This is a genomic window from Bacteroides sp. RTP31139st1_H2_RTP31139_211217, from assembly GCF_040227615.1.
Lineage (GTDB): Bacteria > Bacteroidota > Bacteroidia > Bacteroidales > Bacteroidaceae > Bacteroides > Bacteroides uniformis.
Map to the genome: position 1 here is coordinate 1 of NZ_JBCNZM010000010.1, position 57,289 is coordinate 57,289.

Annotated in this window: 55 protein-coding genes, 1 pseudogene and 1 riboswitch; of the genes and pseudogenes, 40 read left to right on the forward strand and 16 right to left on the reverse strand. The window is 52.8% G+C overall.

Annotated features, from left to right (window positions below; genetic code table 11):
• The 3 genes and pseudogenes from ABUA47_RS02545 to ABUA47_RS02555 all read left to right on the forward strand — a co-directional run.
• A pseudogene (locus ABUA47_RS02545) lies at positions 1 to 1,097 on the forward strand (phage tail tape measure protein); the annotation flags it as partial.
• Positions 1,098 to 1,109: 12 nt separating this feature from the next.
• The gene (locus ABUA47_RS02550) at positions 1,110 to 2,087 is read left to right on the forward strand and encodes a DUF6046 domain-containing protein (protein WP_004293595.1); all 978 of its coding nucleotides are present in this window, start codon (positions 1,110 to 1,112) and stop codon (positions 2,085 to 2,087) included.
• Entirely contained in the window at positions 2,078 to 3,403 is a 1,326-nt protein-coding gene (locus tag ABUA47_RS02555; protein WP_004293594.1) for a hypothetical protein, read from the forward strand. The genes ABUA47_RS02550 and ABUA47_RS02555 overlap by 10 nt, the downstream gene beginning before the upstream one ends.
• 9 nt (positions 3,404 to 3,412) lie before the next feature.
• Here ABUA47_RS02555 and ABUA47_RS02560 read toward each other — a convergent pair whose 3' ends face one another.
• The gene (locus ABUA47_RS02560; RefSeq protein ID WP_224200102.1) at positions 3,413 to 4,603 is read right to left on the reverse strand and encodes a toll/interleukin-1 receptor domain-containing protein; all 1,191 of its coding nucleotides are present in this window, start codon (positions 4,601 to 4,603) and stop codon (positions 3,413 to 3,415) included.
• Between the two features lie 81 nt (positions 4,604 to 4,684).
• On the opposite strand from ABUA47_RS02560, the gene ABUA47_RS02565 reads away from it, so the two are divergent.
• From ABUA47_RS02565 to ABUA47_RS02580, 4 genes are read left to right on the forward strand one after another with little or no spacing between them, the layout of a single operon-like run.
• A complete protein-coding gene (locus ABUA47_RS02565; protein ID WP_004293592.1) occupies positions 4,685 to 5,575 on the forward strand; it encodes a hypothetical protein in 891 nt (296 codons plus the stop codon).
• Positions 5,572 to 7,260 (forward strand): hypothetical protein, encoded by a 1,689-nt coding sequence (locus ABUA47_RS02570; RefSeq protein ID WP_004293591.1) that lies wholly within the window; start codon positions 5,572 to 5,574, stop codon positions 7,258 to 7,260. Before ABUA47_RS02565 ends, ABUA47_RS02570 begins: the two co-directional genes overlap by 4 nt.
• A gap of 3 nt (positions 7,261 to 7,263) precedes the next feature.
• Positions 7,264 to 9,531 carry a hypothetical protein gene (locus ABUA47_RS02575; RefSeq protein WP_004293590.1) on the forward strand — a complete coding sequence of 756 codons (2,268 nt, stop codon included), beginning with the start codon at positions 7,264 to 7,266 and terminating at the stop codon, positions 9,529 to 9,531.
• Positions 9,532 to 9,537: 6 nt separating this feature from the next.
• Positions 9,538 to 10,848 carry a hypothetical protein gene (locus ABUA47_RS02580; RefSeq protein ID WP_004293589.1) on the forward strand — a complete coding sequence of 437 codons (1,311 nt, stop codon included), beginning with the start codon at positions 9,538 to 9,540 and terminating at the stop codon, positions 10,846 to 10,848.
• Positions 10,849 to 10,933: 85 nt separating this feature from the next.
• Here the strand turns inward: ABUA47_RS02580 and ABUA47_RS02585 are convergent, their stop codons facing one another.
• The 4 genes from ABUA47_RS02585 to ABUA47_RS02600 are packed head-to-tail and all read right to left on the reverse strand — an operon-like array spanning position 10,934 to position 15,792.
• Positions 10,934 to 11,698 (reverse strand): ABC transporter ATP-binding protein, encoded by a 765-nt coding sequence (locus ABUA47_RS02585; RefSeq protein WP_004293588.1) that lies wholly within the window; start codon positions 11,696 to 11,698, stop codon positions 10,934 to 10,936.
• Entirely contained in the window at positions 11,695 to 12,675 is a 981-nt protein-coding gene (locus tag ABUA47_RS02590) for a FecCD family ABC transporter permease (protein WP_004293587.1), read from the reverse strand. Before ABUA47_RS02590 ends, ABUA47_RS02585 begins: the two co-directional genes overlap by 4 nt.
• Positions 12,676 to 13,815 carry an ABC transporter substrate-binding protein gene (locus ABUA47_RS02595; protein ID WP_004293586.1) on the reverse strand — a complete coding sequence of 380 codons (1,140 nt, stop codon included), beginning with the start codon at positions 13,813 to 13,815 and terminating at the stop codon, positions 12,676 to 12,678.
• Between the two features lie 24 nt (positions 13,816 to 13,839).
• Positions 13,840 to 15,792, reverse strand: a complete 1,953-nt coding sequence (locus ABUA47_RS02600) for a TonB-dependent receptor (protein WP_224200278.1) — start codon at positions 15,790 to 15,792, stop codon at positions 13,840 to 13,842.
• On the opposite strand from ABUA47_RS02600, the gene ABUA47_RS02605 reads away from it, so the two are divergent.
• Positions 15,695 to 15,892, forward strand: coding sequence for a hypothetical protein (locus ABUA47_RS02605; protein ID WP_224200281.1), 198 nt, complete (start codon positions 15,695 to 15,697; stop codon positions 15,890 to 15,892). The two genes, ABUA47_RS02600 and ABUA47_RS02605, sit on opposite strands and share 98 nt — an antisense overlap.
• Position 15,893: 1 nt before the next feature.
• Here the strand turns inward: ABUA47_RS02605 and ABUA47_RS02610 are convergent, their stop codons facing one another.
• The 6 genes from ABUA47_RS02610 to ABUA47_RS02635 all read right to left on the reverse strand — a co-directional run bounded on the left by ABUA47_RS02610 (position 15,894) and on the right by ABUA47_RS02635 (position 24,367).
• A complete protein-coding gene (locus tag ABUA47_RS02610) occupies positions 15,894 to 16,391 on the reverse strand; it encodes a transposase (protein WP_004303978.1) in 498 nt (165 codons plus the stop codon).
• Positions 16,391 to 17,461, reverse strand: coding sequence for a glutaminyl-peptide cyclotransferase (locus ABUA47_RS02615; protein ID WP_004293583.1), 1,071 nt, complete (start codon positions 17,459 to 17,461; stop codon positions 16,391 to 16,393). Before ABUA47_RS02615 ends, ABUA47_RS02610 begins: the two co-directional genes overlap by 1 nt.
• A gap of 71 nt (positions 17,462 to 17,532) precedes the next feature.
• Positions 17,533 to 19,659: a hypothetical protein gene (locus ABUA47_RS02620; protein WP_004303979.1), complete on the reverse strand. Its 2,127-nt coding sequence runs from the start codon at positions 19,657 to 19,659 to the stop codon at positions 17,533 to 17,535.
• Between the two features lies 1 nt (position 19,660).
• Positions 19,661 to 21,469 carry a PKD-like domain-containing protein gene (locus ABUA47_RS02625; RefSeq protein ID WP_004293581.1) on the reverse strand — a complete coding sequence of 603 codons (1,809 nt, stop codon included), beginning with the start codon at positions 21,467 to 21,469 and terminating at the stop codon, positions 19,661 to 19,663.
• Positions 21,470 to 21,522: 53 nt separating this feature from the next.
• On the reverse strand, positions 21,523 to 22,482 hold the full coding sequence (locus ABUA47_RS02630) for a DUF4465 domain-containing protein (protein WP_004293580.1): 960 nt from the start codon (positions 22,480 to 22,482) through the stop codon (positions 21,523 to 21,525).
• 156 nt (positions 22,483 to 22,638) lie between these two features.
• A riboswitch (cobalamin riboswitch) is annotated at positions 22,639 to 22,827 on the reverse strand.
• Positions 22,828 to 23,167: 340 nt separating this feature from the next.
• Positions 23,168 to 24,367 carry a hypothetical protein gene (locus ABUA47_RS02635; protein WP_252195202.1) on the reverse strand — a complete coding sequence of 400 codons (1,200 nt, stop codon included), beginning with the start codon at positions 24,365 to 24,367 and terminating at the stop codon, positions 23,168 to 23,170.
• On the opposite strand from ABUA47_RS02635, the gene ABUA47_RS02640 reads away from it, so the two are divergent.
• From ABUA47_RS02640 to ABUA47_RS02680, 9 genes are all read left to right on the forward strand, one after another.
• A complete protein-coding gene (locus tag ABUA47_RS02640) occupies positions 24,335 to 27,688 on the forward strand; it encodes a hypothetical protein (RefSeq protein ID WP_309607666.1) in 3,354 nt (1,117 codons plus the stop codon). The two genes, ABUA47_RS02635 and ABUA47_RS02640, sit on opposite strands and share 33 nt — an antisense overlap.
• Before the next feature lie 51 nt (positions 27,689 to 27,739).
• Positions 27,740 to 28,027 (forward strand): hypothetical protein, encoded by a 288-nt coding sequence (locus ABUA47_RS02645; RefSeq protein ID WP_004293578.1) that lies wholly within the window; start codon positions 27,740 to 27,742, stop codon positions 28,025 to 28,027.
• 5 nt (positions 28,028 to 28,032) lie between these two features.
• Positions 28,033 to 28,356: a hypothetical protein gene (locus ABUA47_RS02650; protein ID WP_004293577.1), complete on the forward strand. Its 324-nt coding sequence runs from the start codon at positions 28,033 to 28,035 to the stop codon at positions 28,354 to 28,356.
• A 110-nt stretch (positions 28,357 to 28,466) separates the two neighbouring features.
• Positions 28,467 to 29,144, forward strand: coding sequence for a hypothetical protein (locus ABUA47_RS02655; RefSeq protein WP_004293576.1), 678 nt, complete (start codon positions 28,467 to 28,469; stop codon positions 29,142 to 29,144).
• Positions 29,137 to 30,069, forward strand: a complete 933-nt coding sequence (locus tag ABUA47_RS02660) for a hypothetical protein (protein WP_004293575.1) — start codon at positions 29,137 to 29,139, stop codon at positions 30,067 to 30,069. Before ABUA47_RS02655 ends, ABUA47_RS02660 begins: the two co-directional genes overlap by 8 nt.
• Positions 30,066 to 30,959, forward strand: coding sequence for a hypothetical protein (locus ABUA47_RS02665; protein ID WP_004293574.1), 894 nt, complete (start codon positions 30,066 to 30,068; stop codon positions 30,957 to 30,959). The genes ABUA47_RS02660 and ABUA47_RS02665 overlap by 4 nt, the downstream gene beginning before the upstream one ends.
• Positions 30,949 to 31,515, forward strand: coding sequence for a hypothetical protein (locus ABUA47_RS02670; protein WP_004293571.1), 567 nt, complete (start codon positions 30,949 to 30,951; stop codon positions 31,513 to 31,515). Before ABUA47_RS02665 ends, ABUA47_RS02670 begins: the two co-directional genes overlap by 11 nt.
• A complete protein-coding gene (locus tag ABUA47_RS02675; RefSeq protein ID WP_004293569.1) occupies positions 31,512 to 34,094 on the forward strand; it encodes a hypothetical protein in 2,583 nt (860 codons plus the stop codon). The genes ABUA47_RS02670 and ABUA47_RS02675 overlap by 4 nt, the downstream gene beginning before the upstream one ends.
• A gap of 114 nt (positions 34,095 to 34,208) precedes the next feature.
• On the forward strand, positions 34,209 to 34,703 hold the full coding sequence (locus ABUA47_RS02680; RefSeq protein ID WP_017140885.1) for a hypothetical protein: 495 nt from the start codon (positions 34,209 to 34,211) through the stop codon (positions 34,701 to 34,703).
• A 108-nt stretch (positions 34,704 to 34,811) separates the two neighbouring features.
• On the opposite strand, the gene ABUA47_RS02685 is transcribed toward ABUA47_RS02680, so the two are convergent.
• On the reverse strand, positions 34,812 to 34,970 hold the full coding sequence (locus ABUA47_RS02685) for a hypothetical protein (protein ID WP_008672739.1): 159 nt from the start codon (positions 34,968 to 34,970) through the stop codon (positions 34,812 to 34,814).
• A gap of 14 nt (positions 34,971 to 34,984) precedes the next feature.
• On the opposite strand from ABUA47_RS02685, the gene ABUA47_RS02690 reads away from it, so the two are divergent.
• The 19 genes from ABUA47_RS02690 (at position 34,985) to ABUA47_RS02780 (ending at position 52,600) form a co-directional block, all read left to right on the forward strand.
• Entirely contained in the window at positions 34,985 to 36,244 is a 1,260-nt protein-coding gene (locus tag ABUA47_RS02690) for a hypothetical protein (protein WP_004293566.1), read from the forward strand.
• Positions 36,245 to 36,318: 74 nt separating this feature from the next.
• Positions 36,319 to 37,386 carry an exonuclease SbcCD subunit D gene (locus ABUA47_RS02695; protein ID WP_004293565.1) on the forward strand — a complete coding sequence of 356 codons (1,068 nt, stop codon included), beginning with the start codon at positions 36,319 to 36,321 and terminating at the stop codon, positions 37,384 to 37,386.
• The gene (locus tag ABUA47_RS02700) at positions 37,374 to 39,698 is read left to right on the forward strand and encodes a hypothetical protein (RefSeq protein ID WP_004293564.1); all 2,325 of its coding nucleotides are present in this window, start codon (positions 37,374 to 37,376) and stop codon (positions 39,696 to 39,698) included. Before ABUA47_RS02695 ends, ABUA47_RS02700 begins: the two co-directional genes overlap by 13 nt.
• The gene (locus ABUA47_RS02705; protein ID WP_004293563.1) at positions 39,673 to 40,158 is read left to right on the forward strand and encodes a crossover junction endodeoxyribonuclease RuvC; all 486 of its coding nucleotides are present in this window, start codon (positions 39,673 to 39,675) and stop codon (positions 40,156 to 40,158) included. Before ABUA47_RS02700 ends, ABUA47_RS02705 begins: the two co-directional genes overlap by 26 nt.
• A gap of 129 nt (positions 40,159 to 40,287) precedes the next feature.
• Entirely contained in the window at positions 40,288 to 40,905 is a 618-nt protein-coding gene (locus ABUA47_RS02710) for an RNA polymerase sigma factor (RefSeq protein ID WP_008672743.1), read from the forward strand.
• Positions 40,883 to 41,500: a hypothetical protein gene (locus ABUA47_RS02715; RefSeq protein ID WP_008672745.1), complete on the forward strand. Its 618-nt coding sequence runs from the start codon at positions 40,883 to 40,885 to the stop codon at positions 41,498 to 41,500. The genes ABUA47_RS02710 and ABUA47_RS02715 overlap by 23 nt, the downstream gene beginning before the upstream one ends.
• The gene (locus ABUA47_RS02720) at positions 41,497 to 42,852 is read left to right on the forward strand and encodes a DnaB-like helicase C-terminal domain-containing protein (RefSeq protein WP_004293560.1); all 1,356 of its coding nucleotides are present in this window, start codon (positions 41,497 to 41,499) and stop codon (positions 42,850 to 42,852) included. The genes ABUA47_RS02715 and ABUA47_RS02720 overlap by 4 nt, the downstream gene beginning before the upstream one ends.
• Before the next feature lie 634 nt (positions 42,853 to 43,486).
• Positions 43,487 to 44,527: a toprim domain-containing protein gene (locus ABUA47_RS02725; RefSeq protein WP_004293559.1), complete on the forward strand. Its 1,041-nt coding sequence runs from the start codon at positions 43,487 to 43,489 to the stop codon at positions 44,525 to 44,527.
• Positions 44,524 to 46,281, forward strand: coding sequence for a PHP domain-containing protein (locus ABUA47_RS02730; RefSeq protein WP_004293558.1), 1,758 nt, complete (start codon positions 44,524 to 44,526; stop codon positions 46,279 to 46,281). The genes ABUA47_RS02725 and ABUA47_RS02730 overlap by 4 nt, the downstream gene beginning before the upstream one ends.
• Complete coding sequence (locus ABUA47_RS02735; protein ID WP_009316563.1) at positions 46,247 to 47,014, forward strand: DNA-methyltransferase; 768 nt, start codon at positions 46,247 to 46,249, stop codon at positions 47,012 to 47,014. The genes ABUA47_RS02730 and ABUA47_RS02735 overlap by 35 nt, the downstream gene beginning before the upstream one ends.
• A complete protein-coding gene (locus tag ABUA47_RS02740; protein WP_004322855.1) occupies positions 47,007 to 47,549 on the forward strand; it encodes an HNH endonuclease in 543 nt (180 codons plus the stop codon). The genes ABUA47_RS02735 and ABUA47_RS02740 overlap by 8 nt, the downstream gene beginning before the upstream one ends.
• Positions 47,546 to 49,723, forward strand: a complete 2,178-nt coding sequence (locus tag ABUA47_RS02745) for a DNA polymerase III subunit alpha (RefSeq protein WP_009316564.1) — start codon at positions 47,546 to 47,548, stop codon at positions 49,721 to 49,723. Before ABUA47_RS02740 ends, ABUA47_RS02745 begins: the two co-directional genes overlap by 4 nt.
• Before the next feature lie 6 nt (positions 49,724 to 49,729).
• Positions 49,730 to 50,497: a PolC-type DNA polymerase III gene (locus tag ABUA47_RS02750; RefSeq protein WP_008860772.1), complete on the forward strand. Its 768-nt coding sequence runs from the start codon at positions 49,730 to 49,732 to the stop codon at positions 50,495 to 50,497.
• A complete protein-coding gene (locus tag ABUA47_RS02755; protein ID WP_009316565.1) occupies positions 50,494 to 50,853 on the forward strand; it encodes a hypothetical protein in 360 nt (119 codons plus the stop codon). Before ABUA47_RS02750 ends, ABUA47_RS02755 begins: the two co-directional genes overlap by 4 nt.
• Entirely contained in the window at positions 50,822 to 51,343 is a 522-nt protein-coding gene (locus ABUA47_RS02760) for a hypothetical protein (protein ID WP_009316566.1), read from the forward strand. The genes ABUA47_RS02755 and ABUA47_RS02760 overlap by 32 nt, the downstream gene beginning before the upstream one ends.
• Positions 51,324 to 51,482: a hypothetical protein gene (locus ABUA47_RS02765; protein WP_008860769.1), complete on the forward strand. Its 159-nt coding sequence runs from the start codon at positions 51,324 to 51,326 to the stop codon at positions 51,480 to 51,482. Before ABUA47_RS02760 ends, ABUA47_RS02765 begins: the two co-directional genes overlap by 20 nt.
• 3 nt (positions 51,483 to 51,485) lie before the next feature.
• Complete coding sequence (locus ABUA47_RS02770) at positions 51,486 to 51,785, forward strand: hypothetical protein (protein WP_004322861.1); 300 nt, start codon at positions 51,486 to 51,488, stop codon at positions 51,783 to 51,785.
• Positions 51,786 to 51,807: 22 nt separating this feature from the next.
• A complete protein-coding gene (locus tag ABUA47_RS02775; RefSeq protein WP_008860768.1) occupies positions 51,808 to 52,014 on the forward strand; it encodes a hypothetical protein in 207 nt (68 codons plus the stop codon).
• A complete protein-coding gene (locus tag ABUA47_RS02780) occupies positions 52,007 to 52,600 on the forward strand; it encodes a DUF6549 family protein (RefSeq protein ID WP_008860767.1) in 594 nt (197 codons plus the stop codon). The genes ABUA47_RS02775 and ABUA47_RS02780 overlap by 8 nt, the downstream gene beginning before the upstream one ends.
• Before the next feature lie 553 nt (positions 52,601 to 53,153).
• On the opposite strand, the gene ABUA47_RS02785 is transcribed toward ABUA47_RS02780, so the two are convergent.
• Complete coding sequence (locus ABUA47_RS02785; protein ID WP_217731581.1) at positions 53,154 to 53,474, reverse strand: WG repeat-containing protein; 321 nt, start codon at positions 53,472 to 53,474, stop codon at positions 53,154 to 53,156.
• Positions 53,475 to 53,554: 80 nt separating this feature from the next.
• Positions 53,555 to 53,950 carry a hypothetical protein gene (locus ABUA47_RS02790; RefSeq protein WP_009316570.1) on the reverse strand — a complete coding sequence of 132 codons (396 nt, stop codon included), beginning with the start codon at positions 53,948 to 53,950 and terminating at the stop codon, positions 53,555 to 53,557.
• 135 nt (positions 53,951 to 54,085) lie between these two features.
• Here ABUA47_RS02790 and ABUA47_RS02795 point away from each other — a divergent pair, with 135 nt between their 5' ends.
• From ABUA47_RS02795 to ABUA47_RS02805, 3 genes are read left to right on the forward strand one after another with little or no spacing between them, the layout of a single operon-like run.
• Positions 54,086 to 54,694 (forward strand): DUF4948 family protein, encoded by a 609-nt coding sequence (locus ABUA47_RS02795; protein WP_009316571.1) that lies wholly within the window; start codon positions 54,086 to 54,088, stop codon positions 54,692 to 54,694.
• 10 nt (positions 54,695 to 54,704) lie between these two features.
• Positions 54,705 to 54,986, forward strand: coding sequence for an Imm17 family immunity protein (locus ABUA47_RS02800; protein WP_009316572.1), 282 nt, complete (start codon positions 54,705 to 54,707; stop codon positions 54,984 to 54,986).
• Between the two features lie 4 nt (positions 54,987 to 54,990).
• On the forward strand, positions 54,991 to 55,386 hold the full coding sequence (locus tag ABUA47_RS02805; protein WP_018665652.1) for a hypothetical protein: 396 nt from the start codon (positions 54,991 to 54,993) through the stop codon (positions 55,384 to 55,386).
• Here ABUA47_RS02805 and ABUA47_RS02810 read toward each other — a convergent pair.
• Positions 55,370 to 55,738 (reverse strand): hypothetical protein, encoded by a 369-nt coding sequence (locus ABUA47_RS02810; protein WP_018665651.1) that lies wholly within the window; start codon positions 55,736 to 55,738, stop codon positions 55,370 to 55,372. The two genes, ABUA47_RS02805 and ABUA47_RS02810, sit on opposite strands and share 17 nt — an antisense overlap.
• A 61-nt stretch (positions 55,739 to 55,799) precedes the next feature.
• Positions 55,800 to 56,630, reverse strand: coding sequence for a hypothetical protein (locus tag ABUA47_RS02815; protein WP_009316574.1), 831 nt, complete (start codon positions 56,628 to 56,630; stop codon positions 55,800 to 55,802).
• Positions 56,631 to 56,903: 273 nt separating this feature from the next.
• Between ABUA47_RS02815 and ABUA47_RS02820 the strand changes: the two genes are divergently transcribed.
• A partial coding sequence (locus ABUA47_RS02820) for a ParA family protein (RefSeq protein ID WP_349831417.1) occupies positions 56,904 to 57,289 on the forward strand: 386 nt, incomplete at its 3' end.

The following is a 57,289-nucleotide window of genomic DNA, read 5'->3' on the forward strand; positions in this document are numbered from 1 at the left end:
TGAGCGAGACCTATAACATGGCTGTCAAGACAAAGCGTGCCGTGGACGAGGTCGTTGCCGGCAAAAGTATCGAAGAGGCTTCGGGACATAAAATCGGAGCCTTCACATCCAACTGGTGGGCCGGGTTCTTGGGGGAATTTGCCATCGCTTCATCTGAGGGGATGGTATCGCGAGACCATGTGTATAACATGGACAAAGCCCGTCAGGATGACATAAGGGATGCGCTTGTCACCCTTGCCAAACGCGACAGCCAGACACGTATCGATGCCGCGTACGCCGAGTTCGGGAAGATGGGTACGGTATTGGAAGTGGACGCTTTCCTCAAGACGGTAAAGGAGCGTTTCGGGCAACAGGAGAAGGATCTCGACAAGTCTTTGTGGCGTATGCAGGATGGCAAGGCCGTCTATGTGAATGATATCGGGGACAGGTCGGAAGCGGTTGCCGCCCGCACATACGACTATGCCCGGTACATGAACACGCAGACCGTTCCGGAGATTGTGCGTGCCGCCACCGCTTATCGGAATGCCATATCGAGTGCCGCCAATGCGCATGAGCTGATGCGTAAGGGAGGGTTCGACTTTGACCAGTTCAGGGCCTGGGGATTCGAGCAGGACGAAAACGGGCTATGGAAACAGCGGGCACTGGGGCAGAACGCCACCGATGCGCAGCGTATAGACAACATCGCGCATCGCAAGCTGGCACATACGACACTCGTGAAGTTCTTTTCATCGCTCCGGCAGACTTTCGGAGGTTCGGCGGAGGCAGCCGAGAACATCCTCCGCGTGGCGGGCTTCACTCCCGACCAGTACGGCAACGAACCGGATTCCAACGATACACGTCCGTTTGCTGCCAACCCGATTACCAACACGCATCTGGATGACGGAGGGGCCGGCGGCAACTATTCCGGCACGGGGCGGTTGTCCTCGGCGGCACCTAAACAGGTCATCGTGAACATAGAGAGCCTGCTCAGTGTCAGGACCATCGACCTGATGAAGTCGAAGGAGGGGCAGACGGAAGAGATACAGAACCTGAAAGAACAACTGGCACAGGCGCTCATCGATGTCGTGCATGACTTCGATGCCTCCTGGAACGCATAAAATGAAAGGATTATGGGAAGACTGATACAAATCGCGGCCTCGACTTTGTTGAGCGGAGGCATACTCAACCACGGTTCGCTTGGCGGATACATCAGCAACGCCACGCGTCTGGCGTTGGGCATGGGGCTTGCCGAATTGCAGGACGGGCAGGTACATTACTTCTCCAGGCACCATGACCTGCTCAAACGGGCAGCCATACAGGTTGCCTCGCAGACGGCTTACGGGTTGCTACGTTCCTATCCCCGATACCTCAAATACTGGGAACAGCAGGTGCGGGACAAATATCTTCAGACACAGTCGCAGTCCAGCCTTGCGAACAAGACCGGACAGTACTACCAGCTCATCAGGGAACAGCAGGCGGTGGCGCAGAAGAAAAACCATATCGATTCCATCGTCGGCCGGACAGTGGCGGATTTTCTGGAACTGTCCATATCAGAGGAGGGGAAGTATTATGACAACAGCGAGTGCAAGGTTTTGCCGAACAGCCGGTATGGACTGGTGACATTCGTGGACCTGGGACCGCAGGTACAGGTCAGCAGCCGGAACAATATCCTGCTGACCCGGGTACAGGGGCGGGACTATACCCGCAAGGAATATATATCCGGGGGTGACCTCGAGATTACCATCAACGGCAAGATCACCTCCAAATACCCGGACGTGTATCCCGAGGCGGAAGTGTCCAAGTTTATCAGGCTGGTACAATACAAGGGTGTCATCGATTGCGACAACACGGTATTGCGCCAGTTCAACATTTCACGGTTGATTATACAGGGCTATACCTTACAGCCTACGGATTGCCGGAACGTGCAGCCGTATTCGCTGAACTGTGTCGCCGTGGAGCCATCGGAAGCCGTGGAACTGAAACTGGCGGAACAGGAAAAGGTGGACACGGCCATCAAGCACACGAACAAGTGGATCAAGTATGTTAAATTCGGTACGGAGGTCATCGACCCCGCCTCGTTGCTTAAACTGACACGTTTATGGGTATAGCTGCAATGGATATCCTCTGCTGTCGCATCACCATCGGGGATGCCGACCCATCCAATCCGATGAGGATACAGAACGGCGTGGAGATTACGGAAGTCCAGTCGCTCGAAATCAACGAGAGTTACAAGAAGCTGATCGGAACGGCCAAAGTGATATTCCCGAAAGGGTCGGTATGCCGCTCCACGATTATCGGGAACGTGACATTGGAGGGCAAGGACGTGTCGAGGATAACGACGGAGGTGATGCAGGACGGTGTCATCATCGAGAAACGCAGCGCGCAGCGTCTGGTTGACGAGACGACATTCAAGGTCGGACAGCGCATCAATATCAAGCTGGGCTACAACGGCGTGCTGAAAAATATGTTCGACGGATACATTACCGGATACAATTCGGACAGCACGCTGGAAATCCAGTGTGAGAATATGGCCTACAAACTCAAACTGAAACAGGCACCTCATTTCGAGACCCCGGCGAAAGGGACGACGGTGAACGAGGTGCTGGAAGGCAAGTATAATATCCTGAAAGATACCGGCTTCAGGATACACTCGGATACGAAGCGGTTTGAGATACATATCGGCAAGGTAAAGGTCACGGACAACTTCACGGTAGCGGATATCCTTTCCGAATGGTCGAAGTACAAGGTCTACTGTTTTTTAAAATACGATGCCGATGATGACGGGGCCATACCGTCCATTGCCGTCGGGCGTCCTTATTCGTCCAGCAAGGCTCAGCCGGTATTCCCGGAGGATGAATCGACAGGACCGTACAGGATATACTTCAACGAGCATGTGGCGCAGAGCAACCTGAAAGTGGTCAAGACCGATCCGAAGTTTTTGGCGGTGACGGGCAAGGCACTCGGGACGGATGAAAAATTCTTTGAGGTGACAGTACGCATGAATCCTGAATACGACCCGGCGACGCCGGGCAGCAAGGAGTTTCAGACGGTCAATGCCACGCAGATTTCAAAAAAGACGCACAAAGTAACGGGCAACACGACGGCATCAGGAGCGAAGACCAGGACCAAGGTGGATTTATCCACATATACCATCGTACCATATATGTCACCTCATGTCGGAATCAATTCCGACCGGCTTGTAGAAGAGACGACGGAATACTTTCGGAATTACAATCTGAACGGAATCACCGGCAATGTGACAGTATTCGGGGATTTCGGACTGTCTCCTGCCGTACAGGTGGAACTGATCGACTACCGTAATCCTTCCAAGAACGGCGTATACCTCGTGGAAGAGGTAACGACTACTTTCGGGGTGGGTGGATACAGGCAACAACTGAGTATTCCGTATAAAATTAGGAAATAAGATTTACCGTTATTCAACAGGAGGAATTTCTATCAATGGTTCTTCGTTTATTACCTTGATAATATTCGGAAGTTCGCTATTGTATTTATCGTCAGTAGAGCAATCAAAACCTTTTCTTCCACTAATGAAATCCGGTGTCGAAGTTTCAAAAGACCCTTTGCGTACAACCGGTATAAATTTAGTGGTTCCCTGATTGTTATATATTTCATGTGATATTATACCCCCTTCATAAGCGGCACCTCCTTTACCGGATTCAGCTTTCTCTTTATACTTTGGAGTCAGAATGCACAGAACTTTAGTTGCCTTACGGATGCTTTCAAGCATAAATTTAGGCAAGTCAGTTCCATGAGGTTGATACTGGTCTATTTGAGCATCAATCCCTCGTCTTCGCAAATCTTTGGCGAAAGTTTGAATCCAATTCATAAAGACATTGTCTTCTACCTCCCACGCATACGAAATCAACACAAACGGCTTGTTTTTATTCACAATTGGTTCTTCCGCCACTTTATTGAGAATTTCAGGCAGAGGCGTATTATCGATTGTAGGAATGTCTACATCTGCCCAAGGATTCAAAGCTTCTTGTATCGCATCTTTTGGAGTATTCATTAGCAGCAGCCTGTTTATTTTGATAGACAAATCTTTGAGGAATTTTTGTACATCATTCTCATCAAGAGCTAAAAATAAAGTCCTATACCATTTAATTCTTGATGTAAATTCTTCCTTTTCCCGCAATTCTGCCATATATTCCCCATATGTATGAGGTAACGACAATGTTGTTAAATATGGCCTGATTGTATTATAAAACAATGGTCCATCTACATACAGCGGCGCATAATCATTTTCTTTGTTCGATCCGATAATATTCCAAAGCTGTTCATATATATCTGATCTACTGGTCTCTTTTTCATAAATTGTCCGCTCAAGGGAAATTTTAGGAATAACACACTCTCCCCCATTTATAACATCGGCACCATTCTCCGTAAGAGCTATAAAATCTCTATCTTTTAAGTAGAGATAGCCATTATCAATGAGGGTATTTACCAGGAAATACAATATACCCAATTGATTACGAGTAAATTGCTTTTCAGCTGCAAATCTAAAATTTCTGAGCATGTTACCTTGCCCGGCTTTAAAGCATCTTGATTTTTGAAAGAAATCAAATATATATGTAATATAGGATTCTAAAATTTCTTGTTTCATAAGTAATATCATTGTCTTTGCAAAAGTACAAAATAATTGGCAACCAATAAACTATGCTCCTCCTATTCTTTCAAAAAACTCATGTCTTCAGACAAATCCAACCAGTTGCTTATCCGTGAGGCTATCCGCAAGATAGCCTTGGGACGGAGTATGGAGCGTATCAATCTGGCTCCCGGAGGCATGTCCGGTATCGGTACGGCCCGCATGATACACGGCTATGTCGCCAAGATACACGACAACCCCTCGGACGAGGAGTTTTCCGACTACGGCGGTACCATTGATGTCGGCGAGTACCCGGACGAGACGGCCTCCGCCGAACCTGTTATCCATAAAGGCGTGTTGCTCTCGGCCGCCACCAACAGCGAAGGCGGCTTCCTGATCGTCCCCGCACTTTTTTCCGACGTGACCATCTTCATGGATGCCGCCACCCGTTATGCCTATGTGGTTAACTTCTCCCATGTGGATATCCTGCGGCTCAATGCCCGCACGGAAACCGTCATCGGCGTGACCGAAATGGAGGAACTGGATCCGGAAAACGACTCTTCCCCGGACTACGACGAACTGGAAACCACCGGTAACGAGACCTCCACCCACTATACGCCGACGGCCGTCACAACAACCGTTAGGAATGACAAGGACAAGGAAGCGACAACCGTTATCGATGCGGAAAGCATCACGCATACGGTGGACAAGTCTGAAGTCAGACAGACAGCAGATAAAGTGGTACAAAAGGTCAATTCCACGACCGTTGCCGTTGCCGACAACAAGGTGACGCTCGGTGACGAGAATGCCACCGAGCCGCTGGTTCTGGGTAATGAGCTTGCCCGGCTGATGCTCGACTTCCTGACGGAATGTTCGAAAATCATGACTCCCACACTGATGGGCACGATGTCGCCGATCAATATGCCGAACTTCATCTCGCTGACATCACGTATCCAGAAATTTCTTTCCAAGACCAGCTATACCAAATGAGCGTACAACTGCATCCCGATATAGAAACCCTCGACAAGGAGAGCCTGTGCTATTCCATCTATGCACAGCTGTACCATAACTTTTTCAATGCCCAGCAGAAAAAGGACGACGAGCATCCTTACGGCATCGAGGAAGGCGACGAGACCAGCCTGAGACTGAAGAATACCGCTTACGGTTTTGCATCCGCCATTGCCGGAGCCGTTACGGGAGAAGGCGGTTCCGGAAGCGGTGGCTTGCTGTTGGATTACCTGAAGAAATCGGGCGGTGACATGACCGGCAAGCTCAGTGCCAATTACGGTTTCGAAGCCGGCATTGGAAACACCCGTATCCTGGAAACCTATTCGCAGGACATTACCGATCCGGAAGGTGTGGTAACTGCCATCGAGTACGGTATCAGGATTACCGGCAACCTGAAAGTCGGGGGCGACAGCCTGCATATCGGCGGCAGGCAGTTGCTCCGTTACGACGCGGACAAGGCCACCGCTACAATCAACGCTTCCCATATAGACTTTCTGGATGCGACGGTACATTCCAAAGGGGCATGGATTATCGGGGACGAGGATACAGGAATATCCATCTCCCCGACACGGCTGGCCGTGGGCGGGCAGGATGTCTATCATCGTGGCAACGCCAATACGGACACGGTGGATTGGACGATGCGGGACGGCATGGTGAGACGGAATCTGACGGTGCGAGGGAGTACGGTCATGGATGGCGGACTGAAAGCCTTGCAAGGCGTGGAACTGGGCGACAAAGGGAAATGTCTGCTTTCGTTTTCGGAAGAGGATGTCGCGCTCGGCGGGTTCCTCTCGTTCCTGGACGGATTCGGCATCCGGATCGGAGATGTTCCCGTACTGCTCTGTACCGACAAGGACAAGATACAGTTCGGGAGTATCGGCGGTGACCTTCTTTTAGGCGGCGACCATACCCCGAAGATACGCCTGTTCTCCGGCATATCGGACGTGGACGGCGAGTGTCTGATGCTTTCCCCTTACGGAAAGGCTTGTTTTCCGGGCTCGCTGACTGTCCGCCACAACTACGGCGCCGACCTGCTCTCCTCATACCGGGTAGACACTTCCGATGAAGGTATCGTTATCCACAAGCGCTTGCGGATGGGCACAGCAGAGGGATTTATGTTCACAGGCGACAGGGAGCGCGTATCGCTTTCTTCCGAGGTAATCTACGAGGAAGAGGACGTAAGGACGGCTATCCCTCACAGCACGGATTTTTCACACCGTCCGTCCGTGAGCTGTTATGCCCCGCAGAACCGTCACAGCGAATCGTTCCATATCCGCACCGATGCCGATTTCGTTACGGTCGCTGTTCCGTTGGAAGCAGCCGGGCATATCGGAATCCATGCGTCGCCCACCCGGATTACTGACAGAATCCTATACTTGACAGAGGCGTTACGCCTGCAAGCGGTGGAGGACGGTATCCGGCATTACGGAAACAGCGTCTTTACCGGGTCGCTCTCTTCGGAGTTCTTTTCCCCGGGCCTTTCCGGAAGCGGATGGGCTGTCCGCCGGAACCGGACGACAGGAGGCGTCTCCGCCACATTCGACGAGGTGGTGGCCCGCCGTAAGTTCCGCGCCTATGAGTTCGAGGTCGAAAAGACTTCGGTAACCAACGGTTCCTTCTGGATCAGCGACAGCTGTTCGGGAGACACCGTGGAAAAACTGTCATAATCCATGTCCGTATTCCGTTATCCGACATACAAGATCCGTATTGCCCCCGACTCGCAGAAGACACAGGGACTGCAAGCCGGGGATATCATCCGCAGGCAATATGCCGAACGGGAGCGTACCGTCTATTCGCTGATGTGCGTGACAGAAACCGGAACGGAGCTTGTCGGAGACAAGGACGCCCCTTATTTCATCGGGGCATTGCTGGACGGGGACGAACCGCAGGGCGGTGAACTGCTGGACTTCGTGCGGATTACCAACCTGTTCGATACGGCACGTAGCGGCGCCTTGTACCTGACGGCTTCTGACAGCGATTCACCCTATATGGATGTCATCGACGGCATGGCGACCGAACGCTCCCTGTGCTATCCCGTCATGGACGGAGGCATGGCGGGAGTGCCGGACAAGTCCAGGTACGCCGTTTATGGCAGCATGCTGCAAACGGAATATCTGGATGCCGATTCGGAAGCGACACGCATTGTCCGCATTATCCGCAACGCGGAACCGGCAGGAAACGCTTCCTTCGGGCTGATGCTGACATTGGAAGAACCGGTCGGATACCCGGAGCGCCTGCTGGTATCGTTCAAGGTCAGGTCTTCCAAAACATCAGGTTCCGTACCGATCCGATTCGGCTATACGAACCGTGAAAAGACGGATGCGGAAGATGAAATCTCCATCGGCCGGGAATGGAAGTACAAGTTATGGGTCATCACCGTGGATTACCCGGCACAGTACAGCCGGAGCCTGTTTCTTGACCTGACATCAAGCCTGGCCTCCGAGGGGGACTGGTGCGAGGTCGCCGACCTGAACATTGTTCGTCTTGCCTCCGTATCCGCTTTCAGCGAGGCGAGCAAGGCCCGTGTGGGAAAGGTCAGCGGCATCATCGATCCGGTCTTCGGCATGTTGGATGGTTACGGGGCCTATTTCCAGAATCTCTATGCCACACGCAATGTCAATATAGCCGGCACGCTTACCGCGGGAGACGAGAACGGTTTTTCAAGCACGTTTTATGTGGGCAAAATCCACAAGAATGTCATACCCGACAGCCTGTCCTGCCGGTTCAGCCATTCGGAAGAGCTGGATGAAACATCTCCCGCCGGACTCGGGCGGTGTGTACGGATAGCCGGAGACAGTCTTCTTGGTGCGCAAAGTGCCGCCTGGCGGGAGGCTCATACAGGAGTCTGTTATTGTTTCTCAGTCTGGATAAAAGCGGAAGATACGGCAGCCATCCGGTTCTATCAGGATGAACATCTTGTCGGTGATCGGACGGTGGCTGCCGGTAAAGGATGGGTCCGTTATAATGTCCCGTTCCTCATACGCGGGTCAGATTCCCCCGTCATGTGTCTCGGCATTGCCGCTTCCGTCCCCCTGTCGTTGTCCGCCCCTCAATTGGAGGCCGGAAGGAACGTGACCCCCTATCAGGCGACCGATGAAGCCTTGTCCTACACGGACGATTACGGTGCCTGGTTCAATAAGGGAGGTATCGGGGGTACCATACAGAATCCCCTGTTGCGGCTGAACGAAGACGGCTCGATCGTTTCACGGGACGGTTCTTTCGTCATCCATCCGGACGGGACGGGCCATTTCGCCTCGGGACGGTTCAAGTGGGGCAAGGATACCATCGAACTGCGCGATGTGACCATCCGCTGGGAAGACCTCGATGAGGAGGCGCAGGAACTGCTCAAGCCCCGTTCCGTCTCCCTGACAGGCGGCACGGCGTTCCATTTCAAGGACGAGCTTTCAGGCGCATGCGAGCCGGAGAATATCCCGCTTGTGGCGACCGAATACAATTTCGAGCCGGAAAGTCGGCAGTGGGAATACCTTGCCGTTGACGGCATATGGAAAGATGCCGGATGCAATGCCGCCGTATTTGAAATGACACCCCCGTTTCATGGCTGGGAAGGGCGCGACGTGCTGACCCTCCGCTACACGGCAACATACCGTAATGAAAAAATCAGTGCGACCCATACCTTTTTCAAACTTTACGACGGATCTCCCTCCTATACTGTTTATGTGGAGTCTGAAAACGGCACGACATTCCGCAACGGAATCGTCTCGACGGTACTCCGTGCCAGGGTGTACAGGGGCGGTGAAGAGATTACATCGCTCATTCCCGACGGCAATTTCCGCTGGATACGGACGAGCCGCGATACGGAGAGTGACAGGATATGGAACGCCGCACCGCGTTACGGCAGGGAGATAGAGATAACCGGCGGGGACGTGTGGCGCAAGGCCGTTTTCGATTGCGAAGTGGAAATAACAAATAACCGATAATCTATTATGGCAGTAAAAGTAGCCCGCGGGCAGGTCACCATCATCGACCAGAACGACGCGGTATCGTTGCAGGCATTCATCGGCTCCTCGCAGCCCCTGACACAGGTGTACAACAGAGACAACAATGCCTATGCCCCTTCGTGGGCGGCTTCTCCCTATCTGGTACTTACCCCTTCGCTCTTCGTCAGCGGTCAGGCGGCGACCGACCAGATCACCTCGGTAGGCAATGCCGCGACGCTTACGGCAGGCGTGAAGAGCGGCTCGGCCAAGTGGTACAAGAACGGTACGGCGATCGTCTCCGGACAGGACAGCTGCACCATCGGCGCGGCATCGGCCAAGTATGCCCTTACCGTCAAAGCCAACCACATGACCGTTTCCGCTCCGCAAGTGCGTTATACTTTCGAGGCGGTTTACATCGACGCCAACGGGCTGGAGATTCCGTTCCGGGCGGAGATTCAGTTCACGCAGCACCTGAACGCCGGAGCGATGATCGCCGCCGTGGCGTATGCACCCGACGGCATCGTATTCAAGAACGACGAGGTGGCGACGCTCAGGGCGCATTGCGACCTGTGGCGCGGAGCCTCTATCGACACGACGAACGTCACCTACGCGTGGGGCATCAAGGATTCGGCGGTATTCGCGGGCACGACACTGACAGCTGCCGCGGCAGCCGGAGCCACGACCATAACGGTCGCTTCGGTAATGAACATGGAGGCGGGAGGCAGGATAACCATAGGATCGGCACAGTACACCATTTCGGCAGTCAACGCCTCCACGAAGGTCGTGACGCTGACCTCCGCACTGAGTGCCGCAGCCGCATCGGGAGCCGCCGTTTCGTGTCCCTACTACAACTCCATGCTGGGTGCCGGCTGGGCATGCCTTACCTCGACCAATCCTCGGGGCGTGACGGCAGGCTGGACGACAAACGAAATCACGATTACGGCAGATGCCGTTCTCAACTTCGAGACCTTCAAGTGCGCCATCAAGGATACGGACACCTCGGCGGGCAACGCCTCGGCGAACAAGGTCGTCTGCGACATCATCTCCTTCACGGATATGTCCGACCCCATCACGGTTGATCTGGTCAGCCAGAAGGGGTTCACCATCAAGAACAACGGCAATGACGTGGATGCCAAAGCCGTGTTATACAGGGGCGGTGAGGAAATCGACACGGGCGGGACAGCTTATACCTATACATGGAAACTGTGGAACTCTGCCGGGACTTCCGTCGTGAAGACCTACACGGGAAAATCCATCACGGTCTCGAAAGCCGATGTGACGGGGAAAGGCGTGCTGATGTGCGAGGTATCGAAATAAACGACATGTCTTACAACGAATACGAGGGTGCCAAATACTTTTTGGGACACCCTCATTGCGTCTGACGTGTTTCCCGACAGGAAAGTCAGTCTCTTGGCATGGATTTCACGATCCCGCTCACGGGGTCGAATTGTACGGCGGCATTGTTGAACAGCCGCTCGATATGCCCGCTGCGGATCATTTCGGAGGTCGGCAGACAGTGAAGGACGGGCGTATCGATAAGGGCTATTCTGTCACTCAGCGAGAGGGCTATATCCAGTTCGTGAGTGGAGAACAGAATGCATTTGCCCTCAGCATGCGCTAACCGTGCGAGCAGGGAACACAATTCGTAACGGTTGGGCATGTCAAGAAACGAGGTCGGCTCGTCCAACAGGATGACGGGCGTTTCCTGAGCCAGAGCACGGGCTATCATAATGCGCTGGCATTCACCGTCCGACATCTTATCCATCGTGCGGCCGGCATACGCCTCCATTCCGACCGAAGAGAGCGACCGCATGACGATTTCCCTATCTTGAGGCTGCATGCGGCCGATCCAGTTGGTGTAAGGGGCGCGGCCGATAGCCACGACATCCTCGCACCGCAGGTTGGCGATGCGTGTGCGCTCGGTCGTGACAAATGCCAGTTGCCTTGCCTTCTCCGGAGTTCTCATGTTTGCGATACAATGTCCGTCGAGCAGGATTTTACCGCAATAATTATGATTCAGTCCGGCTATGGCACGGAGAAGTGTAGATTTCCCCGTGCCGTTCCTGCCAATAAGGGCAGTCAGCTGTCCTCTTTTGAAAGAGGCATCGACCTTATCGAGAAGCCTCTTCTCTGCGTAGCCTATGGAAAAATCGCACAGTTCTATCATACCGTCATCGATTTATTGCGTAAAACCACCCATACGACTATCGGGATTCCCAGCAGTGCGGTAATGGCATTTACGGGCAAAGTGAACATTTTGGAAACGATATCGCAAAGAAGCAATACCGCCGCCCCCGAGAGAAGGGTTCCCGGCAGGAGCACGCGGTGGTCGGCCTCGCGGAAGAGCATCCGCGCGACGTGAGGCATGGCAAGACCGATGAAGCCGATCGGGCCGCAGAAAGCCGTTACCGTGCCGGCCAGCAGCGTCGTCGAGAGAAACAGCAGACCGCGCGAACGGCGGATATTCAGTCCCATCGTTACGGCATATTCCTCGCCGAAGAGCAGGAGGTTGAGCGGTTTGATCGTCCATACGGCCAGCAGCAACCCGACGATGACCGACGGAAGGAGGATGGCGAGCTGCGGCACCGTCACGTCGCCGAGCGACCCCATCGTCCAGATGACGAACGCCTTTAACGCCTCCTCTTTGCTCAGATATTGCAATATCTGCACGACAGCGCTCACGCCTGACGAGAACATCATACCCAAAATCAATATCACCATAATGTCCTTTATGCGGTGTCCGACGGCAGCGATTACGAGCAGCACGACGGCCGCACCCAGCCAAGCCGCTCCGGCGATGCCTATCGACGAGCCGACGCCTGCCAGCACCACGAGCGCCACGCCGAGGCTTGCACCCGAGCTGATGCCCAGCACGTAGGGGCCGGCCAGCGGATTGCGGAACAATGTCTGCATCTGCAAGCCGCTGACCGATAGCGCCGCCCCGGCCAGCAGAGCCACAACCGCCTTTATCAGCCGTATGTTCAGTACGATTTTCGCCGTAGTCCGCGGGCAGTCGCCGCCCGTCAGGGCCGCCCATACGTCGCCGACGGGAATGCGAACCGCGCCCACAGCCAAATCCAACAGGAAGAGGCCGACCGTAAGCACGGACAACGCGGTGAACAGGATGACGGGGCGTGAACGCATCTATTTCAGTTGTTTGTAGTATACGAAATCTTCTTCGACCAACTCGGGGTGGAATATCTTCACGAGGTCGCGCAGAAGAAGGTCGGGATTCACGACGGCCGATTCGTAGTAGTCGTTGCCTCCGGCGGCATTGGTGCGGGCGTTGTTGTTATAGACATAGCCGTTTCGGACGCAGCGGGTATCGGCGAACTTCGGGCAGGCGGCTTTCAGTTCGTCGAGTGTGTTCGCCATGCCGACGTTCAGCCACATATCGGCCTCCGAAGCGAGCAGGTATGCCTCCTCCAAGTCGATAGGCGTCGAAGAGTTGCCCGTGTTCTTCTTGTAGATGTAGTCGCCTCCGGCGTCGGTAATCAGCCGCACGGCATAGTTTTCCGTCGAGGGCATGAACCACGAATCGCCGTAGGGCGTATTGAGCATGACCGACGGGGCATCGAGAACGGCACCGGACACTTTCTGTTTCAGCGCATTGTATCGGATCGGAATATCCGCGAATACCTTTTCGCCCTTCGCGCGTTTCCCGACGACCTCCGAAAGCGCCACCAGCCATTCGGCTTTGCCCAGCGGAGATTCTTCGAGATAATCGCCGACATACATGAACGGGATGCCGAGCTCCTTGAGTTTGCTCTCCATCGCACTGGCCCCGTTCACGCCGAAAAGCAGCACAAGGTCAGGGTCGAGCGACAACAGAAGTTCATAATTGATATTTCCCTCGTAACCCACGTCGCCGATGCTGTCGCGGCGTGCCTGAATGTCGGGATTGGAGATATAGTCGAGTCCCGAAACGCCGACCACACGTGCCGTCTCGCCGATGGCGTCGAGCATGGCGATATGGGTCGAGGACATCGCCACGATGCGCTGCGCATCCCCTTCGAGGACCTGCCCGTCGAAACCCTCGGGAACGGGTTCCCCGTTACGGGAGATGAACAACCGGGTGGTGACGCTATCCGCGCCCTGCCACGGATTCATGACGGAAACCAGCACGCTCTGTCTGCCGTCTGCTCTTTCAATCTTGAATCCCGAGGCATATTCGGGAGCGTAAAGCTGTTTGTTGAAATCGGCAAGTTGGGAACTCTTGCCACGACAGCCTGCAAATGCCAGCGCAAGCAGCACCATCAGGCTCAAATTCTTTAATACTTTCATATCATTACCTTATTTACGTTTACATTATTTTCTGCTTTTCCCGAATTTCGGGGTGATGCCGATGAAGAACTCGAAGTTGATGCCGGGCATAGGACGCGACAGCACCGAGAGATAGTCCTCGTTGAACAGGTTATTGACGGCAAGTTTCAACTGTACATCCAGCGGTTTGAACGACAGCATTTTCTCCAGTGAGATATTGCTCATGAAATACCGGGGCAGGTGGCCTGTCAGCGTGTAATCGTTGCTCGACATGGTGAAACGTTCCGAGTAGTAAGCCCACTTGTAGAGGAACGCCCACGTCCGCCATGACAGCCGTCCTGTCAGCGAGGCGGAGTGCTCCGGCACGTAAGGCAGTTGTTTTCCCACCGACTGGTCGGCGGGCGACATCTTTTCGCCCTCGTTGATGGAGGGGGTCCACGAATAGGAACCGTTCAGGTCTATCAGCCAGTCCTTTGCCGGCTGCACGGCAAGGTTGGCCTTCACTTCGACACCGTAGGCATGGACTTTCTTCACGTTGCGCGGCGAGAAGAACCCCTTGGTCGTCGGCAGCCAGATGATCCAGTCGTCGATGTAGGAGTCGAACCAGCTTGCGCTGCCGCCCAGTTTATATACCCCCTTTTTGCCGACATCGAAACTCACTCCGGCGTCATAGCTGAAGCCGTGTTCGTTTTTAAGGTCGGGGTTGCCGCCCGGCAGAAAGTAGAGGTCGTTCAAAGTCGGAAAACGATAGTTGCGCGATACGGAGGCTTTCACCATCACGTTCCCTTTGCGCGAAATCAGTCCGTCGATGAAGAATGCCGGGATGAGCGGAGCCCATTTGTCGCCCGACATCTCCTCGCGCAAGACCAGCGACAAGCCCAACGGCTCGACAGGCTGCCATTTGGCCGATACAGAACCGGAGAGCTCGACACGCCCCTTGTCATATCCGACGACGGCTTTGTTGCCATCCTGAAGGATGATGTTCTTGTCTTCGCTGCGCACGAGATGCTGGTACACGGATACGTTCGAGGTGAAGAACCATTTCCTGCCGGGCGAGTATTCCGCTTCCGCCTGTCCGTAGAACGTGTTTATCTTGCTCCGCGAACGGGTCATGGAGGCCCAGTTGTCCGGCGCCACCTCACGACGGTAGTCGTAGGCCATCCACGTATGGATATAACCGCCTTTCACGCCGACTTTCCATTTCTCTTTGATATGGTCCCATGACAGGACACCACGAAACGTCTGCTCCCGCTGGCGGTTCTCGAAGGCGGTCTCATCGCCGTAATCGGTCGTGAGCATCGGCAGTTCCCGGTTGGAGTTGATATACCATGCGTTCAACCCGAAACGGTCGCCTTTCAGGGTGTTGTAATATACCTCCTGCAACAGGTGCAGGTCCTTGAACGAACCCGATCGGTTGCGTTCCTTGGGATGATACTGTCCGATGATGTTCTTCTCCTCGTCGTAGATATTTATCTTCTTGTCGTGGTTGGTGTACTTGTAATCGTTGGGCGACGACGAATAGACCGCGCGGGTCGAGACCTGCCATCGGTCGCTGCCGTAGGTGAAGCGGGCGAACTCGTCGAACGTGCGGAACGACCCGATGCCCTGCACGTATTGGGCATGGAAGCCCTCGCCGACCTGCGGCGTAGTACCGAGTTTGACAAGTCCGCCGAGTCCGCCGCCCGTTTCATTCACCGACGACGTGCCATGAAGCAGCGAGGCCTGATCTATGAAGTAGGACGGTATGGTGGAAAAGTCGGTCATACCCAGCATGGGATTGTTGATGCGCATGCCGTTCCACGTCACCTGCGTGTGGCTGGGCGACGTGCCGCGGAAAGCAACGGTGGAGAGCGTGGCGCGTCCGTAACTCTTGACGAACACGGACGAATTGAACGTCAGAATGTCGGCCATCGATAAGGCAATGTTCTCTTTCAGTGCGAGCGAGTCGAACTTCGTCTTCTGCACGCCGATTTCTTTCATCGGGCGTTTGCCCCACACCGTGACCTCGTCTATCTGGTGGATGCGTCGTGTGATTCCCTGCGCGGACAATACGGACGGACAGACGAGCAGTAGCGAGAAAAGTATGTATTTCGTATAAATCATTTGATTCCGTTTTTAGGGTGGGTATTCGCGGAAAAATGTACCGTGGAGGATGCCGGCACGGACGTTTGATGCGGGTCGAACCCATTCTCTTCAAGCAGTTGTCCGTATTCTTCCTCGAACGAGATCTCCTGATGGATTGTATGCTGCTCCTCGATGTGCCGTCTGAGCCGGTGAAGGTCGCTGAACGACACGCTGAACGAGTCGAATCCGGCAGCCCAACCGGAGAAGTCGGCATATTCCGGGGTTTTCTGGTATACCGTTCCCGTGGCGCCTTTCACCTTGTTCACGATCTTGCTGAAATCCCCGGAATTCGGAATCTCGACAAGTACATGCACGTGGTTGAGAAAGGCATTGGCGGCATGTACGCGGCAACCTTTCCCTGTAAAAATCCGTGTCATCCGCTCGAGCATCAATCCTTTTCCCGTTGTCGGAATCGTCATCTTGCGTCCTTTGGTAACGAAGATGAGATGGTATAGGTGTCGTATCCTGCCCATCACTTCCAACAAAATGCGCCGGGGATTATCCCGACATAGAATTCATCGATCAGTTCACCTTCGGACGAGTAGCGGTAGACAATGCCCTGCTGCTGGTAGTCGATGGCATCGGCCACGTAGACATCGCCACGCACGGGGTCGACGGTCAGGCCGTAATAAATCGTACCGCTGTATTCGAGGAACGGGCGCACGGGAACACGTTCCGCATCCACGTCCATCGACCATATGTCCTTGTTGATCCAGTAGAGCTTGTCGCCCGTACCGTTGAGCTGCACCTCCGAAGGCCAGTCGCCCATCTTGAACTTGAACTGCTTCTCTACGGTGAACGTCTCGGCATCGATGCGGTAGAGAGACGGGGCTTCGTAGCCGTAGGGCGAACCCTCGTACCCACCGTCGGTGATCGTCCACATCTTGTGGTTCTTGTCCATTACCAGCGAGGTGGGCTGGATGCCGACTTTCAGTTCTTCTACCACCTGATCCGTTTCGGTATCGATCTTGATGATGCGGTTTTGGTACGACCAGCAGTTGCAATAGACATATTTGCCATACTGCACCATCTGCTCCGTGGAGCCGCTTTCCATCGTCATGTCCGGCACCTGGATGTAACCGGTGATTTCATATTTCTTGGGGTTGATGATGAAGATGCGGTTGTCCCACAATTGGGTGACATAGGCTTTCTCGTCGCTGAGGAAATGGATATAGCGCGGCGAAGTCAGGTTCGTGATACGGCCCACCTCTTTGAACGTATTGAGGTCGATGGCGAAAATCACGTGGGAATTGTTCACCACGACCCAGCCCTTATTGTCGTGGATGCACATCGATTGCGCCACGTCGCCCAGCTTCATGCCGTTGGCACGGAAGAACACTTCATTCTGCACCTGTTGGGTTTCGGGGTCGTAGTACGACAACGTGGCATTGCCGTACTGGAAGTTGCCCTCGTTGGTGATGAACAACCCGGCTCCGGTAGCGTTGAAATCTTCCACCGCATCTCCGTAGTCCCACTCCATGCAGCCCGCCAGCAACAGCGGCAACCCGCATAGAAGAATGATATGTCGTATCAGATGTTTCATTGGCTTGTTATAAACGGGAAAGAGTACCGGTCTTTCGGCCAGTACCCTGTTCCCTTGTAAAATAATGGGTGTTACTGCTGGGTATAGCGACCGGCTTGCATATCCTCGTAGGTGGGGTTATAACCGCAATTGGTTACAAGCCAGTCTTCTTTCTTGATTTGCTCTTCTTCTACAAAAGATTTGAAGAACGTATAATCAACAAACCGTGTCAACCGGATAAATCGAACTCCTGAGAGTTTTGTTAAAGTTGGCATATTGAAAGTCGTAAGCGATGCTGCATTTGCAGCACAAAGTGTTCCATCAATGGCCTGCAATTTGGGGCATGAAATAGTTTTTACGGCACGAACAGTCATACCAACACCCCCGACATGTTCCAATGACGGAAATGTAAAATCTTTATTTGATGCCATAAAATCTAAAGAACCATATAAAATATTATTAATCACCCCTTCTTTGATATATTGAGGATTGCTTGAACAACCGACTGACTTTAAATTCGTAAAATCATAATCATAGTTAGAAACAGCGTTCAGATTACCGATAATACATAACTGACCTCCGACAATTTCCAATTTCGGGAACGAGATATTGTTTGCCATTGTAGTTTCGATGCTTAAATATCCATCTACACTTACCAAGTTAGGGGCTGAAACGCCTTTTTTTGAACCTCTTATAATTTCCATATTCCCGTAAACTCGTTCAAATTGGAATACAGGATCTGTTGTCATATTGCTAGAATACTTAAAATTCTTAATACTCTTAAAATTCAATTCTGGATCTATTCCAACACTTGAACCGGTAATACCGCTCGGAGCTAGAAACATGCTAACTTGCGACATATCCTCTTTTGTGATAATTTTTGAGAATATAGTCCCGTCTGTAATAGAAATTAAAGGTTCGTTATCCTCAAAAGGTACAAAATTTACTTTGCTCAAATCTAAAATTCGATCAGAACACTCCAATAAACGCAGCAAGGTCAGTCCTCCGAGTTGTTCTAATTTACTCCAATCCGGTAATTTTTTCAAGACTTGGAATTTAGATATTGTCAATGTGCCTTTAACAATCGACAAGTTAGACAGTCCATCTATTTCTTGTAATTTATTATTTCCCGTAGATGTAAAAGCATCGGACGCAATATAACTGGAAACGAGATTAAGGTCGCCGTTTACTACCGATAATTCCGGCAATGAAAGGGTCTCCAACGGAATCGGTATAGAAGCAAAATCCACACTTCCAACTTCTTGTAATTTCGGAAATTCCAAAGAAATCATTTTGCCTAAATTATTAACCCCTAAGCGACCGTTTACTTTTGTCAATTCAGGAATTCTCAAAGATGTGATTTCTCCTCCTGGTTCTCCGTCACTTGTCAGACACTGGAGATCAAAATCCTTTACGACAGTGGTTAATTTAGGGAATTCAAAACTTTGTAGAGATGAAGTCCTGAATATTATATTTCCATCAATCGTTTCAAGGTTGTCGAATTGCACATATGCTACTTGATTGTTGCAGACAACGATGTCGCCAGTAATATGCTGCAAAGATCTCATACTGACCATCTGCAATTTACTGTTGGTCGCAAAGGCAGTTTCAGTTCCTATTTGCAAACCTCCAATTGAAGTGATATTATCAAGTCCCGTAAGATCTTGTCCAACATAACTTTTCCGAATGATGATGTTTCCTTCGACTTCCTTCAATATTTTTAATGCGGCGATATCCGACAATTCTTCTGCATCCTCAGCATCCGACCCGATAATCAAATCACCTTTGATAACCGTTACGTCCGTATCAATGAAAGCCGTAACATCCGCTGTTGTCTTCAATTCCACATCCCCTTCATAGCGAATCTCGTCTTTAATGACTTTATATGTATAATCATTCGCTTCTCCATTGTAAGAGGTTACACGAAACGTTCGTTCCGTATCCCAGTCAGTAATGCTTGCCGGATCGGGAATAATTGTTGCCGAGGATGTGTATTTGAATTCGACTTGAGCATTATTTAACGAAACAGTATATGGAACTGTTATGGTAATTATATTGTCAATTATTTCCGCTGTATAGGATTGACTTGCCACAGTCATCACGACTGATGTGATAAAATTGTCATCGGCATCAGCAGGACTTTCTGGAGTCTGATTATCTTCTGAACATGATAAAAAAAGAAATGGGGCAATGAATAGTAAAAGCCAAAACTGTCTCATATTATTGATTATTAGTTATTGATAAGTCTTCAAATGAAAATACTTCTGTGGATATCTCTCCAAGCCAACCACTTTTCGATAATACTCCACACTGAACTTTGATAAAGTCTATATATTGCAATTTTACTGGAGTCCCGTCATGATATATTGCATTGGCTATTTTGAATCCGTTGCGCTGACCGCTACCATCAATGACATTTCCTCCTACCAGATTATCTGAACCCATATTATCCACATACCCCCACTCATAAGCGTTATTCGCCCAATATCCTGTAACGGGATCTTGATTGTTGCGAGGAGTCAGACGCGTCCCATATAATGTATAGCTATCTTCTTTAATCCAATTGGGATAATAATATTCTTGGCCATGGTATGCATTCATATCGACAGAACCTGAATTACCTTCACTATCTACCCACGGAGTATGTGCTCTGGGTGCAGGTCTATAGTAAGTTACTTCGTAGTCTTGTATTGTACCATCGATGCCGGTTTCAGATCCTTTTAATTCATACCATTCATCGTCTGGCTGGCCATTGCCATTTATATCTTGCATTACCCAAACAATGCCCGGCTCATTTGAGCCACCGCTCGAACTGTTAAAAGCATTTCCTTGTATTGCAAAATCGTATTCTCGGCCACTCGGAGCAATACTATGGTCAAAACCGATGATGATATAACCACCGAAAGATCCCAGTGAAACATGCGCTTTTTTGTTCAATCGTTTCGTTGCATACTCTATGGCTTGTTGGGGCGTCGTTTCATTTCCTATAAATCCGGTATTTTGGGATAACTCATTAATAAACTGTCCGGGAGCAGGAATGAATTCATAAACCTTATCCCAAATACCTGAACTTGTCGCTGTCGCTTGCCGATAGCGTTCTTGTTCCGTTTTTTCTTCACAAATAACCTTAACTGTCGTTGTAATTGAAGTATTACTACGTGTTATGTTACGTGAAAGTGGCTGTGTGTTGGGCATTTTTTCTGTAACAGTAACAGCAACGAAATATTCTCCAGGAGTCGTCGGCGTGAATTTAAAAACCCTGTCGGTAGCGGCTTCCATAATTTTTCCATTGACCTGCCATTGATACTGTGGATAATCGAAATATTCCAGCAAAGGCCGCAAATATACAGGACGCCCTGCAAAAGTATAACGATCCGTAGAAGTTTGTGTATAGGATGGTGTCGGAAACCGTACGGAATAAGGCATTGTTTCCACAACTTCTACGTCGAAATCACGGATTGTTTCTCCGTCTATATTGGATGCCCGGATTGTTATCGAATATGTACCGAGTTCTTTTTCGTGAAACGTATATGCTTTTTCTGTTCCGACGATTTCTCCATCGCGTACCCATTCAATTCTAAAATTTTCAAGATCGTCATGTTGAATATCTGGAGATAAAATATAATCCGTGTTTTGAGGCACTTTTAATCCTTTAGAGGGGATTATGATTGAAATTGTAGGTGGAGTTAACTCCAATACTTCTACTTTTAACTCTTCTTCCGCATAACCCTCTGGTGTATCAACTCGCAATTTGATATATAGATGTTGTTCCTGATTCCATGTATACTTCAATATTGATTCAGATGAAAGAAGTTTTCCATCTACTGTCCATGCATAAAGTGCATTATTCGCATATTTATATGTCGGGGCAATTGTCAGTTCACGCCCAACTTTGATAGTGTAAATGCCAGTCTCACTATCGAGTTCAATTATAGGAGCTTGTTTTATTTCTTCAGTAATTACATCGTTCTTATTACAGCTTGTAATAAAAAACAAAAGTACAAGAATACTAAATATGAAAGCCTTCATAATAAAAAAGGCATAGAACTGAAATCAGTTCTATGCCAAACTATATTAAATTGTTATTCTATTGTAACGTCGTCTATACAAAGATACGCCGGAGTATTGAGTCCATATATAGGATCGACATCAGATCCTTCAAAATTGAATTTTACACTTTGCACATCCGCTACATTAATATCCCAATATGTCCATGTAGTTACGGGGGACACTGTTGGTTTATCATATCGGTAGTCGGCCAACAATTTCGATACAGTGGTGATCAAATTTCCATCTACGTCATAACATTCGATGTTGACTTGGAAATATCCTATATTGTTGCCGTCAGAATCTTTCAGATTACTCAACGGTGTTGCAACACCCGATGTTCCGAACTGATTACCATTTATAATCACACCATAGGTATATGCTGTGTTACAATACCATAAACCCTTGAATTTGCGAGGGGAGTCAAAATAGAATTCAGGTTTGGCCATCCACTCCGTATTTCCGAAATCAGAGTAGCCGTATACAACAGCAAAATTGGAACCGCTGTGACCTGCCCCTGTATTGGCCCCATCTGTGGATGCTGTATTATAGACACTACATTGATTCTCCCAAGTATACCACCAATTAGTTCCAGAAGTCTTGCCGGCAGCAGAATCAGAACGATAATTGTATTTCGACAACGCAATGGCACCACTGGAAAATTCAGTATACGCTCCATAAGAATTGGTTACAGTATTCATGTCGGAGACAAACACAAAATCGGGATCGTATATTTCCCTGATTTGGTTCTCTGCAGTATATCCATAAAGCGTGTAGTAGTTCTCTGCTTTAGGCGAAACCGCCATGAATGTTTCATCGAAGTCATCGAATGTAATGGTTGTAGTGCCATCATCATTAAAGTTGGCTCGGGTTTCGGGAGTTACTGAATCAGTTTGAGGATTCATCAAAAAGTCATCGTCTGAATTACAGCCGGTGAACAGGGCGGTTGCCGTCAACAGGAAAGCTCCCGCCAGAAAGCGTAAATTTCTTTTCATAGCTTACTTGTTTTTTAATAAAACATATTTTTAACAAACACAAAAAATCCCGTTCGCGCAGGTTTACACGAACGGGATTATGTTTGTCTTCAAATATGAGAATGACTCCTACGGCATTCCGTATCTGATCGCAACCCGATTTTCTCCCGCGGGTGTAAATCCTTTTCCGGTCATGGCAGGTCTTCTGACTCGTCCCAGTCGTCGCGCCTTCCCAGCATTACACCAGTGGCAGGTTGCGGCAACCTTGAGGGGACTTACAGCAGCGGGTACTGTCCCGGATTCTCACCGGATTCCCTTTTCATCCGTGGCGGCGAACCGCCCGGAACCATTTCCAATTACAAAAATACAAATATTTTTTATAATAATATCATTTACACGAAAAAAAATCCGCAACCTGCCGGAATCATTCCGCACTATACTTTCAGAAAAAGGTTTCATGGCAAAGATTCTCATCGCCCGGGGACAGGCGACCATCTATGTCCAGAAGGACGGGTATACCATAACCCAGTCTTTGGGTGAATACGTGTTCCCCGCGGATGACACGGGGAAGATTCTCTCGTCCGTCACTCTCACCTCGACCGTACGGGTGATGTGCGGGGACGAGGAACTCACGGCCTTTACCATCGGTGCGGTGGGTAAGCCGGCGGGATTCTCATCCGTTACCGTCAATAACGGCACGAAGACCTTAACCTACGTTATCACCGCCGGTACGACGACCCTCGCCGACCACGGAACAATAGATATTCCCGTGACAATTTCCGGTATTGTCTATCATCTGTCGTTCGTCTGGTCGAAAGCCAAGGCGGGTATCCCGGGCAAGGACGGGGTCGATGCCGACATGCTCGACTGGGTCAAGGAGTGGAATACGGGTAAGACGCTCATCAACGGCAACACGGTCATCACCCCCAAACTCTTTGCGGGCACGAAAAACAGCGACGGCACCGTCTCCGGGATAGCCATAGGCTCGTTTACACTCAATACGAAGACCTCCTCGGGAACGATCGCCGCAGAGGCGGTAAACGGCATCTATGGATTTAGGGATGGCTACAAAACCTTCTATGTAGATAACGGCGGTAACGCCCAGTTGGGTTATGGCGACCAGTATGTCAGGTATAACGCCACGACAGGCAAGGTCGAGTTCGGCAGCGGAGTGAGTCTGAACTGGGTCGGTGCGACCTACATCGACAAGGACGGCGTCTTTACCGGAACACTCTCGGCCGATACGATTAAGACGATTTCCATCAGTGCTTCCCAGATCACATCGGGGATTATCGCTGCGGCACGCATCGACACGGCGGCGTTGAAAGCCTCCTTGATTACCGCCGGAAACATCGAAGCTCTGACCTTGAACGTTACAAAAGGGAAAATCGGCGGCTGGACGGTGGATGCCGACTCCCTTTACCGGGGTACGAAGAACAACACTGTGGGGAGCTGCACCTCTGCCGCAGGTAGCATTACGCTCGGCTCGAACGGTATCCGGGGCTATAAATGGCGGCTGGATGCCTCGGGAGCCGGAGCGGTCGCGGGCGGCAACATCGCGTGGGACGCTTCGGGCAACGTCACGTTCGCCTCGACGGTCAGTGCCTTGTGGACGGCACCTATCGGCTCCCTCACCACGGCTTTGGGCGGCAGCGGCTATCCCAAGCTGACGAAGATCACGGCCGACGGAATCTATACCGGCAGTATCACCGCCTCGCAGATTACCGCAGGAACCATCTCCGCCGACCGCATAGCGGCAGGCAGTATAGCGGCCTCGAAGCTCGATGCCGCCAGCATCAGGTCCTCCATCATCAACACGGACTATATCAACGGCCTGAGCTGTACCTTCACCAAAGGAAAAATCGGCGGCTGGATGATCGGGGCTTCGGCCCTCACTGCCACGCATATCTCGATAGACAGCGGCAACAGACGCATCGCGGTGTACGGGGCCAATTCGGGTGTCGCTAGCGGGCAGCGGGTGCAGCTCTACTACAACAGCGACACGGACTTCGGGCTCTATACCACGGACAGTGCAGGGTACTGCGTGGCACAGCTGGGTTCGAGCAACAGCATAGCCGGCTGGACGATCGACACGACTTCCATTCGCAAGGGCAACGTGTCGCTGGGCAGCGACGGCTCGATCATCAACTCCACGAAATGGAAACTGAACAACGACGGTTCGGGGCAGATCGCCTCGGGCAACATTGCATGGGACACTGCCGGGAACGTTACGTTCGGGGCTTCCGTATCGCTGCAATGGAAGAACGACATCGAAGCGGCCAAGGTTACGAACTTCGGCTATCGATATTACAAGAAACTCATCATCAACGGCGACGAAGCGACCTATTATCCAGTCGTTTTCAAAGGTGGCGACCAGAACATCAAACGTACCATTCTCGTCCGTCGGGGATATGCCGAGCAGGCTCCGGTCTCGTGGAACACATCCACGCACAAAGGAGGTCTGATCGTACTTATCAAAACCAACTTCGGCGGTTGGGGTGGCATTGCCTATTCATGGGATATCTATGACCTTTCCGAGACCTACTGCCGGATGTTCGCCGGGGCGCAGCTGTGCGGCAACTACTGCATGTTCGCCGTCTTCCTGCGTGGCGGCGGCGATACGGGTGCCGTGTACCACCTCTACTCCGACCAGCCGATAGAGAGCAGCAGTTATAGTCCTTCGCCGATTCCGGCAGCTCCGCAAATCGCTTACGGCAACGACCTTATCTTCCAGAGCGGTTCCACACAAGCCTATGCCCCCGCGCCGCGCACCCTCACGGCTGCCGTCGAGGAGGAGATCCGCCGCCATCGGTTCATTGCTCTGGCGCAAAGCACGGACAGCACGCTTGCGGCGCACCCGCTGACCTATATCGGCTCGACAGGGATTTACACGGGCACCCTTACCGCGGCGCAGGTCAACGCCGTGGCGATCGATGCCGGCAGTATCAAGACGGGAACACTTTCGGCAGACCGTATCGCCGCGGGCAGCATCAGCGCCTCGAAACTCGATGCCGTGGGTATCAAGTCGTCCATTATCAATACCGATTACATCAACGGTCTCAGCTGCACGTTCACGAAGGGCAAGATCGGCGGTTTCTCCATCGGCAGTGACAACATGACCATAGGGAACGTCGGAGCTGTGGGTGCCATCCCGTTGCAAATCCGTTCCGCCTCCACGGGCAGCGGTTACTGGTACACGGGAGCCTACAAGCCGCTGGGTATATGCCTTACGTGGTATCAGAGCAGCAATGCAGGGCATATCGTCCTCGGGCAGGTGGCGGCATCCGGCAACAGTGTCAAGACCGGATTCATAGGTCTTCAGATGATGTCATGGGACAATCTGGAATACTTCTGCCTCTCGGTGAACTATACCAAAAGCGGCAGCAAGGAGGTATACAACCGTATCGCGGGGTGGGCCTTCGACCACAACCATATCTGGAAAAACAACATCTCGCTGGGCAGCGACGGATCTATCGCCAACTCCACGAAATGGAGTCTGAACAACGACGGGTCTGGGCACATAGCCTCGGGTAATATCTCATGGAATGCCGCCGGCACGGTTACCTTTGCCGCATCCGTATCCGCCCAGTGGACTACGGGCATCACGACGGCGCAGGAACTCGCTTCGGCCATGGCGTTCGGGAAGATGCTCTACCGCGACCCGACTTTCTGGAACGGAAACAACGGTGTCGTGGTTTACAACAACTCCCAGAACGGTATGGTGACCGTTACCCGGCAGCAGGATGCCACGGCACCCAATGACAGCAAGTATGTCCTGAAAATCCAGACCAGCGGCAGTGCCAGCCCTCGCAACGGAGGCTTCTATTTCGGGGCGAAATGCGGTTACCGCAAGGTGCTCGTCGCCCGCATTATCGCCAAGATCCCCGCCGGCAGAAATCTCTGTTGGGCGACGAACAGCGTCGGCACGGGAGGTTCGCACCGGTGGCTTACGTCGAACGCCGGCACGGGCGACTGGAAAGAATACGTCTACAAGGTCGTGTGCGGCACCGCCGATTTTTCCAGCACCCATTTCTTCTACGTGGACGGCACGCAGGGGACTTCCGATACGCCTGTCATCTGGTATGTGGCCTATGCCACGGTCTTCGACCTTACCTCCACGGAGAAATACACGACCACCATCGATGCCAACGGCATTTACACGGGAACCGTACGCGCCAACCAGATTATCGTGGATTCCGCCCTGACTGTCGGAGGGAGCAGCTATAACGGCAGCATCTCCGTCAAGGATGCGAACAATAGCGTAAAGGTCACGCTGGACAGGAACGGTATCACGGCCGTGAGCGGCAAGATCGGCGGCTGGATTCTCGGAACAAGCGCCCTGACCGCTTCGGCTCCGGCCTCGGGGCACCGCATCGTTATGGGGGCTTCAGGATATATTTACCACGACAACCCTTCCACCGGAGTAAACTATTGGGCGCTGAACACGGACGGTTCCGCCACGTTCGGGTGCGGGAAAATCTCCTTTGCCAATGACGGATCGGGTTATCTGGCCAACCAGAATATCAAATGGGACGCCTCGGGAAATGTCACGATGACGGGCACCATCAACGCCAATGCCGGCACCATCGGGGGATTCGTCATCGGTCAGGGGCGCATCGGCTCGACGGCGACAGGAACCGGCTCAGGCGGCGGCCTTGCCATCTACGACGACCTGTTCCGCGTGGGGGACACCATTTCGTATGTCCTGTTCGGCAGCAACACCATACCGGCATCCGCCGGCGGATCATGTGCCACCGGACGTATTGTGAACAACAAGGTGAACAGCATCTTTAATAACAACTACGGGCTTTATATCGATGTCAAAAACGGTAACCGTAACTACGGAATATGGTCCAATGCCTCTGTTATAGCCCCTGCCTGCATCGGCAACAAGATCAAGAATGTCTATTTCACAGGCAGCGGTTACACGATCGATTTCTCGCAGTTCAACATCTTTTTCGTTTATGCCAACCAGAAGTACAGCGTGACCCTGCCGTCGGCATCGTCCGTGGCCACCATGTTCGGTTACTCGACTCTGCCGTCGGACTTCGCCTGCATATTTACCCTAATTTACAACTACAACTGGGGGAATAGCCTTGTATTCACCAATATCCGTAACCACAACGGGGATCTTGCCAGTTACACGTTAGCCAAGGGAGACTCCATTACGGTATTGTGCGCCAATTACCCCTCGTTCCATTACCAGATATTAAATCACTCTTATTAAAAACTTTTCTGCTGGGAATATCCCTACACTTAATAAAAACAGAAGCGAATTATGAACATCACCAACGTAACGGTAACCAAGGTTGCCGAAGAGAGCACGGAGAATGCCGACTACCAGTTGGAATATTCCATCGTCAATGACGCGCTGACCCGCGTCCACGCCTCCATCCGCAAGAAGGATACGGATGGCTCGGGGAACGCTCCGCAGATAGGTATCATCTACATGGAACAAGGCGTTATTTCATGCAACATTCCTATGGGAGAGCCGCTTGCACCCCTGTTTCATGATTTCGATACCATGATCGACGAAATAAAAAAGAGTAACGTACAAAATGCATAAATAATATGGAACTGTCAGTCAAAGACCGCCTTTACCTGCCGTCCTTTTTGCCGGCACGGGGCAACTTCAAGGACTTCAACCTCAAAAAAGAGATTCTGCGCAAGATCGCCATTCCGGACGAGGAGCGCAAAGCCATCGGTCTTCACGAGAATGCCGAGGACAAGCGCATCGAATGGGATGTGGAGAAGGAGAAACCGCTTGCCGTGGAGTTCTCGGGGGACGAGATGGAGTATCTCCGGAAAGCCTGCGAACGCATCTCGGACGAGGAGCTTCCGGACGATATGTGGGCTACCGTGTCGCGCATCTACGATTTCATTCAGGAGAAGTAAACCATCCTTTCTTTCTGCCGCTACTCTTTTGAAAAGAGTGCCCGGTCGTACTCTGATGTATGGTCGGGCTTTTTGTTGAAGTATCGTTCATGGCAAGACAGGACATAACAATGGACGCCGAATACGGTGAGGTGGAGACTTCCGGCAATATCGCCGGCAAGAGTTTCTACGACTTCCGCCTGCTCGATGCCGTCGCGGGTGCGGACAACGACACCTTCCGCTACGGAGAGATTACCGTCCCCGTCGGCTTCGTGTACACGTATAACGACGGCAAAGGGTTCCATGTCAGGATTCCCTATACGCCCGACATGCGCCGCCTGACGGTCCGTCTGGTTATGGAAAGCGGTTCGGGCGGCACGGAGTACCTGAGAAATCCTGCGACGGGCAAACATTGGTTTCCCGTCGTGGCGGAGACGGAAGCCGGCACGGCCGATATCGCCCTGGCCGCATTTTTCTCCCTCAATGAGAAGGGAGTCTACAACCTGCTGTCACGGGACGGTTACCTTGCCGTGTACAGCGGCTCAGAGACCGACTTCGAAATAGGAGCCGCCAAAGCCCAGAACGAGACGTTTCTGCTGAAAGCTTCAGCCGGAAATCTCTACCAACATTCTACGACAGGTGTCGGCCTCGTCGACTACCTGCATTCGAGTCTGGAAAACAACGGTCTTGCCGCCAAACTGCAGTCGGAATTCCTGTCGGACAAGGTCGTCATCAAGAATGCCTATATGGATTCTGCCACGGGAGAGCTGCTTTTAGAAACCGAGGAAAAGGAGGAGAACGATGGGTAAGTACAGGGTCGTAGCCGGACAGAATATCTACGATGTGGCCCTGTACCTGTACGGCAGCATCGAGGGAGTCGTGGATTTGCTCATCAACAACCCCGATCTCTCCTTCGCCACGACATTGACTGCCGGCCGGGAACTTGTCTACACGGACGATTTCGTTATCCGCGCCGATGTAGTCGCCTATAACGGGTTGCACGGCATCGTCCCCGCTAACGGTGAACGGCATGTCTATCCCAAAACGTTCACCTTGCCGCTTGCTGTCGTCCTCACGCTCGCTGCCGGGATCATCACCGTGCAGTGTGCCGTTTCCGGTGCGGGACAGCTGGAAATCGACTGGGGCGACAACAGCGACACCGAGACCGTCCTCCTCGCGGACACGCCGCAGCTGCTCACCCATACCTTCGACAACAAAGTCAGGGACAGGCGTCGTATCCGTTGGTTTACCGATGCCTGCTTCCGGAGTATCGACTGGAGCGGGCTCAAACCGCGGTCGTTGGTACTGGTGCAGACACTGCCGGTGGAGGAGCTGACGCTCACGCACGCCACACTCTCCTTGGAGAGCCTGCGGCTGCTTTCCGGAACCTACAGCCTGAACCTGTCGAATTGCGCGTTGGCCGATCTTGCACCGCTTGCCGAATGCCGGGAACTGATGACACTCGACCTCTCCGCCGCCCGACTGAAACCGACAGTCATAGATCATTACCTGACAACCCTTGTGGAACATTACGGCGACCGACGGAATTGCACGGTCATTTTACCTACAGCCCCGACGGGAACCTATCGGGAGCCGGACCGGGATACCGAAACGGGGCGCTACCGTATCGCCTCGGGCATGGAAGCCGTATGGGTCATCCTGCACGAGGAGGCCTGGAATGAGGGTGGCGCGTGGAAATTCATTATCGACGATATAACCTATACAGTGGAATGAGCCGGACGATTAAGGAGATATACAATGAAGCCGTGCAGGAACGCAACCGGCGGCTGGAACTGACGGAGTTCGCCAGCGACTCGAAGCTGTCTGTCATGAACGGTATCCTATGGACCGTAGCCGCTGTCATCTACAGTTTCGAGACGCTGCTTGATGTCTTCGCGGTGGATATCTCGGAAGCCATCAACAACCGGATCAACGGCACGCCGGACTACTACGCCAATGCGCTGCTGCAATACCAGCAGGGCGACGAGCTGACCGTCCGCGAGGACGGACTGGCTTTCGGGTATGCCCAGGTCGATGAGACCAAACGCATCATTACGCAGGTCTCCTATGTGGAGAGCACGGACGACAGCAACCTCGACAGCAAGCTGGTACTGAAAATCGCTACCGGCACGAAAGGACATCTGGAAGCTATTCCCGCCGAGGAGCTGGTGCCCATCAATGCCTATATCGGCAAGCTGAAATTCGCCGGCACACGCATCGAGGTCATCTCGACCAAAGGCGACGTGCTGGTGCCGCGTCTTACGGTCTTCTACGATGGTGCCGTTCCCGAGGCGGAGATGTACGACAGCATCGAGACCCGTATCCGGGACTACATTATGGGCATCGACTTCGACGCTGCGGTCTATGTCTCCCGCCTGACGGATGCCATACGCCGTGCCGAACACGTTACAGACGTCTATATCGACGAGACGGCAATCCCCGAGCAGGGCGTGTTTATTGCTTGCCACGATACGGACGGGCAAATCCAGCCCCTGCAACGTGTCGGCCGCATGACATACACCGCCTCGGGCTACCTGAAAGAGTCCTCGCGCAAGGACGAGGAGTCGGAACTGCCGACCTTCCGGGAAGCCATCACGCTCAAAGTCGAAAACCATGAGATATAAGCTGCCCATAGACCGTTCGGTGAACCGGCTCGTGCCGCACTACCTGTCGGGACGGCGGTTCATCCTCTTCGTGCAGAGCTGCCTCTATCCCTTGCAAAGCCTGAACGAACGGTTCCGTACGTTTGCACGGGAACGGCATATCGAGGCGCGCATGACCTCACAGGTCATCTATTTCGAGTGGTTCCTGAACTACCGGTTCGGTAAATACATCAAGGACGGCAAGGACCGCATCTTCATCAAGGACAGCACGAGTGTCGGTGTGGACCTGTACCACGAAGGGGCGGAATACCAGCGTCCTTTCACCGTATGGTACAACGGGGAACAGGTTACAACGGACAATGAGGCGGAACGCCCCCGTCCGTTCTACCTGCTGGCGGAAGAGAAGCTGATCAACAAGGTCAGCTTCATGGTCTGCGTCCCGCCCGTCACCATACCTCCGCGGGAACTGGTCTATATGCTTTCCTATGTGGTGAACACCTATAAGACAGCAGGCAAGACCTACCTGATCAAGATCGACGAAGACGAATACACCCCCAATAAGAATACAGGACAATGAAAGAATATATTGCGGAAACCGGCGGACGGTATACCTACTCGGACGATATCCTGAACTTGCAGGAACTGGCTCTCAGCATGAGTGCCGTTTTTGACGGCTGCTCGGACTTCATCATCTCCGGATGCGAGATCGAGGGTCCCCGCGTCTCCCCGGGTTATGTCTGGCTCGGCGGAAAGGTACGCCGTTTCGACGGCTGCGCCGATGCTGTCTATCCCTATTATATATACGAAATCAACCGGCATGAATCGGTGGTCTACGCCAATGAGGTCAACAAGCGCGGGCGTACCTGTTATCTCTGTGCCGGAGCCAAGGCTGTCCCGGATACGGTCGATCCGGTTACTGACAAACTGCCGGCGGCCATCGAGGTGACGGAGAGCTATGCACCCCGGTTCATCGACAAGTTCTTCGGCCGCTATGCTGTCCTGCTCGATACACCTTTTGCCCGGCAGACCGTCAAGAAGGATCTGGTGCTGGCCGGAACGTTCACCGGGCAGAAAGAAATCAGCTCCAAGACCGCCGTCTCCGTCAGCGGCGGGAACGGCTACATGCTCAAAGGCATCGTCAAGGCGGACGGCCATGCCGCCATCGGTGCCTACCTGCACGGTCTGCTTGTCAACGAGATTGTCATCCGGACGGACGGCACGTTCAGTTTCATGAAACAAGGCAAGGAACTGGCCAGGGTTACGGAAGACGGCATATCCTGCGGTACTTCGCTGAATGAAAACGCCCGGATCGGGGCTGTCCGCATCAAGGGATACGACATCTATAACACCTCGGATGTGACGGATGAGGGTTGTATCCGTATCAATTACCACGGCACGGAGGGCGGCGGAACAAAATACCGTGACTTTGCCGTGCATGACGGAAAAGCCTGCACCACACCTGTTTTGAAAGTCATCGGGCGTACCGCCACCCTGCAGGTCGGCGGACTGCTCTCCCTGCAAAGCACCGGACGGGGTATCGATATTCAGAATACCGCCTATACGAAAGACAATGCCAGGCTGACAAACCTGATTACCTGGCGCGACAGTGCCGCCGCGCTGCTCGCCACCGTCGGCTTCGACACCGCTGACAGTTTCCGTTTTGCGCTGAGGAACGCTCTGGGCGACATCGTGCTTGCCCCTTTGGGAGCGGTGGATGTGCTCGGTACGCTTAAAATCAACGGAAAATCCGTGTCCGACACCTATGTGACCGTCAGGGCCTTTACGGAGGCGATGGGAAAGAAAGTGGATGTGGTAGAAGGCAAACAGCTCTCTACCGAAGACTTCACGACCGAATACAGGAAGAAACTGGCGGCTATCACTACCGGAGAACTGACGGAGGGCGGCGAAGGTTATGTCACATCGGGAACCGTCGCGGCGGCTTTGAAAATGAAACTCTCCGCCGACGGGAACCTTTCCGATGTCATGGACAAGGCTGCCGCCCGGAAGAATATCGATGTCTATTCCAAAGCGGAAGCCGGGGAGGTATTTCTGGAAATCTCCGAAGGATTGAAGGAGCTGGTGCGCCTGACGGCGGACGAGATCAGCGGGCTGACGGCAGAGGAAGCCGCCGAACTGAAAGCAAAGCGGCAGGCGGCCGTCAGGGATACCCTCGATGCCGAAAAGAAAGGTACCGGGGAGCTGAAACTGGCCAAGACCTCGAACCTGTCCGACCTTCCGGACAAGGGCAAGGCACGCAAGAACCTCGAAGTCTATTCCACGGCCGAGATAGACCGGATGATGGACGGCAAGCTCGGGACTGACTCCGCTTACGAGGGCATTGTCTTCACACCCGAACTCAGGGACAAACTGCTGGAAATCAAGACCGGTTCGTTCGCCTACATAGATGAAGGCGGCATTTCGCACGCGCAGGTCGAGGGATACGTGATGACCTCGCAGGTTGTCAGGGAACTCAAGAAAAAGGCGGAGCGGCTGATGGGCGGCTACAACGCTTCCGAAAAGGATACCATCGCCACCAACCTGAACCTGTATACCAAGGCCGGGGCGGACGCCCGCTTCGCCGCGCTTGAAAACCTGTTCCAGGATTACATCGACTTTTTGACCGGGCAAGGAAAATCCCCCATGGAAGCCCGGCAGCTCCTGCGGAACAAGTTGGACGTGCTGTCCAAAGACGAAATCGTCAAGGACTACCTGCGCAAGGACGGCAAACTTTCCGACCTGTCCTTGCCGACAGCGGAGGCGAAACGGCAGGCCTGCCGCGCTATCGGAGCCGCCTATGCGGAAGAATACCAGCCCCTGCTGGCGGATACGGGATGGATGCACATGGAGAACAGCGGCTCGGGAACAGATACCCAGGGGCTGTTTATCCGCCAGATCGGGAATATCGTGTCCATACAGGGGTATATCAATACCGCACGCAGGGACGGCAGCAACTGGGGCGGCATCGTTGCCGTCATCCCGAACAAGATACAGCCCCCGAGATACAGCGTGCGCTGCAGCGCCGCTGACTGGAACGATGACCACAAGTACAACCGGGGCTCCTCGTTCACCATCTACGGCGGTTCGCGCAGGATACAGCTTTACGAGCGCGGTATGTACAATGTCAATGTAGAACTCAACTTCACCTATTTTGTATAGTCATGAAACATAAACTCAATGTAAACGGCGATATTGAAAGCCGCCGGAGGATTGCGGAGCGCAGGAACGTTCCCGTCCGTGAAACCGTACAGCAAACCATTCAACCGCAACATCATGAAACAGAAGAAAATCAGGCGGCAGCCGCAGAAGAAACCGTCTCCCCGGCAGCAGAAGCCCCGAAAGCGAGAAGACGGAAGACCGCAGGGGACGCTTAAGCGCTTTCCTTTCGACGAGACACGGATAGGCTTCATGCTCCGGTATGAGATGCCGGTAGTCTATCATCTGCTCCGCAGGTTATGCGCCACGCAGCAGCCCTTCGAGCCGGACTGGCAGGTCATACGGTCGGTGGCGGAGGCATCGAAAGACCCTTCCTGCGGCAAGGCGAAGTTCCGCCGCTACCTGGACGAGTACCGCCGGGACGGGGTCTATTGCCGGCGCGGGAAACGGCTCACGCCGGAGCGCAAAGCCTACTATGAAGGCATATGCCGCCGCAAGAGAGAAGAGTATATCCGCCGGAACCGCAGGAGGCTGCTTGCCGAAGCGCGGAACGCGCCGGGCGGCGACAGACTGCTCGGAGAGATTAAAAGCATTCTTAAAATGAAACGGTAATGCGCTGAAGGACAATGCCGGTGAGAAACATTCATGTACATGTATGGCTGTTCCGGGTAATTTGCCTAATTTTGTATTCCACGGTCGCTGCAAGACCTTTCCATATTGTCAAATGAGTATCCTCTTTCGGGATACGGTCAGCGAGACATCCTCTCCCAATTTTATCAGTTGAACGCGGACGGTGCAACCGAACCCGTCCGTCCTGTTACCAGTTTCTTTGCGATGCGGGTATACCGTGTCGCATTCTTCGGGCATTTTTAAATCCATAAAACAAAGCGTTTATGCAAGAAGAAGAAAAGAACAACGGCATGGAAGGCATGTCTGTCGAGGAAATGTTCCTCGGCGTTCAGGAATCTTATCAGGAGGCACAGTTGCGTGCCCAGGAGGAGAACAGGGCGTTCGCCCGTACGGAGTTCTTCCGCATGGACAAGTTCGGGACTTACCGTCTCCGTATCCTGCCCATCGCTCCCAATCCGGACGGCTCGCCGACACGTCCGGGCTATGAGTATCCCGTCCACCAGCTGCTTCTGGAGCTGGAGAAACCCGCTACGGGGAACAAGCCCCAAAAGATGTATGTCACTGTCACCCGCGCTACCGATGCCGGATATAGCGTTGATCCCATCGAGACTTACCGCCGCATGGCCGTCGAAGCCGCAAAAGAGGACGGGGACGACAAACTGGCGGAAAAGATTGCCGGGGGCTCGTTCGGAGGCGGTCTGAAATACAGTTACGGCCACTGTCTCTATGTATTCGACCTGGGTGAACGAGCCAAAGGCGTGCAGATGATGACCCTTTCCCATGCCCAGTTCAAGGATCTGGATGAGAGGAAGTTCAAGCTGTGGAGCAAGAAACTGGCCAAGAATCCGTCTTACCCGTGCCCGATTTCCTCGGTGTATGACGCCTATCCGGTGGAGATTGAAAAGCGCAAGAACGGAGCCAAGACCGAGTATGTCATTTCCATTGACAACGAATCGGAACCGGTACCGTTGACCAAGGAGGAGCTGACCGCCCTGATGGGTGCGCCGCGTATCCCGGAAATCATCTACCGCTACACCCGTTATCATCTGGGAGCCACCGTCGAGTTCCTCAAACAGTGCGACGGTATCTACGGCATGTCGCTCATGGAGACGGATGAAATGAAGACGGTCATCGACACGCTGGACGGTGAACTGCCCAAGGAGGATATATCCGCGTTCTCGTTCGACCGCCGTACGAAAGATAACAGAGAAAACGGGCGTGAAGGCGGAGGCATCTCGCTGGACGACCTTTTCGAACGTTATGACGAGCTTCAGCGGCAGGAACTCGGTGAGAAGACCGAGGAAGGCCAGGAGCTGCGTGCGATGATCCGCGGCTACATCGAGCAGGAAGGGCTCTCCGTGCGTGTCACACGCTCCACGAGCAACCGGGAACTACTCGACCTGATCGAAAGCGAGATGGAGGGTCCGAAGCCCAGTGACGAACCGGAGGATGTCCCCGGGGAGGAAGAAGAGCAGCCGGAGGAAACGGAAGAGCGTGCCGGGCGTCCCCGCCACCGCAGATAAGCCTTTCACAAGTTCTTGAATTCTAATCCGACGGGAGGCATCCGGGCCTCCCGTCCTAATCACAATCACTTAGTATGAAAGAGAACAAACCCTGCCTTTTGTTATTGAATGACATCCACATCTCGAAAGACAACATCCCTGCATTCCAGGCCAACTGGCAGGAGGCCATGGGAATTTGCAGGGAACGGGATATCCGGGAAGTGGTTGTCGGAGGAGACCTGTTCTTTTCCCGTGCCGCCCAGACACTCGATGTCCTGCTGGCCGTCAGGGATATGCTTGTATCCGCCGCGGACCATGACATTCATGTCACGCTGGCGGAAGGGAACCACGACAAGGTGAACCAGGAATCCCTGCGCGGATATTGTCATGTCTTCGACCGGCATCCGAATGTGACTGTCGTGGATGAGTACCTGACCCTGTGCCGCCCGGAATGGAAGTTCGCGCTCCATGTAATGAGCTATTTTCCGGAAGACGGCTCTTTTGCCGAAAGGCTCGGACGATTGGCTGCGGAAGCGCTTTCCGGAGAACCGGAGCACTTCCTCTACATCCATGAGGGTATCAACGGGGCATTGGCACAGCCTTCGGAAAAGGAACTGCCTGCCAGGATATTCTCTCCTTTCGACAAGGTCTTTGTCGGCCATTACCACAACCGTACCGTCATTCCGGGGACGGGAATCGAATATATCGGTTCCTCGCGCCAGCATAACTTCGGGGAGGACGAGGAGAAAGGATACACGGTGCTGTATACGGACGGCACGTACGAGTTTGTCAAGAACCGCGTGAACATGCGGTACCGTGTCATGGATATGCCGGCGGAACGTGCCGGGTTGCACCTGATGGACGAGCTGCGTGAAATGGAGGCCGATGGTCGCTACAAGGTCAAGGTGCGTGTCCATGCACCTGCCGCCGCGATGAAATCGGTGGACAAAGCCGCCTTGCTGGAAGCCGGAGCGGCGAAGGTAGAACTGGTTGCCGATGACGAGCAGCTGCCGGAGGCGGTATCCTCTTCGCTCTTCGAGAAATTCGACAGCCGCCGCATCCGGGAAACCTACGAGGACTTCTGCCGGGAGAAACAGATCGAGGATGTGTCGATGGGATTGGAGTATTTATCTAGAATAGAAAACAGATCATGTGGAAATTAAAGACGATAGAAGCCGAAAATCTCTGCGCCTTCCGTTCGCTGTCCTACATGCTGCGGCAAGGCGTGACGACATTGATTTTCGGCGATAACCGGGACAATGAGTCCCAGCAGTCGAACGGGGCCGGCAAGTCTGCCCTGTTGGAATGCATTGCCGTGGGTATCACGGGCAGCCCGCTTAGAAAGATACGCTCGGAGGAGATTATCAACGATGCAGCGGAAGAATGCCGTATCGCTTTGCGTTTCATCAACGATTCCGCCGCCGAGGAACTGCTCGTCAACCGCCGTATCCCGCGCAAGGGGGCTTCCTCTGTCAGCTGTACGCTTTACCGTGGCGGCAAGCAGGTGGTAACCGATGAAGCGGTACAGCCTTCGGTGGATGCCTATAACCGGTATATTCTTGACAAACTGGGTATCACACGCGACGAGCTGCTCAACAATTTCATCCTTTCCAAATACCGGTATGAGGATTTCCTCTCGTCATCGGACAAGGAGAAGAAAGAGGTCATCAACCGCTTTTCCAACGGTATCCTGGTGGATGAAGCCATCGCCAAAGTGGAGGAAGACATCGTGCCGCTCTCTGAAAAGAAACGGCAGGTGGAACTGGAACTGGCCGGGTTGGACGGGCGTATCGGGATGTTACAGGAGCAGATACGCAAGGAGGAGGAAGCCGGAGCCGAGCGGGGGCGTACCCGTGTGGAACGTATCATGGGACTGGAAACGGCCATAGCGGCCAAGAGGGAGCAGATCCGTACCGGGCACGAGAACGTGGACAGGCTTGAGGAACAGCTTGCCGGAGTGCAGCGGGCGGACGAGGCTTTGCAGGAACTGGAAGCCGGAGATACCGCATTGGAAGCATGTCTGGAAAAGATAGCGGAAATGATGTCCCTCTTTCCCGATGCCCGGCAGACGGACTGGGACAAGGTCATTGCCGAAAAGAAAGGACGGTTACAGACCGCCACAGAGCGGCTGAAGGATTGCGATGCCGTCTTGAAGCAGGCGGAACAGGAACTGAAAAACAGGACTGACGGCTGGGAACAGTTCAAGAAGGAGTATGCCGCATTCTGTGAGGCATACAGGGATCAGTCCGATACGACTGCGGAGAGACTGCGGGAAATCGACATCCGTCTGCGCGACCTGTCCGGCAGCATCGAGGAACTGCGTCATAAACGGCGTATCGTTTCTGCCGGTATTGACGGCCTCTCGAACAAACTGGCCGGCTCCATCACCTGTCCTTTCTGCGGGCATGAGTTTCTGGTGGCAGAACCACAGTTCGACATCGAGGCCGGCATGAAGGAACTGAAGCTCCGTCAACGGCAGCTCACGGAAATCAACGGCCGTATCGATGAGAAGCAGGAGGAGACGGATGCCGTGGAGTTGCAGCAGAACCGGCTGAACCATGAGCGCCGGATATTGGAAGGCAGACGCACCGGATGGGAGGAGCAGCTGGCCGGGCACGAACGGGCCATCAGGAATGCCACCCGCCACGTGGAAGAGGTGGAAAGCGGGCATAAACGCATCGCTTCCGAAATTACCGCCCTGCAAAGTGAAATCGAAGGTGTCCGCCGCAAGGTATTCGACGAGGTGTTCGGATTCATAGACGAGCGCAATGCCGCACTGAACCGCGGCATACGGGTAGGCAAGGAAGATATACAGGCTGCGGCCTGCGCCATCGACACTTTGCAGGCCACGATCCGGGAGCTGGATGAGGCGGCTTCACCCGACCTCATACAATCGCTCAAGGACACTCTCCGTGAAACGCGCGGGAAGTCCAACGAGGCGGCAGGGCGCAAGACGGCCGTCGATGCCCGGGTCCGTGCCCTGGAGATACAGCGGGAACGGTTCGTGCAGTTCAAGACCTATCTGGCCAACACGAAAATCGAGGCGCTCAGCCGTATCACCAACGAGTTCCTGCAAGACATCGGCAGCGACATCCGTATCCGCTTCGACGGGTATACCGTCCTCAAGAGTGGTAAGGTAAGGGAGAAAATCTCCATCTCACTGCTGCGCGACGGCATGGACTGCGGCTCGTTCGGCAAGTTTTCGGCAGGCGAAGCCGCCCGTGTGAATTTGGCGACCATCCTTGCCATGCAGAAACTCGTGAACAGCAACTGCGACGGGGACAAGGGACTGGATCTGCTCGTGCTGGACGAGATACTCGAGGCGGTCGATGAAGCGGGGCTGGCCTCCATGTTCGAGGCGCTGAACTCGCTCGGCGGTACCGTGCTGGTAGTCTCGCACGGGAATGTGGCTGAAGGCTATCCGCATAAACTGGTAATCGTGAAAGAGAATGGCGAATCGAGACTCGGAGAATAGCGTACTGACCCGGGAGCAGGTACTGGCGCTGGACATCGCCACGCATACCGGATACTTCTCCCTGCATGAGGCCGGGACATGGAACTTCACCGAAAGCAAACGGCGCAACGGCAACAAGATGCACGGCGCTTTCAGGACTACGCTGCTCTCGCTGCTCCGTCGTTACGGCATCCGCCGCGTCGTGGCCGAGGATGTGAGCGTGAACCGCCATTTCTACGACATGCGGCGGCTCTCGGAACTCAGGGGTATCCTGCTCGAAGTGTGCGATGAACTGGATATCCCGGAACCGGAGTTCGTCAACCCGGCTGTCCTCAAGAAATGGGCGACGGGAGACGGACACGCCACCAAGACGCAGATGGTCGCGGCCTGCAAGGACAGATACGGTATTGTCCCGGTGGATGACAATGCGGCGGATGCCTGCCACCTCTTCTACTATTACATCCGCAGGCACAGGCTGTGACAAGCCGACAACGGTTTGGATTTTTTCCGGGCGGCGGTAATGCTGCCGCCCGTTTTTTCAATTGACGCTCACGGTAGCTGACAGATTAGGACATGAGATTCATTATCAACCTTTTCAGTCAGTGGAAACGTGGAAAAGAAAGATGTGTTTATTGCGGTTCTCCAGCCTGAAGACGAATCCGCGAGACAGAGGGCGGAACTTCTCAGAAAATATGTGATGCCGCACAAGAATCTGATATACAGCATTTGTATCAAATATACCTATAACCAGGAGGACATCGAGGACAACTACCTCGAGGCGTTGGCCAACTTCTTCAAGTATATGGACAGTTATGACCCGGCCCGTCCGGTAAAGACCTGGATCTATGCCGTGACCAAACGGCTTGTGGCGGACCTGAACAACCGCAACAGGAACCGCATGCCCCCGGACGACAATATCGACATTTCGGAAATATCCTCTTCGCTGTCGGATGAGGACGAACCGTCGGGAAACAGCATGGGGATGGACAACTACCGCGAGTTCTATAACGATGACATCCTCTGGGCACTGGACCGGCTCAAACCGATTTACCGGGAAGCCCTGCTCTTGCAGCAGGCTGGTTACAAACTCGGGGAAATCATGGAAATCACCTATAACAACGGTACTTTGCAGACCAGGAACGTAGAAACGGTAAAAAGCCGCATCTTCCTAGCCAAGACGCAGCTGCGCAAACTATTGACACGCGATGGAGAGAAAAGAATGGATTGACGGATGCCGGAGGCTCTTTACACGGCTGGTCCGCACCACGGTGTGGGCGGATTTTGTGTTCCCTACCGGCGGCAAGTCGGACAGGCAGCTCGGGATGTGTTTCGACGGCTTGTGCCGGGAGGTCGTCTCCGTCAGTGCGGAACGCCTGTCCGACTTCTGTATCTGCCAGACATATGCCATTTCCGGATATGATACCGCGTATCGCAGGAAATGGAACGTCTCCCATTCATTCGGAAAGAAAGCCATCGGCCGCTATCTCCGCTCGGGAAAGGAACGCCGCTACCGGGAGGACCGGTGGCTGAAGAGTTTCGGGCTGTCACGGCATGATTTGGCGCGGGCAGTGGAAGACCGCCGCAGCCATCCGTTCGGGCGTTTTATTTATCCGGAATACGAGGAGACGACCAAGCGGCGACTGCTCTCCACCGAAGCGGGATATCTCGTCTGTGCGCTCTCCACGCTGATGTGGACGCCTTTCTCCCCGTCATGCTCAAAATGTGCGAAAGCGGAGCCATGCCGCAGAAGGACACAGGCGCGCTATCCGGAACTGTACCGTATCCGCTGTGAGGCGTGGCGGAAAAAGGAGGCGAAGCCATGAGTGCCGTCAATCCGCTCAGTGCCGAGTTCCTGTATGAACTCTATGCCACGGCGCTCAGACAGGAACCGTTGTGTGCTGTCCTAGCCCGGCATATGCGTAAGGAATACCTGCCGGACCGTTCGTTCCAGCAGGTACAGGAGGCGATAGCCGTACACTTCAAGACATACAAGACACCGCCGTCGTATGCCGTGCTGGCACAGACCTTCCATGAGGATTACGACGCCATCGAGCTGATAGACACTTTCCGGGAGTATGACGAGGGACAGAGTGCCGAGGTGATGACCGACATGCTGGAGTCCTACATCAAGGGGGTCCGGTTGCAGTCGGTCTATGCGGAGGTCGGGAAACTGTATAACGAGAACAAACAGGACAAGGCGGAGAAGACTCTTCGGGAATATGCCGAGTGGCTGGCAGGGTTCACGCTGAAGAGTTCCTCGTTCGTCGATGTGGCCGCGACTTTCAAGGAGCGTTTCGAGAGGAACCGCCGGCGCGAGGAGGAAGAGGAACGCTCGGCCGCCCCTCGTGTGTCCCGCTTCTACATCCCGTATCTGGATGCGCTCAATGCCGGACGTAACCTGCGAGGTCAGCTGACCTGTTTCCTGGCCAGCACAGGCGTGGGAAAGTCGCACATCGCCAAATGGATCGGTGTCAGGGCGGACATCGATGACGGGCTGCATGTGCTGCATTTCCAGCTGGAAGGTTCGGAAGAAGAGGCGTTGAACGCCTATTCCGGCGGACTGATTTCCAGGAACGCCTACTATTACGAGCGGGGAAAGATTTCGGATACGGAGATGAGACATCTGGAAAAACTGGTCGCCTCGTATGCCGGAAGCATCACGGTGCGCAGTTACCCGCGTTTCAATGCCCAGGTCTCGACACTCGACATCAAGAACGGCATTTCGGAATACAGGAAGCTCAAAGGATATAATCCGGACATCGTGATTGTGGATTCGATGGACTTGCTGACGGATGCCAACCGCCGTTCATGGGGAGCCGACCATGAACGGGCGAAGCGTATCGCGGTGGCTAATGACCTGAAGGACCTGGCGGCGGACGAAAAGGTATGGATGGTGGTGACTTACCAGTCTACCATCGAAGACCGGGAGTGGCTGAATGACGAGCGGAACGTGCTGACCGAGTACAACTGTTCGGAGGCCAAAGGTCTGGCCCGCCCGTGCACGCACCTTGTTTCGCTCAACCAGTCATCGGCTGAAAGAAAGGAGAACGTTATGCGCCTGCACGTGGCCAAAAGCCGGTTCTTCAAGAAAGGAGACACTATCAGGATTGCCACCGACTACGACAATGAGGTGTTCTATGACGGGCAGAGGACACTGAATCTGAACAGGGAATAAAAAGCCATCGATCCGGATGCGGCGTGTCGGTGGCTTTTTGACTTGTAACGACTGGAATGTTGAGAATATATGGCAGCTTACATGCGTAAAACCAATTCCGGACAGATACGATTTTTATTGTATGCCCTTTGTATTCCGCCATATCGTCCGTTCCCCATGTTATCAACAGCAGGTTTTCACATTTCAATTCCTCTGCCGCCTCCAAGACTTTCAGTTTCCGCTCACGGGTCTTGGCGTTCGAGATATCATACGACCTTTGTTCGAGGAAAGTTCGAATGACCTCGCAAATACAAATCCGTTATTTGTAGTAATTGGAAAACGATACTTTTCATTCAGTATGTTTATTGTACTGCACAAAAAATACGCTTTTTTTATGTAGAGAGTGATCATTTTAGAAAAGTACATCTCTACACCTGATAATCAGCCAATGCTGATTATCAATCTCCTTATTTATATATTGTTTTATCGATTAGACAAAAGCAGTCATTTTTTGTCCAGCCGGGAAGACAATTTCTCTTTTCCTTTGGGTGGAAAGACCTTCCATGATTCTGCCGGTCTATTTTTATTGGGCTAATCCGGATTCTTTTTCCAAACATTTCAAACCAACCTGTAGCGGTCACGACTATACCTTAATATGGAACTGTCGGTACAGGAATATCAATATCTGGTTTCGGAGATAACCCGCGAGACGGGTGCCAAACGGGACGGGAGCGGTAAGAACCTTATCGTTCCGCGCTGCCCGTTCTGCGGAAAGTCGGGCGGTAAGTTCGGTATCTACATCGGCAAGGCGACTGCCCACCGCCGGCCTTTCATGGCCCACTGCTTCTCCTGCGGGGCATCCACCCGTACATTGGAGCAACTTCTGGCGGCTATCGGTCGCATGGACCTGATGGTTTTGCAGACAGCTGACATTGCCGCACCGTTGAACCTGCACCTGCTGGAGAAGGACGAGGCGGAAGAAATAGACGACGAACTGGTGCCGGTCGAATTGCCGGACTTTTACAAGCGCACTTTCCGGCATCCGTATTTGCAGCGGCGCGGCTTCTGTTTCGACGATTACGAGTATTTCCCGGTCGGGATAACCGGCAGGCTCAATCCGCGCTACGCGGACTATGTCGTCTTTCCGGTCATCGATGACTGTACGGTTGTCGGCTATGTCTCCCGCCATACCTGGCCGAAAGAGGATATAGACGCCCACAACCGCAAGACCAGACATAGCGGCGGGTACAAGATCCTGCGTTACCGGAACTCCACGGAAAACGACTTTTCCAGACTCCTTTATAACTACGATGCCGTCCGTATGGATGAAACCGATACGGTCATCCTCGCGGAAGGTATTTTCGATGTCATCGCCCTGACCCGCAGACTCGAACTCTATGACAATTCCCATGTCGCAGCCGTGGCCACTTTCGGAAAGAAAATATCCGATGTACAGATCTACAAGCTGCAATCGAAAGGCGTCAGAACCGTAGTCATCGGTTACGATGGTGATGCCGTCGAGTCGGTAAAGCGGACGGCTGAACGGCTGAAACCCTATTTCGAGGTTTTCATCGCGGACATTGCTGATGCCGCCAAAGACTGGGACGAACTCACGGAAGCGGAAATCTACGGGATTTTCGCCTGCCGCCTGCTGTCCGTCCTTGAATACAAACTCAAAAAAGTACAGGAAAGATGATACAGGAACTTTTCTCATGGCTCGATGCACAACGGATAACCTATATCCCGGTCGATACGGAAGTGGTGGATATTCCCGGCTTCGGGCGGCTTTTCACGGCCGACCTGTCGGGAGTGGAATCCATCTTCCGCGGCGACGGGGACAAGCTCGTGTTCAACCTGATGGAAAGTCCGGATGTGCTGATGGAAGAAGGAATCTTCCATGTGGCCTTCCCGTTCGGCAGGAACTGGTACTACTATGACCTGCGGGAAGAATTCCGTTTCAACCTGCTGAAATATATCGGCCGGCCCAAGCCTCCGGTACATGATGTACCTTTCGTGAACCTCGGCATCCATACCTCCTACGAGCTGCTGAACGCCTGCTGCTCGCCGGAAGATTTGTGCCGCAAGGCGAAATGGCTCGGGCATACGGCTGTCGGCATCTGCGACCGCAATACAATGGCCGCCACGCTGAACCTTCAGAAGGAGTGCGCCAATACCGGGCTGAAACATATATTCGGCTACTCGCTGACAATGATGCACGAAGAAGAACGTGTCGGGCTGAAGATTTATGCCTTGGATAACGAGGGGCTGCATAATCTGCTGCGCATCCAACGGGCCGTCATGGTCGATTCGGAAGACAACACCCTCCGCTATGAACAGCTGCTGATGTATGCCGCAGGTTGTGTGGTGGTTTTCGCCATCCGTTCCGTCTACTGGATGGCCGGACACCCCAAACAGGTGAAGCGTATCCGGAAAGGTGCCGAAGCGGTCTATTACCAGGTCGACGCCAACGAATACAAGGCGGACCGCATCGACAGGGAGCAACTAGAAGCCCTGAAATATTATTTCGGCAACTGTTATGATGCCGACACGGATTCATTTACAGTAGAACCAGTCCTGATTCCGGACTGCTACTACATGGACAAGGACGATGCAGGGTACAGAATCGTGGTGAACAAGATTGCCACGGGAGCCGCCCATGAACAGAGCGATGACCAGTATTTCAAGACAGCGGATGAATTGTATGACACGCTCCGTCCTCTGTTCTCCGGGCAATGGGACTTCGATTCCCTGTTTAGGCGCATGTGCCGTCCCACGGTGGAGATTGCCGGACGTGCGGACGCCTCATTCGAGACCGGGCGAATGTTCATGCCGGAATACCGTATGCGACCGGAAGAGCGGGAACGGTATGGTGACCGCCGTACGATGTTCCTCCGACTGCTTGACGACGGGCTGGACCGGAAAGTGCCGGAACCGGAGCGGGAACGCTATCGGGAACGGCTGGACGAGGAAGTCTATATCATTGAATCGACCGACAATGTGGACTATTTCCTGGTGCAGTGGGATATGGTGCGGGAGGCGCACCGGAGAGGCATCGCAACTGGTATAGGTCGCGGTTCCGCCGGGGGCTCGCTGGTTTCCTACTTGCTTGGCATAACCTCCATCGACCCGCTGAAATACGACCTTATCTTCTCGCGCTTCCTCGTGCCGGAACGCTGCGGGCTCAGCTGGAAAGACGAACTGACGGTGCTTGCCCCGGACATCACACTCGGCAAGGGCGAACGCTATGTGGAGATGGAATCTGAAGGCAAGACTTACCGTCTGTGCACGGATGCCCGGATGCGGGTAATCCGTAACGGAGAAGAGCGGACGATATACGCAGATGAATTGATGTGTGGCGACGAAATCCTTTTTGACCGCCGAGATTGCTTGTGGAACCTAAAGGAACTCGAAACCCATGAATCCGACCTACGAACACCACCGTCCCTATGACGGTTGCGACCTTTACCGGGGCGATGCACTCGATGTGCTGCCCCTGCTGGCTGAAGAAGGCATCACTGCCGACATGGTATTGTCAGACCCTCCATACGGTACGACACATTGTCGATGGGACGCCGTGATAGACATCCCCGGGATGTGGAATGCTGTACAGGGCATATCCAGACCTGACACTCCCGTACTGCTGTTCTGCCAGCATCCTTTTACGAGCCTGCTGGGCAGCTCCAATCTCCGCAGGCTGCGGTATGCCTGGGTATGGGAGAAGACGCAGGCGACAGGCTTCCTAAACGCCAGGCGTATGCCGATGAAGGCGCACGAGGACATTCTGGTCTTTTACGACAGGTTGCCGAAGTATCATCCGATCAAGACGGACGGGCACAAGCGCAAGGTCGTGATGGCCGAACATCAGCGGAAATGCGATGCCGGCGAGATATACCGGAAGCACGATAATTTCCGGGATTACATATCCACGGAACGCTATCCGCGCAGTGTGCTGAAATTCAAGACGGACAAGCAGCTCTCCTGCCTGCACGCGACACAGAAACCTGTCGCCCTGCTGGAATACCTGATACGCACCTACACCGACGAAGGAGACATCGTCCTCGACTTTGCGATGGGCAGCGGCAGTACAGCCGTGGCCTGCCGGAATACGGGACGCCGGTTCATCGGCGTGGAGATAGACCTGGGAATTTTTCAGACAGCACTAAACCGTATAACCCATGGCTGACACCCGGGAAATCTGGGTGGATATCAAGAACTATGAAGGAAAGTACAAGATCAGCAACCTCGGGCGTGTCAAGAGTCTGGAACGGCAAGTTTCGCATGACGGTATCACCTGGACACAACCCGAACGTATCATGTGTCATTGGTGTGGGACGACTTCGCTCTATGACTGTGTCCGACTCTACAAGGGCGGTGTCGGAAAGAAGTTCTCCGTGCACCGTCTGGTGGCACAGCACTTCCTGCCCGACTGGAATCCGGGACTGGAGGTGAACCATATCGACGGGAACCGCGACAACAACCGTGCGGATAACCTGGAAATGTGTACGCACCAGCGGAATATGGAACATGCCATAGCGGGTGGCCTCAAACGGGATTACGGCGAGAAAAGCGTGAACGCCAAACTGACCAACGGGCAGGCGGAAGAGATACGGGTGAGGTATTCCTCCGGCCAGGCTTCCCAGAACAGCCTGGCAAAACAGTACGGTGTCAGCCGCCAGACGGTAAGCGCGATAATACGATACAAGAAATATATCAGATGAAAGTAACACATATAAGAATCAGGAAAGCAGACGGACCGCTGACGGTCATGGATGCCTTTGTGGACAAAGGACTGACAGAAGGCGGCCACGCTTCGCTGCCGGACATAGATGTCGACTATGCCTCCGACCGGCGGCAGGAGATCAAGGATTACCTGGAAGAACGGTACAACGCGGACGGCCGCCAGCGTGTCTTTTCCGCCGGCACCTTTACCACGATGAAACTGAAAGCCGCCTTGAAGGACGTGGCACGCGTACACCGCGTGCCTCACTCCATCGTGAACTATATTACCGCCATGATAGATGACGGCACGGACTGGACAGGACTGTTCAGACAGGCTGCCTTCAACAGAAAACTTCGGGACTTTATCCAGACCTATCCGCTGGTCATCGAGGACGTGCAAGGATTGCTCGGACAGCCCAAAGCGGCCTCCATACACGCCTCGGCCATCGTTGTCACACCGGACACGCGGGACGGCAGGCCCGCCGAATGCTTCGATTTCCTGCCGGTCCGTAAGATGGACGGGGCACTGGTATCGGAGTTCGACGGCTATTCGGTCGATGAGATCGGATTGTTGAAGGAGGATGTGCTGGCGACAAAGGAACTTGCCAAACTGAGTGCCGTCATCGCGTTGGTCAACCGGAATTTCGGGCAGGAACTTACTATCGGGCGTATTACGCAGGATATGCTGGAAGACGGGAAGACCTACCGACTGCTCTCGGACGGCAACACGCAGAATGTGTTCCAGTTCTCTTCGCCGGGCATTACCCGGTTTATCCAGGATGTACAGCCGGAGTGTATCGAGGACCTGATCGCCATCAATGCCCTGTACCGTCCCGCCACACTCGACATCGGTGCCACCGATGATTATGTCCGTTTCAGGCGTGGCGAAGTGGCCCCGGTCTATAACTACGGCTGTTATGAAGCAACGAAGAACACTTTCGGAATCATGGTCTACCAGGAGCAGTTCATGTCCGTTGCTCATACGCTCGGGGGATTCGACCTCGGGAAGACCGACTATCTGCGCAAGGCCATAGGAAAGAAGAAAGCCGACCTGATGGCCACGCTGAAGGCGGATTTCATTGCCGGAGCCGTCGGGAACGGATGCCCGGACTATGAGGCGGAGGAAATCTGGCACAAGATAGAGGTAGCCGGGAAATATTCGTTCAACCGTTCCCATGCCGCGGCATACGCCCTTACAGCCTATTGCGGGGCATGGCTCAAGGCCAATTACCCCTCGGCATTCTACACGGTGGCATTGCAATGGGCGGACGACAAGGAGATTCCTTCGTTGATGGCGGAGATGGAACGCTGCTCGTCGGCCAAGATCGTGCCGCCGGACATCAACCGCTCCGGGACGGAGTTCTTCACCGACTATGCCACCGATGAAATCTTCTGGTCGCTTACCCGTATCAAACAGGTCGGTGTCAAGACAGTGGAATACATCGTCACGGAACGCGACCGGGGCGGGGCATATACCGGTATCGAGAACTTCATCCACCGCATATTCCGTTACAAACTCAAGAAATACAGTTACTGGGACGACCCCGACAACGCGGAAGAGGCCGTGAAAGTCCCCGTGAACGCCCGGCATGTCAAGCACATGATCCTTGCCGGATGCTTCGACCGTATCGAAAAAGTCGGGGCGGTTACCGAACGCTGCGCGCTGCTCGAACGCGCAGCACGGGAACTGGGATTCTCCCTTTCTGAAAAAGACTTCCCGCAGGACATGCGCGGGCGGCATTTCTTCTGGTCGCAGCAGCAGATTGCCGTGTCGGGCATAGGCAGCATCGATTATCGCCGCATCTTCAACAATTCGGAAGCCCGCAGGCAGGTCAAGGGAAAAGCCTCTTACCTGACCCTGGACGAGGTGGCACGGGACGAGAACGACGGCAGGCGTGCGACTGTCTGCGCCACGGTGGTGGATGTAACCGAACATACCTACAAGGACAGGGAGACGGGAAGCCGGAAGCGTTTCGCCAAGCTGACACTCTCCCAGAACAACCGTCTGGCGGAATGTGTATGCTGGAACGACTATTACATGGAACACCACACCGTGATCCAGTCGCTCAAAGACCGGGTGGTCATCCTCACTGCCGTCATCCGTTACAGCGACTACAACGGATGCAATACATTACAGACCTATAGGAACTCATTGTTATTCATTCAATCCTGAAAAGATATGGCACCCAAGACAGAACAGAAGATATATGTAGGCATCGGGCTGGACTTCGAGACCGGAGGGCTGGACTGCCGTGAATGCGCCTGTACACAGATCGCCCTGCAAGCCGTCCGTTTCGACACATGGCAGGTATTCGACCGCTATCAGGCGTATATCGCCCCCTACGGGAAACAGGACGCGGGGCTTCCCCGACGCAAGGTGTTGCGTACCCGCCATGAACAGGCGAAAGAACCGGAATATGTCCCGATGAAGTACGAACAGACGGCATTGGACTATTCCGCCATTACCATGGAGATGCTGCGCACACAGGGTGTGGACATGAAGAAAGTCGCCGGAGAAGTCATCGCCTTCGCCAAACGCAGCACCCTCTCGAAGGGCTATCAGTGCAAGCCCGTGCTGGTCGGACAGAACATCGCTTTCGATATCGGATTCCTGCAACAGCTGATGAACTATGCCGGACTGGCCGCCGAGTTTGAAAAGACCTTTTCCGGTACCAAGGACTATTACGGCAACTTCCAGCCGCACTACATCGACACGCTTGTCATGGGACGGTTGGCTTTTGCCGCTGATCCGGAGGTTACTTCGTATAAACTGGAACTGGTAGCCTCAAAATTGGGGGTGGAACTGGACGATGCCCACGATGCGGCTGCGGATGTGACGGCCACGCTTGACATCCTGGGGGTCTATACCTCCCGTCTGCGCCAGACGGAAGGGGCGGCAATCGCTACACAGAAGAAAGAGAAAACCCGTAAATATTTCAAGATATGAGTATGGACACGAATAAGGAAGCCCAAGGCATTGACCGGGAACAGATTCCCGAGACCATTACATTCCGTACGGCGGACCGGATGACCTACGGGGCGCTGGGCTATGACGGGAACGAACTGATGGCGTTCATATCGGGCTACGACCTGGAAATCAAGTTCAACCTGCGGCTCATCAACTCGCTAGCGGATGCGGAGGCGTGTGCCGATGCGTTGGCCCAGGTATTCTATGACGCATTAATGGAGCAGTTGCTCAATGAAAAGGCGGATTTTGTAAAACCTCCGGGATACAAACCCGCTACTCTTTCAGAAAAGGAAGGAAGAACCGATGTCAGACAAGATAACGAACACGCAGGATAGGCCGGAAGAGAAACCGCTCACGGAGCAGGAGCTGCAATTCTGCAACCTCTATGTGAACGGCGGGCTGGAATATGCCGGACGGCCGAAAAAATGCTTTGTGGAGGTATTCGGTGAGGATACGGTGAAGAACCCGTATGCTTCGGCCAATTACCTGATGAACAAACCGCATGTGCTGGCACATATCAAGGCATTGCTCTCCTCGGAACGGTTCGAGATGGAGACGATGGCTGTAAAGCTGCAGGTGACCGAGACTCTCAAGGCAATCATGGACGAGACGGCCACTTCGGACTATACAGACCGTTTCGGTGTGCCGCTCTCTCCGGCACCGCTCAGGGCCGTGTCGGTCAATGCCGCCAAGGCGCTGATGGATATCTTCCCCATCAGGCACAAGGAGGAGAACCGCCTGCGTATCGAAGGCAGCGACGGCAATGTTATCTTCAATGTAATCGTACCCCAAAATCCTGTAAAAGATGGCGAAGCGGAAACGTAAAATCACTAAGGAAGAAATCGCCTGGTGGGTCTATCTGGCGATGATGATCGCGCTTGTCATCTATGGGTTCCGGGATAGTGCGGCAGCCGAGACTCTGCTGAGGGCTATCAGGGACGCATTCTCACTTTTAATGGAATAAGATATGGAACAACTCAAAGAATTTGTAATGAAGTACTTCAAGATCATTGTCGTGGTACTCTCGTTCTCGCTGACACTGTACATACAGCATGTCAACAACACCGCCCAAATTGCAGAACTGGAAACCAAATGTATCGGTTTGGAAGTGGAAATCAAGAACCAGTATGACCGTATCAACGCCATGAAGCTGGACAAGTCCGTGTTCGAGGCAACCATGATGCAGCTCAACACGGTACAGAATGACCTGCACGAAATCCGTGCCGATATCCGTGAACTTCTCAAATGTCAGGGAACGCACAAGTAAAAACATCATGGAAAGACCAGTTATGAAAAAGAATGCATACGTTACCATCATCGCTTCGCCTGAACTCTCCGAAATGAGGTTGGACGAACTGGTCGGTCGCCGTGGACTGGTCGTTGAAGACCTCCCGCAGAACCGAAAAAAGAACCGGGGCGGTCTTGTATTGTTGGAAGAAATCTATATGGATGAATTTCTGTGGTTCATCCCCGAAGAATCAGTATCATATGAGTAGATTAAACAGAATACTTCTGGCAACGGTGTTGCTGCTCTGTAGCATCCTCTGGCTGCAGCACCGGCGGACAATACGCCTCACGGAAGAACGCGACCGATTCCGCATGAACAGCACCGCACTGCTTTCCGATGTGAAGCGGATGCAGATCGATTCAGCGACGATGGTCCTCGATGCCAAGGCATTGCGGCTGACTATAGATGAGTATAAAGAGTTCCGTGCCAAGGATGCCGAGACCATCGAAAGGCTAGGCGTGAAAATCAGGAACCTCGAAGTGGCTGCACGGCATGAAGTCGAAGTGAAAGCCCCGATAGATGCCGCCATCCGTGACACGCTCATTATCCGTGATACCGTTCCACTGCTGCGGCAGAAGGTGGAGATGGTTACACCGTATATCCAACTTACCGGGTTGATCGAGAACAAACGGCTCAAAGGCGACATCAAAGTTCCGGTAACCCTCAATCAGGCGGTTTGGGTAGAATACAAGGGATGGTGGTTCTGGAAGCGTGTAAAGGCTATCCATCAGTCCATTTCCAGTGACAACCCGTATGTGGAAATCAGGTATTCGGAATATATACGCATACAGTGAAAGAACATGTGTCTTTTATATGTGAAAAGTTCCTGTGACGCCGGTGCGCCAAGGGACTTTTTGCTTTTAGATGTGTTAAAGGCAGATGAATATTCATGCAATGGTTTCCCCGGGATTAGTTTTCAGGTGAAAAATTAAATAACAGATATATTCATGGCAACAATAAAAGTTAAATTCCGTGCCTCTTCCGTCGAGATGAAGGAAGGCTCGCTCTACTATCAAGTGATTCACAACCGTCTGGCAAGACAAGTACATACCGGCTACAAGCTTTTTCCCTCGGAATGGGATGCCGGCATTTCCGAGATCGTGATGGATTCCGGCACGGAAGGGGGGGCGCAGGAATTACCTGCTCTCCGTGAAGACTGCCCTAGCAGAAAACTTGTCCCGTTTGAGAAGCATCATCGCACAGCAGGGATGTTTTTAGAAAGCCTTTCAAGCTCCCGTCCGTGTTTCGAAACGATAAATATCTATGTATCTGACGCATGTATTGTCTCGTTCATCCATAAACCCAAATCGGTTTCCCTTGCGGCATTTTCAAGTCTCTCAAGTAAGACTATTGTTGTCTGTTTTCTTCACTTCTATTCCCTTTCTTGTCGATGTAATACCATTCGTCGCTTTTCCAATAGTGGTATTCTCCGTCCGAACCCGGCACTTCTTTCATTTCTCCCTTGTCGGTTACTTTTGCCTTGCCGTTCTCGAATGGGAAGCCGAAGGCGAAGCGGGGCTTGATGACCGTCCTGCCGCTTTCGTCCGCGTACCCGATACGCCCTCGCTTGTCCACGATACGGTACAATCCCTCGCTGACATAATCGTTGCCATTGTCACATTGAAACACGCCGTAGTGTTTCATGGAACTGCAACCGCATAATAACATTATCACAATTATCGTTGGAATTTTGCTCATTGTCTAAATTTTAAAATATCAGAACCATAAACTATTACCATTCTTCCCGCTCATTGATACACAAAGAAAAGCCAATAGGCTATGCCCAAATTAATCAGAAACAGACCAAGCGGCAATAGTAACTGAAGCCAGAAATAGTTTTTATCCTTTCTTTCAGGATAAAGGCGGTAATAGGCACGCTCCCGCGCTTTGGTAAAGTACTTCTTTTCAATCTTTGAATACACCTCTACTGCTGCCCAGACCAAGCCGACAGACAAAGCTGACGGCAGCCACAACGGTATTACCCAGTATAGGAATCTTATTATAAGAAGCGAAGGGACAACAGCGAAAACCCACAAGAAGATAGCATCCAACGGCATAGACCACCTGTTGTGGATGCGTCGTATGCGACCCGCATAATACAGGTGGTCTATTATGCTGAACTTATATTTCCGTTTGAAAGCCATAGCTGATTTCCATTTTTACAAAAATACTGTTTTTACGGCAGACAAAGAGCATCCGGCACATTGTTTTTCGGCATAACGTGGTGATTGAGTGGACGAAAAACATTATTTTTGCGTTCGGAATCACGATTATCGGCTATGGCGAGTAGATTTCTGCAAGTATTATTGTCGGCAACTGTAGTGGCTTTCATTGCCGTAGGGTGTGGCAACAGAGGTTTCAATCCTCCGTCTGACGAGGATATGATTCATAATTTCTATGCCCATGAAGATGCGTTTAATGAAATAACCGAAATTCTGTTGAATTGCCCGTATGGCGACATTTACCCTCCGTTCTATCCAATCGGGAGCGCAACGGATTCATTGTGTTTGTCAAGTCTTGGCAATGAAAAATGCACGCGTCTTGATTCCCTGCTTGCATCGGTGGGTGGTAGGAGATTGTATTTCAAAAGCCGGCATACTTTGTGGCAGATTGAACATGGCGATTTTAGCTCAATTCCTCCCATTGAGGAACTGCCCGACACCATTGTTCCAAGCATCTCTATCATTTACTATTCTGCCGGTTGGTCTGTCGGGCCGAGTGTGGACAAGCAGTATGCTTACAGGTTCGCGGAGGACTCAACCTATGCGGTCAATTGGGAACTGAACGACCTGATTGAGCTTGTTAGGAATGATCCGGATGCACCGGGCGGTATGGCATCAAGACACATTGAGGGCGATTGGTATATTGAATTATGGTATGACAAATGATAATTATGCAATGAAAGTTACCGATATATACGAAGCTATGAACAGCAAGGCGGAAGCGTTTTTCGAGTGGTTGCAGGCTCACCCTAAATACGGGTTGCTGTTTGGTGTCGGGTTGCTTGCCCTATGGCTTGCAGGGTTGCTGTTCCGTTGGAAATGGGCATGTGAGTGGCAGTTTCATGGAAAGCTATGGTTCTTTGATGATTGCAAACCCGAAACACGCCGACGGATTAAGATAGTGCTGGTCAGCGTTCTGATTATCCTCATATTGGTCGATTTCTTTGTATGGAGGTGAGAGCATGGATAAGGACAATCGCAAATACCGGTTCTGCTTCATCGACTATATGTGGTATGTAGCCGAAAAATGGAGCGAGCGAGAGCATAACAATCTCAATGGGAGAATGTTGCTTTTCCTATGCTGGCTGTTTGCCATAACCATACCGCTTGGAATACCGCTACTATTTCGCCTTTTCAGTTGGATAATTGCTTTTGCCATAGTAATGATTCTTTGCTTTCTTCCCGACTTATTTTGCCAGCTCCGTTACACAGCCGGGCGGCGTGAAGCGCTCCGTAAATATTACGGAAAGATGAAACACTCCGGCAGGAAGCTCGCCAAAATAGTCCTTATCGTCATCGCCCTGACCGTAGCGAATTTCCCACTAATGTTTCACTTCGGATTTATACATTGGGCATGACAATGCCTGCCACTACCGCCACTGCAATGACAACGGCATAGTACACCTCTATCGCCTTTTTCCAATATAGAGGACGCAAATCAAGTTCTTCTCGGATTTCCATTCTCCAATCAGAAGGTTTGAACTGAAATCCGGAGATGCACCATGCTGCGACAACCGCCCATCCGATCAATATGCCGGTAACTATTTTCTGACCGTTATTCGGGTCGTCTTTTAGCGTAAGTAATGCCACCAAAATTAATGAGAGATAGGGAAGTCCAATTATCCCACCAGCCCGACGCTCCACCCAATCATGCCCCCCTTTCCTTCGCAGCATATCGTAGGCAAGGATGTATGCGGTTTTATGTATCATCGCAATCAAGCGAAATAAATGAGGTCTTCCTGTTTCTGCTCTTTTCATACTTTTGTAGGTTTTAAAATTCCGTATCTTCCGTCCATTCCAGAGAGTCCACCGGACAAAGCCCGGTGTTTCTCACCTCGTACCACCCGGTCAGCAGTACCCTTATGCTGTCCGGCGTATATCCCTTGACCCATGTACATTCGACAAACTTCTGGCTGCCGTCTTGGATTTCATCAAAGGTGGCATGGTTCAATAGCCCTACACGGAACTCTCCTCCCATATCTTCCTCCCTTACCTGCATGACATAGACCGGTTGCCCGTATCGGGATGTGCGACCGTCCTGATTAATCAGATATTGCAAGGCTTCGCTGGGTACTTCCTGACGGGCTCCTACCGTGATATGCAGCGCAAGGTAATCCCTCCACCTTTGCGGAACTTCCGTCCGTGTGTTCTCCACCGGCTCCGCCTTGCGCCCGTCTATCCGCATCAGTGTGCTTGGCAACAGGTACATTTCGGCAATCATCAGAAAGCCGAGGGAGAACAGGAAGAAGTAACATCTGAAGGGGCTGAACCTGCGTCCCTCATAGTGCTGCATGACCGCTTCCCTTCGTGAAAACGGGTATATCCGACCATTCGATAGATAGTGGAGAATTGCGACGATTCCGGCTATCATGGCGACTGTAAACCACTCAAATACCGTGGAGTCGAAAAGGAAATGAGCGGTTGTAAGGAAGATCGGCTCATAGATAAATATCATGATGCAAAGCATCAGCATGGACTCCCCGTCGGGGCGTCTTGGCTCGCCCTTGTAATGCCTCTGTGCCATTTCTCCCAACCAGAACAGGTAGTCGAAGAAATAATAGCGCCGTTGTCGTTCTTGCTCCTTATAGTCCCGTTTCTTCATTCTAAATATAATATTTGGTGGCTAACCGACCTTTAGGGGAGGTTACGCCGTTTGCTATCTACCGTTGTTTGATTTCTTTCGTTTAATATGTCTTTGATTAATTCCGGTACAGAAACAAAACGTACCGAAAGACGGAAACAGGATTTATTTCGGTACGCTTCCCCGATCGGTACAAAAAACACGCAAAAAACGAAAATACTACTTTTAGTCTTTTAGTATATTAGTATTTTGACTATATTTGCGGACATGACAACCATTTAAAAAACTGAATTTATGAGCAAAGCAAAAGTAATCTCCGTATTGAATCACAAAGGGGGAGTAGGAAAGACTACAACCACGATCAACCTGGGCGGCGCGTTACGTCAAAAAGGGTACAAGGTTCTTTTGATCGACCTTGACGGACAAGCCAACCTGACTGAATCGCTGGGCTTCTCTGCGGAGCTTCCCCAAACGATCTACGGTGCGATGAAAGGCGAATACGACCTGCCGATCTACGAGCATAAGGACGGCCTTAGCGTCGTTCCCTCCTGCCTGGATCTCTCGGCCGTTGAAACGGAGTTAATCAACGAGGCCGGGCGGGAACTTATCTTAGCCCACCTTATCAAGGGCCAAAAGGAGAAATTCGATTATATCCTGATCGACTGTCCCCCCTCGCTGTC

What these genes read in the sequence shown, in the direction of transcription:
- ABUA47_RS02785 (WP_217731581.1), bottom strand. Translation starts at nt 53,474, where the DNA reads ATGTTATTATGCGGTTGCAGTTCCATGAAACACTACGGCGTGTTTCAA.
- ABUA47_RS02630 (WP_004293580.1), bottom strand. Translation starts at nt 22,482, where the DNA reads ATGAAAAGAAATTTACGCTTTCTGGCGGGAGCTTTCCTGTTGACGGCA.
- ABUA47_RS02755 (WP_009316565.1), top strand. Translation starts at nt 50,494, where the DNA reads ATGAGTATGGACACGAATAAGGAAGCCCAAGGCATTGACCGGGAACAG.
- ABUA47_RS02680 (WP_017140885.1), top strand. Translation starts at nt 34,209, where the DNA reads ATGAAACAGAAGAAAATCAGGCGGCAGCCGCAGAAGAAACCGTCTCCC.
- ABUA47_RS02780 (WP_008860767.1), top strand. Translation starts at nt 52,007, where the DNA reads ATGAGTAGATTAAACAGAATACTTCTGGCAACGGTGTTGCTGCTCTGT.
- ABUA47_RS02740 (WP_004322855.1), top strand. Translation starts at nt 47,007, where the DNA reads ATGGCTGACACCCGGGAAATCTGGGTGGATATCAAGAACTATGAAGGA.
- ABUA47_RS02700 (WP_004293564.1), top strand. Translation starts at nt 37,374, where the DNA reads ATGTGGAAATTAAAGACGATAGAAGCCGAAAATCTCTGCGCCTTCCGT.
- ABUA47_RS02585 (WP_004293588.1), bottom strand. Translation starts at nt 11,698, where the DNA reads ATGATAGAACTGTGCGATTTTTCCATAGGCTACGCAGAGAAGAGGCTT.
- ABUA47_RS02715 (WP_008672745.1), top strand. Translation starts at nt 40,883, where the DNA reads ATGGAGAGAAAAGAATGGATTGACGGATGCCGGAGGCTCTTTACACGG.
- ABUA47_RS02815 (WP_009316574.1), bottom strand. Translation starts at nt 56,630, where the DNA reads ATGAAGAAACGGGACTATAAGGAGCAAGAACGACAACGGCGCTATTAT.
- ABUA47_RS02735 (WP_009316563.1), top strand. Translation starts at nt 46,247, where the DNA reads ATGAATCCGACCTACGAACACCACCGTCCCTATGACGGTTGCGACCTT.
- ABUA47_RS02550 (WP_004293595.1), top strand. Translation starts at nt 1,110, where the DNA reads ATGGGAAGACTGATACAAATCGCGGCCTCGACTTTGTTGAGCGGAGGC.
- ABUA47_RS02570 (WP_004293591.1), top strand. Translation starts at nt 5,572, where the DNA reads ATGAGCGTACAACTGCATCCCGATATAGAAACCCTCGACAAGGAGAGC.
- ABUA47_RS02655 (WP_004293576.1), top strand. Translation starts at nt 28,467, where the DNA reads ATGGACGCCGAATACGGTGAGGTGGAGACTTCCGGCAATATCGCCGGC.
- ABUA47_RS02635 (WP_252195202.1), bottom strand. Translation starts at nt 24,367, where the DNA reads ATGCGTGGCAGTGAGGGCCGAAGCCCCGATCATCCAGCCGCCGATTTT.
- ABUA47_RS02650 (WP_004293577.1), top strand. Translation starts at nt 28,033, where the DNA reads ATGGAACTGTCAGTCAAAGACCGCCTTTACCTGCCGTCCTTTTTGCCG.
- ABUA47_RS02590 (WP_004293587.1), bottom strand. Translation starts at nt 12,675, where the DNA reads ATGCGTTCACGCCCCGTCATCCTGTTCACCGCGTTGTCCGTGCTTACG.
- ABUA47_RS02645 (WP_004293578.1), top strand. Translation starts at nt 27,740, where the DNA reads ATGAACATCACCAACGTAACGGTAACCAAGGTTGCCGAAGAGAGCACG.
- ABUA47_RS02795 (WP_009316571.1), top strand. Translation starts at nt 54,086, where the DNA reads ATGGCGAGTAGATTTCTGCAAGTATTATTGTCGGCAACTGTAGTGGCT.
- ABUA47_RS02770 (WP_004322861.1), top strand. Translation starts at nt 51,486, where the DNA reads ATGGAACAACTCAAAGAATTTGTAATGAAGTACTTCAAGATCATTGTC.
- ABUA47_RS02595 (WP_004293586.1), bottom strand. Translation starts at nt 13,815, where the DNA reads ATGAAAGTATTAAAGAATTTGAGCCTGATGGTGCTGCTTGCGCTGGCA.
- ABUA47_RS02790 (WP_009316570.1), bottom strand. Translation starts at nt 53,950, where the DNA reads ATGGCTTTCAAACGGAAATATAAGTTCAGCATAATAGACCACCTGTAT.
- ABUA47_RS02605 (WP_224200281.1), top strand. Translation starts at nt 15,695, where the DNA reads ATGTCGGCCATCGATAAGGCAATGTTCTCTTTCAGTGCGAGCGAGTCG.
- ABUA47_RS02800 (WP_009316572.1), top strand. Translation starts at nt 54,705, where the DNA reads ATGAAAGTTACCGATATATACGAAGCTATGAACAGCAAGGCGGAAGCG.
- ABUA47_RS02610 (WP_004303978.1), bottom strand. Translation starts at nt 16,391, where the DNA reads ATGGGCAGGATACGACACCTATACCATCTCATCTTCGTTACCAAAGGA.
- ABUA47_RS02555 (WP_004293594.1), top strand. Translation starts at nt 2,078, where the DNA reads ATGGGTATAGCTGCAATGGATATCCTCTGCTGTCGCATCACCATCGGG.
- ABUA47_RS02560 (WP_224200102.1), bottom strand. Translation starts at nt 4,603, where the DNA reads ATGAAACAAGAAATTTTAGAATCCTATATTACATATATATTTGATTTC.
- ABUA47_RS02565 (WP_004293592.1), top strand. Translation starts at nt 4,685, where the DNA reads ATGTCTTCAGACAAATCCAACCAGTTGCTTATCCGTGAGGCTATCCGC.
- ABUA47_RS02670 (WP_004293571.1), top strand. Translation starts at nt 30,949, where the DNA reads ATGAGATATAAGCTGCCCATAGACCGTTCGGTGAACCGGCTCGTGCCG.
- ABUA47_RS02730 (WP_004293558.1), top strand. Translation starts at nt 44,524, where the DNA reads ATGATACAGGAACTTTTCTCATGGCTCGATGCACAACGGATAACCTAT.
- ABUA47_RS02720 (WP_004293560.1), top strand. Translation starts at nt 41,497, where the DNA reads ATGAGTGCCGTCAATCCGCTCAGTGCCGAGTTCCTGTATGAACTCTAT.
- ABUA47_RS02620 (WP_004303979.1), bottom strand. Translation starts at nt 19,659, where the DNA reads ATGAGACAGTTTTGGCTTTTACTATTCATTGCCCCATTTCTTTTTTTA.
- ABUA47_RS02625 (WP_004293581.1), bottom strand. Translation starts at nt 21,469, where the DNA reads ATGAAGGCTTTCATATTTAGTATTCTTGTACTTTTGTTTTTTATTACA.
- ABUA47_RS02640 (WP_309607666.1), top strand. Translation starts at nt 24,335, where the DNA reads ATGATCGGGGCTTCGGCCCTCACTGCCACGCATATCTCGATAGACAGC.
- ABUA47_RS02750 (WP_008860772.1), top strand. Translation starts at nt 49,730, where the DNA reads ATGGCACCCAAGACAGAACAGAAGATATATGTAGGCATCGGGCTGGAC.
- ABUA47_RS02805 (WP_018665652.1), top strand. Translation starts at nt 54,991, where the DNA reads ATGGATAAGGACAATCGCAAATACCGGTTCTGCTTCATCGACTATATG.
- ABUA47_RS02695 (WP_004293565.1), top strand. Translation starts at nt 36,319, where the DNA reads ATGAAAGAGAACAAACCCTGCCTTTTGTTATTGAATGACATCCACATC.
- ABUA47_RS02575 (WP_004293590.1), top strand. Translation starts at nt 7,264, where the DNA reads ATGTCCGTATTCCGTTATCCGACATACAAGATCCGTATTGCCCCCGAC.
- ABUA47_RS02675 (WP_004293569.1), top strand. Translation starts at nt 31,512, where the DNA reads ATGAAAGAATATATTGCGGAAACCGGCGGACGGTATACCTACTCGGAC.
- ABUA47_RS02810 (WP_018665651.1), bottom strand. Translation starts at nt 55,738, where the DNA reads ATGATACATAAAACCGCATACATCCTTGCCTACGATATGCTGCGAAGG.
- ABUA47_RS02685 (WP_008672739.1), bottom strand. Translation starts at nt 34,970, where the DNA reads ATGGATTTAAAAATGCCCGAAGAATGCGACACGGTATACCCGCATCGC.
- ABUA47_RS02665 (WP_004293574.1), top strand. Translation starts at nt 30,066, where the DNA reads ATGAGCCGGACGATTAAGGAGATATACAATGAAGCCGTGCAGGAACGC.
- ABUA47_RS02705 (WP_004293563.1), top strand. Translation starts at nt 39,673, where the DNA reads ATGGCGAATCGAGACTCGGAGAATAGCGTACTGACCCGGGAGCAGGTA.
- ABUA47_RS02760 (WP_009316566.1), top strand. Translation starts at nt 50,822, where the DNA reads ATGTCAGACAAGATAACGAACACGCAGGATAGGCCGGAAGAGAAACCG.
- ABUA47_RS02725 (WP_004293559.1), top strand. Translation starts at nt 43,487, where the DNA reads ATGGAACTGTCGGTACAGGAATATCAATATCTGGTTTCGGAGATAACC.
- ABUA47_RS02745 (WP_009316564.1), top strand. Translation starts at nt 47,546, where the DNA reads ATGAAAGTAACACATATAAGAATCAGGAAAGCAGACGGACCGCTGACG.
- ABUA47_RS02660 (WP_004293575.1), top strand. Translation starts at nt 29,137, where the DNA reads ATGGGTAAGTACAGGGTCGTAGCCGGACAGAATATCTACGATGTGGCC.
- ABUA47_RS02775 (WP_008860768.1), top strand. Translation starts at nt 51,808, where the DNA reads ATGAAAAAGAATGCATACGTTACCATCATCGCTTCGCCTGAACTCTCC.
- ABUA47_RS02690 (WP_004293566.1), top strand. Translation starts at nt 34,985, where the DNA reads ATGCAAGAAGAAGAAAAGAACAACGGCATGGAAGGCATGTCTGTCGAG.
- ABUA47_RS02580 (WP_004293589.1), top strand. Translation starts at nt 9,538, where the DNA reads ATGGCAGTAAAAGTAGCCCGCGGGCAGGTCACCATCATCGACCAGAAC.
- ABUA47_RS02765 (WP_008860769.1), top strand. Translation starts at nt 51,324, where the DNA reads ATGGCGAAGCGGAAACGTAAAATCACTAAGGAAGAAATCGCCTGGTGG.
- ABUA47_RS02615 (WP_004293583.1), bottom strand. Translation starts at nt 17,461, where the DNA reads ATGAAACATCTGATACGACATATCATTCTTCTATGCGGGTTGCCGCTG.